The sequence below is a fragment of the Paenibacillus sp. S28 genome (genome assembly GCF_016624415.1).
GTDB lineage: Bacteria > Bacillota > Bacilli > Paenibacillales > Paenibacillaceae > Paenibacillus_AQ > Paenibacillus_AQ favisporus.
This window is the reverse complement of sequence record NZ_JACVTM010000007.1, coordinates 1-57,671: the sequence shown is the minus strand read 5'-3', so window position 1 is coordinate 57,671 and position 57,671 is coordinate 1. Positions and strand designations below refer to the sequence as shown.

At 45.8% G+C, this 57,671-nt stretch carries 49 protein-coding genes and 2 pseudogenes (1 of these 51 running past the window's edge); 43 read left to right on the top strand and 8 right to left on the bottom strand.

Annotated elements, in window-relative coordinates:
- From IAE55_RS18000 to IAE55_RS17950, 11 genes are all read left to right on the top strand, one after another.
- Positions 1-824, top strand: the 3' portion of a protein-coding gene (locus IAE55_RS18000) for an extracellular solute-binding protein (RefSeq protein WP_200633431.1). It extends 778 nt beyond the left edge of the window; 824 of the gene's 1,602 nt are visible here — the last part of the coding sequence; its start codon lies off the left edge, out of view; its stop codon occupies positions 822-824.
- Positions 825-930: 106 nt separating this feature from the next.
- Positions 931-2,373 (top strand): response regulator, encoded by a 1,443-nt coding sequence (locus IAE55_RS17995; protein ID WP_200633430.1) that lies wholly within the window; start codon positions 931-933, stop codon positions 2,371-2,373.
- A gap of 398 nt (positions 2,374-2,771) precedes the next feature.
- Entirely contained in the window at positions 2,772-4,223 is a 1,452-nt protein-coding gene (locus IAE55_RS17990) for a sensor histidine kinase (protein ID WP_234489655.1), read from the top strand.
- 254 nt (positions 4,224-4,477) lie between these two features.
- Entirely contained in the window at positions 4,478-9,109 is a 4,632-nt protein-coding gene (locus IAE55_RS17985) for a family 43 glycosylhydrolase (RefSeq protein ID WP_200633428.1), read from the top strand.
- Positions 9,110-10,023: 914 nt separating this feature from the next.
- Positions 10,024-10,509 carry a sigma-70 family RNA polymerase sigma factor gene (locus IAE55_RS17980; protein WP_192714001.1) on the top strand — a complete coding sequence of 162 codons (486 nt, stop codon included), beginning with the start codon at positions 10,024-10,026 and terminating at the stop codon, positions 10,507-10,509.
- Positions 10,509-11,585 carry an anti-sigma factor gene (locus IAE55_RS17975; RefSeq protein WP_200633427.1) on the top strand — a complete coding sequence of 359 codons (1,077 nt, stop codon included), beginning with the start codon at positions 10,509-10,511 and terminating at the stop codon, positions 11,583-11,585. Before IAE55_RS17980 ends, IAE55_RS17975 begins: the two co-directional genes overlap by 1 nt.
- Positions 11,567-11,902 carry a hypothetical protein gene (locus IAE55_RS17970; protein ID WP_192714003.1) on the top strand — a complete coding sequence of 112 codons (336 nt, stop codon included), beginning with the start codon at positions 11,567-11,569 and terminating at the stop codon, positions 11,900-11,902. Before IAE55_RS17975 ends, IAE55_RS17970 begins: the two co-directional genes overlap by 19 nt.
- A 356-nt stretch (positions 11,903-12,258) precedes the next feature.
- Positions 12,259-13,125 (top strand): class I SAM-dependent methyltransferase, encoded by an 867-nt coding sequence (locus IAE55_RS17965; RefSeq protein ID WP_200633426.1) that lies wholly within the window; start codon positions 12,259-12,261, stop codon positions 13,123-13,125.
- A gap of 99 nt (positions 13,126-13,224) precedes the next feature.
- The gene (locus IAE55_RS17960) at positions 13,225-14,106 is read left to right on the top strand and encodes a fumarylacetoacetate hydrolase family protein (protein WP_200633425.1); all 882 of its coding nucleotides are present in this window, start codon (positions 13,225-13,227) and stop codon (positions 14,104-14,106) included.
- A 275-nt stretch (positions 14,107-14,381) separates the two neighbouring features.
- The gene (locus tag IAE55_RS17955) at positions 14,382-14,900 is read left to right on the top strand and encodes an NUDIX hydrolase (RefSeq protein WP_200633424.1); all 519 of its coding nucleotides are present in this window, start codon (positions 14,382-14,384) and stop codon (positions 14,898-14,900) included.
- Positions 14,901-15,226: 326 nt separating this feature from the next.
- Positions 15,227-15,739 carry a DUF4871 domain-containing protein gene (locus IAE55_RS17950; RefSeq protein WP_200633423.1) on the top strand — a complete coding sequence of 171 codons (513 nt, stop codon included), beginning with the start codon at positions 15,227-15,229 and terminating at the stop codon, positions 15,737-15,739.
- 345 nt (positions 15,740-16,084) lie between these two features.
- Here IAE55_RS17950 and IAE55_RS17945 read toward each other — a convergent pair whose 3' ends face one another.
- Positions 16,085-17,005 carry an MmyB family transcriptional regulator gene (locus tag IAE55_RS17945; RefSeq protein WP_200633422.1) on the bottom strand — a complete coding sequence of 307 codons (921 nt, stop codon included), beginning with the start codon at positions 17,003-17,005 and terminating at the stop codon, positions 16,085-16,087.
- Positions 17,006-17,131: 126 nt separating this feature from the next.
- On the opposite strand from IAE55_RS17945, the gene IAE55_RS17940 reads away from it, so the two are divergent.
- From IAE55_RS17940 to IAE55_RS17915, 6 genes are all read left to right on the top strand, one after another.
- Positions 17,132-18,073, top strand: a complete 942-nt coding sequence (locus IAE55_RS17940; RefSeq protein WP_200633421.1) for a zinc-binding dehydrogenase — start codon at positions 17,132-17,134, stop codon at positions 18,071-18,073.
- A 373-nt stretch (positions 18,074-18,446) separates the two neighbouring features.
- On the top strand, positions 18,447-19,640 hold the full coding sequence (locus tag IAE55_RS17935; RefSeq protein ID WP_200633420.1) for an aminotransferase-like domain-containing protein: 1,194 nt from the start codon (positions 18,447-18,449) through the stop codon (positions 19,638-19,640).
- 95 nt (positions 19,641-19,735) lie between these two features.
- A complete protein-coding gene (locus IAE55_RS17930) occupies positions 19,736-20,842 on the top strand; it encodes an iron-containing alcohol dehydrogenase family protein (RefSeq protein WP_145163913.1) in 1,107 nt (368 codons plus the stop codon).
- A gap of 24 nt (positions 20,843-20,866) precedes the next feature.
- Positions 20,867-21,895, top strand: coding sequence for an ABC transporter substrate-binding protein (locus IAE55_RS17925; protein ID WP_260986998.1), 1,029 nt, complete (start codon positions 20,867-20,869; stop codon positions 21,893-21,895).
- Between the two features lie 82 nt (positions 21,896-21,977).
- On the top strand, positions 21,978-22,772 hold the full coding sequence (locus IAE55_RS17920; protein WP_145163915.1) for an ABC transporter permease subunit: 795 nt from the start codon (positions 21,978-21,980) through the stop codon (positions 22,770-22,772).
- 40 nt (positions 22,773-22,812) lie between these two features.
- Positions 22,813-23,556: an ATP-binding cassette domain-containing protein gene (locus tag IAE55_RS17915; protein WP_145163973.1), complete on the top strand. Its 744-nt coding sequence runs from the start codon at positions 22,813-22,815 to the stop codon at positions 23,554-23,556.
- Between the two features lie 575 nt (positions 23,557-24,131).
- Here the strand turns inward: IAE55_RS17915 and IAE55_RS17910 are convergent.
- Positions 24,132-25,238, bottom strand: coding sequence for a glycosyltransferase (locus IAE55_RS17910; RefSeq protein WP_200633419.1), 1,107 nt, complete (start codon positions 25,236-25,238; stop codon positions 24,132-24,134).
- A 446-nt stretch (positions 25,239-25,684) separates the two neighbouring features.
- Here IAE55_RS17910 and IAE55_RS17905 point away from each other — a divergent pair, with 446 nt between their 5' ends.
- The 3 genes from IAE55_RS17905 (at position 25,685) to IAE55_RS17895 (ending at position 28,826) form a co-directional block, all read left to right on the top strand.
- Entirely contained in the window at positions 25,685-26,368 is a 684-nt protein-coding gene (locus IAE55_RS17905; protein WP_105446217.1) for a succinylglutamate desuccinylase/aspartoacylase family protein, read from the top strand.
- 303 nt (positions 26,369-26,671) lie between these two features.
- Positions 26,672-27,805: a glycosyltransferase family 4 protein gene (locus tag IAE55_RS17900; RefSeq protein WP_200633418.1), complete on the top strand. Its 1,134-nt coding sequence runs from the start codon at positions 26,672-26,674 to the stop codon at positions 27,803-27,805.
- A 1-nt stretch (position 27,806) separates the two neighbouring features.
- Complete coding sequence (locus tag IAE55_RS17895) at positions 27,807-28,826, top strand: phosphotransferase (protein ID WP_145163923.1); 1,020 nt, start codon at positions 27,807-27,809, stop codon at positions 28,824-28,826.
- A gap of 224 nt (positions 28,827-29,050) precedes the next feature.
- On the opposite strand, the gene IAE55_RS17890 is transcribed toward IAE55_RS17895, so the two are convergent.
- The gene (locus IAE55_RS17890) at positions 29,051-29,248 is read right to left on the bottom strand and encodes a hypothetical protein (protein WP_200633417.1); all 198 of its coding nucleotides are present in this window, start codon (positions 29,246-29,248) and stop codon (positions 29,051-29,053) included.
- A gap of 374 nt (positions 29,249-29,622) precedes the next feature.
- Here IAE55_RS17890 and IAE55_RS17885 point away from each other — a divergent pair, with 374 nt between their 5' ends.
- The 7 genes from IAE55_RS17885 (at position 29,623) to IAE55_RS17855 (ending at position 35,734) form a co-directional block, all read left to right on the top strand.
- On the top strand, positions 29,623-30,180 hold the full coding sequence (locus tag IAE55_RS17885; RefSeq protein ID WP_145945672.1) for a C40 family peptidase: 558 nt from the start codon (positions 29,623-29,625) through the stop codon (positions 30,178-30,180).
- A gap of 427 nt (positions 30,181-30,607) precedes the next feature.
- Positions 30,608-31,336 carry a YheC/YheD family protein gene (locus IAE55_RS17880; protein WP_200633416.1) on the top strand — a complete coding sequence of 243 codons (729 nt, stop codon included), beginning with the start codon at positions 30,608-30,610 and terminating at the stop codon, positions 31,334-31,336.
- A gap of 41 nt (positions 31,337-31,377) precedes the next feature.
- Positions 31,378-32,277 (top strand): phosphoenolpyruvate mutase, encoded by a 900-nt coding sequence (gene aepX / locus IAE55_RS17875; protein ID WP_145163975.1) that lies wholly within the window; start codon positions 31,378-31,380, stop codon positions 32,275-32,277.
- The gene (gene aepY, locus IAE55_RS17870; protein ID WP_200633415.1) at positions 32,277-33,437 is read left to right on the top strand and encodes a phosphonopyruvate decarboxylase; all 1,161 of its coding nucleotides are present in this window, start codon (positions 32,277-32,279) and stop codon (positions 33,435-33,437) included. Before aepX ends, aepY begins: the two co-directional genes overlap by 1 nt.
- On the top strand, positions 33,434-34,546 hold the full coding sequence (locus IAE55_RS17865) for a 2-aminoethylphosphonate aminotransferase (RefSeq protein WP_200633414.1): 1,113 nt from the start codon (positions 33,434-33,436) through the stop codon (positions 34,544-34,546). Before aepY ends, IAE55_RS17865 begins: the two co-directional genes overlap by 4 nt.
- 13 nt (positions 34,547-34,559) lie before the next feature.
- The gene (locus IAE55_RS17860; protein WP_200633413.1) at positions 34,560-35,318 is read left to right on the top strand and encodes a YheC/YheD family protein; all 759 of its coding nucleotides are present in this window, start codon (positions 34,560-34,562) and stop codon (positions 35,316-35,318) included.
- Between the two features lie 221 nt (positions 35,319-35,539).
- Positions 35,540-35,734 (top strand): hypothetical protein, encoded by a 195-nt coding sequence (locus IAE55_RS17855; RefSeq protein ID WP_200633412.1) that lies wholly within the window; start codon positions 35,540-35,542, stop codon positions 35,732-35,734.
- 329 nt (positions 35,735-36,063) lie between these two features.
- Here IAE55_RS17855 and IAE55_RS17850 read toward each other — a convergent pair whose 3' ends face one another.
- A complete protein-coding gene (locus tag IAE55_RS17850) occupies positions 36,064-36,531 on the bottom strand; it encodes a LysR substrate-binding domain-containing protein (protein ID WP_200633411.1) in 468 nt (155 codons plus the stop codon).
- A gap of 303 nt (positions 36,532-36,834) precedes the next feature.
- Between IAE55_RS17850 and IAE55_RS17845 the strand changes: the two genes are divergently transcribed.
- The 8 genes from IAE55_RS17845 to IAE55_RS17810 all read left to right on the top strand — a co-directional run bounded on the left by IAE55_RS17845 (position 36,835) and on the right by IAE55_RS17810 (position 43,758).
- On the top strand, positions 36,835-37,086 hold the full coding sequence (locus IAE55_RS17845; RefSeq protein WP_145019040.1) for a YolD-like family protein: 252 nt from the start codon (positions 36,835-36,837) through the stop codon (positions 37,084-37,086).
- 59 nt (positions 37,087-37,145) lie between these two features.
- Positions 37,146-37,448 (top strand): hypothetical protein, encoded by a 303-nt coding sequence (locus IAE55_RS17840; protein ID WP_200633410.1) that lies wholly within the window; start codon positions 37,146-37,148, stop codon positions 37,446-37,448.
- Between the two features lie 822 nt (positions 37,449-38,270).
- Positions 38,271-38,978 carry a response regulator transcription factor gene (locus IAE55_RS17835; protein WP_200633409.1) on the top strand — a complete coding sequence of 236 codons (708 nt, stop codon included), beginning with the start codon at positions 38,271-38,273 and terminating at the stop codon, positions 38,976-38,978.
- Between the two features lie 71 nt (positions 38,979-39,049).
- Positions 39,050-40,396: a sensor histidine kinase gene (locus IAE55_RS17830; RefSeq protein WP_325168655.1), complete on the top strand. Its 1,347-nt coding sequence runs from the start codon at positions 39,050-39,052 to the stop codon at positions 40,394-40,396.
- Positions 40,397-40,508: 112 nt separating this feature from the next.
- Positions 40,509-41,228 (top strand): hypothetical protein, encoded by a 720-nt coding sequence (locus IAE55_RS17825; protein ID WP_234489653.1) that lies wholly within the window; start codon positions 40,509-40,511, stop codon positions 41,226-41,228.
- A 431-nt stretch (positions 41,229-41,659) separates the two neighbouring features.
- Complete coding sequence (locus IAE55_RS17820) at positions 41,660-42,166, top strand: AAA family ATPase (RefSeq protein WP_200633407.1); 507 nt, start codon at positions 41,660-41,662, stop codon at positions 42,164-42,166.
- 262 nt (positions 42,167-42,428) lie between these two features.
- Complete coding sequence (locus tag IAE55_RS17815; RefSeq protein ID WP_200633406.1) at positions 42,429-43,196, top strand: nucleotidyltransferase domain-containing protein; 768 nt, start codon at positions 42,429-42,431, stop codon at positions 43,194-43,196.
- A 205-nt stretch (positions 43,197-43,401) separates the two neighbouring features.
- Positions 43,402-43,758, top strand: a complete 357-nt coding sequence (locus IAE55_RS17810) for a nucleotidyltransferase domain-containing protein (protein ID WP_145165321.1) — start codon at positions 43,402-43,404, stop codon at positions 43,756-43,758.
- A gap of 26 nt (positions 43,759-43,784) precedes the next feature.
- Here the strand turns inward: IAE55_RS17810 and IAE55_RS17805 are convergent, their stop codons facing one another.
- From IAE55_RS17805 to IAE55_RS17795, 3 genes are read right to left on the bottom strand one after another with little or no spacing between them, the layout of a single operon-like run.
- On the bottom strand, positions 43,785-45,083 hold the full coding sequence (locus IAE55_RS17805; protein WP_200633405.1) for a histidine kinase dimerization/phospho-acceptor domain-containing protein: 1,299 nt from the start codon (positions 45,081-45,083) through the stop codon (positions 43,785-43,787).
- Positions 45,058-45,756, bottom strand: a complete 699-nt coding sequence (locus tag IAE55_RS17800) for a response regulator transcription factor (RefSeq protein ID WP_145165319.1) — start codon at positions 45,754-45,756, stop codon at positions 45,058-45,060. Before IAE55_RS17800 ends, IAE55_RS17805 begins: the two co-directional genes overlap by 26 nt.
- A complete protein-coding gene (locus tag IAE55_RS17795) occupies positions 45,743-46,702 on the bottom strand; it encodes a phosphatidylinositol-specific phospholipase C/glycerophosphodiester phosphodiesterase family protein (RefSeq protein ID WP_200633404.1) in 960 nt (319 codons plus the stop codon). The genes IAE55_RS17800 and IAE55_RS17795 overlap by 14 nt, the downstream gene beginning before the upstream one ends.
- 723 nt (positions 46,703-47,425) lie before the next feature.
- Here IAE55_RS17795 and IAE55_RS17790 point away from each other — a divergent pair.
- The 8 genes and pseudogenes from IAE55_RS17790 to IAE55_RS17755 all read left to right on the top strand — a co-directional run bounded on the left by IAE55_RS17790 (position 47,426) and on the right by IAE55_RS17755 (position 56,046).
- The gene (locus tag IAE55_RS17790; protein ID WP_145165313.1) at positions 47,426-48,391 is read left to right on the top strand and encodes an ABC transporter permease; all 966 of its coding nucleotides are present in this window, start codon (positions 47,426-47,428) and stop codon (positions 48,389-48,391) included.
- Between the two features lie 30 nt (positions 48,392-48,421).
- Positions 48,422-49,300 (top strand): carbohydrate ABC transporter permease, encoded by an 879-nt coding sequence (locus tag IAE55_RS17785; RefSeq protein ID WP_200633403.1) that lies wholly within the window; start codon positions 48,422-48,424, stop codon positions 49,298-49,300.
- A gap of 47 nt (positions 49,301-49,347) precedes the next feature.
- The gene (locus IAE55_RS17780) at positions 49,348-50,871 is read left to right on the top strand and encodes an extracellular solute-binding protein (protein ID WP_200633402.1); all 1,524 of its coding nucleotides are present in this window, start codon (positions 49,348-49,350) and stop codon (positions 50,869-50,871) included.
- A gap of 174 nt (positions 50,872-51,045) precedes the next feature.
- On the top strand, positions 51,046-53,397 hold the full coding sequence (locus IAE55_RS17775; RefSeq protein ID WP_200633401.1) for a helix-turn-helix domain-containing protein: 2,352 nt from the start codon (positions 51,046-51,048) through the stop codon (positions 53,395-53,397).
- A 110-nt stretch (positions 53,398-53,507) separates the two neighbouring features.
- A pseudogene (locus IAE55_RS17770) lies at positions 53,508-53,927 on the top strand (YHYH domain-containing protein); the annotation flags it as partial.
- Positions 53,923-54,469, top strand: a pseudogene (locus IAE55_RS34355) (transposase); the annotation flags it as partial. The pseudogenes IAE55_RS17770 and IAE55_RS34355, both read left to right, overlap by 5 nt.
- 625 nt (positions 54,470-55,094) lie before the next feature.
- Positions 55,095-55,352 (top strand): ArsR/SmtB family transcription factor, encoded by a 258-nt coding sequence (locus IAE55_RS17760; RefSeq protein ID WP_200633400.1) that lies wholly within the window; start codon positions 55,095-55,097, stop codon positions 55,350-55,352.
- Positions 55,353-55,710: 358 nt separating this feature from the next.
- Complete coding sequence (locus tag IAE55_RS17755; RefSeq protein WP_105442839.1) at positions 55,711-56,046, top strand: EthD domain-containing protein; 336 nt, start codon at positions 55,711-55,713, stop codon at positions 56,044-56,046.
- Positions 56,047-56,771: 725 nt separating this feature from the next.
- On the opposite strand, the gene IAE55_RS17750 is transcribed toward IAE55_RS17755, so the two are convergent.
- Positions 56,772-57,602, bottom strand: a complete 831-nt coding sequence (locus IAE55_RS17750) for a hypothetical protein (protein ID WP_145165307.1) — start codon at positions 57,600-57,602, stop codon at positions 56,772-56,774.
- Positions 57,603-57,671 lie beyond the last annotated feature (69 nt).

Sequence of the window (57,671 nt, the reverse complement as noted above, 5' to 3'; positions counted from 1 at the left end):
CTAAGGATGCTTATAAATGGCTGAACAAACTGTACAATGAAAAGCTGATCAGCCCCGACTTTGCGCTGGATAAAACAACCAAACAAGCGGATGCCGATGTGACCAATGGCAAGGTAGGCTTCTACGCTGCCAACTGGGATTATCCACTTTCACAAAAAATTCGTGAACCACTGAAGCAAAATGCACCTGATGCCAACTATGTTGCTGTAGATACCTTCAAAAACGATGAGGGGAAATACCTGAAAGAGATGTACAATGAAAACGGGATTTTCTCCTTCATCCCGAAAAGCAGCAAGAATGCGGAGCTGGCCATAAAGTATCTGAACTGGATGGCTGATCCGGAGGTGTTGTTCTTCCTTCAGTTTGGCGAAGAAGGCGTCAACCATAAGCTTGTAAACGGCATCCCGCAAGGGATTGCGCAATCCGGCGAAAATATGCAAACGAGCAATCTGAATATGGATTATACTCTAATTGTTAACGGTGCAGAGCTGGGCGATACCGAAAAGAATGTCCGAACGTACGCAGCAGCCTTAGCAGCCGGAGATCAAAACTATGAAAAACTGGCTGTCGAATCATACAAGATCAATACGACGGATGGTTATACAGGCTTCTATTACGGCGTCTCGAACGAAGCTAGTATCAAGTACGGCAAAACGTTGGGTGACATGAACAAGCAAATGAGTGACAGGCTGGTCGTTGCCAAGCCGGCAGAGTTCGACGCCTTGTATGACAAGCTGGTGAAAGAATATATGGACGCCGGCGGTCAGGCTGTTCAGGATGAGAATATAAAGAATTATAGAGATGTCAAAGCACAGAGCAAGTAATCCATGGCATAAGGATAAACCAGTCTGTGGTTTATCCTTTTTTCGTTGCTGTTCCCGAATAATTTTGCTATTATTCGGGGGAATCCATATGTTCAGGAGGATACCCATGTACAAGGTCATGATTGTAGATGATGAGCCGTGGGCAATTAAAGGAATCCGCAACGCCTTCGATTGGGATAAATATGGATTTGAAATTATCGGACAATTTAAAAGCGCTTACACGGCGTGGGATGCCATAAAAGCGAATGAACCCGATTTGGTATTTACGGATATCCGTATGCCTGAGATATCCGGACTGGATCTGATGAAGAGGGCCAAAGTAGAAGGGCTGGACATTGAGTTTGTCATCGTAAGCGGTTATGCGGAATTTGAATATGCACAGGAAGCGCTGCGCTATGGCGCGCTGGATTATTTCCTGAAACCTTTGGATATCGATAAGGCTGATCCCTTCATTGCGAAGCTGGCCATGCACTTCTCCCGAAGAAGCACAGCACGCAACCAACTCCTTCTGGATGCACTGACCTCGGCGAATGAGGACGAGATAAAGAGCTTCCTACCACTTCCCGATGATGCAGCTGTGTACTATTATCAGGTGTTGACCATCTATTTCGAGGGAGAAAATAAAAATATTAGGAACCTGCTTTCTTTGGAGGGAAAGCCTGTTTATGTTGTGGAAGTTGAAGCCGGTGCCCGAAAAATGCTAGTTGTCCTGATGACGGAGCATAGGGCTTGTCTGGAAGGACTTTCGGATAAATGGGTTCTCAAAAAGACGGGCATCCACGTTATGGGCGTCAGCAGCATCTCTAATCAACTAAAGCACATGAGCAAGCTCGTTAAAGAAGCAGACCTGTCCGCTTCCCAGGTTTTTCTTGAAGAAGCTGGGGGCGTCGTTCACTACGAGCCGAAGCTTCATCTGGTGAAGCCATGTATCGATGAAATCCACCACATCCTACTGGGAAATCAATTTGACGATGTGGATGCGTACATTAAAGGGCTGCAGGCATATTTCAGGGATCATCATCTGGGCATGTCTGAGGTTGTCTACCTGTGGAATCAAGCCGTCGGGATCCTTATCAAAGCATATTCTGAGGAATTGAAGGATATGGAACTGGAATTCCTGAATTATTCCGAGATCAAGGAACGATTTGAACACTTTGAATCGCTATGCAGCTTTTTACATGAGGTTCTCGACTCCATCAGGATAGGAAACAGCCGCTCTGTGCAGGAAGGGGACATCCAGTCCTGCTTCAACAGGATGATCAATTATATCAACCATCATTTTGAGCAGAAATTGTATTTGAAGGATTTATCTGCCCAATTCTTCATTAACCAGGTGTATTGCTGCCAATTATTCAGAAAAAATCTGGGCAAAACCTTCTCAGAATATGTGTCGGAGCTGAGAATCAAGAAAGCCCGTGAGCTCCTGAAGCGAACGGATCTATCCATTGAAGAAGTGGCCATTCAGGCCGGGTATGTCGATTATTATTATTTCAATAAAGTGTTTAAGAAGCATTGCGGGATGACCCCTACCAAATTCAGAAAAAGTTGATATGAACGGAGCGGCGGGCCATGAAGATCAGTAAACTGAAATTGAAGCATCAGATATGGCTTATCTTTTTTTTCTCAATCATCATATTTACTGTCATGGAATTTTATTATTATTATAGTTTCTCTAATTTAACTCAGAAGAGAGCCGCCCATTACAGTAACCAGATGATAGAACAAACACGCCGCAAAATTGATTCTGCATTTAGTGATATCAGGGTCAGCACCAGCATTGCGGTCAATAGCAGACGGGTTCAGGAATTTTCAGTAGTGGATGATGATTACCAAAGGGCGTTTAACAGCGGTCCAAATGCATTGGATCTCATGGAATATATGAGATCCTTTAATTCGTATGTGGACGGAATTGTAATTAATGATATTCGGGGAAGACGGCTTTACAGTTTGGCATCAGCAAGCGGAGATATTTTTTTTCTCAATCGTTACGATACCTTTATCCAGAAGTATAAGGAAGATCCTTCGCTCCGGGACAAGGGGATGTTCACCTCGATTCTAAAAGATGACAGAACAGGAACGGAACAGTTCTTTTATATAGCGCCGATTGTGGAGGCCATCGGGGGAATCTATTTCTCCCAAATTACGGGTTACTGTACCGTTTTGGTCAATATGGACAAAATGCAGGGGCTTGTAGAAAATACGGAATTAACGCCCAACTCTACCTTGTACATTCTGAATAGCCGGGATGAGGTGATTGCTTCCACCAATTCCAATGCCCGAGGTGCGTTATTCAGGGAAGTTCTGTCTATGGATAAGGGCATTCTGCTTAACGGGGTCAAAACAACGATTGATGGGGAAGATATTCTTGTCCAGGTTAAGGGTTTGGAGCAGGCAGACGGGTGGCGGGTTGTGAGTATGATTCCAGTGCAAGAGCTTACCGCAGACATGAACCCTATACGGAAAGTCAGCATTATCGTGGGGATTGGGATGATTCTAAGCATGCTTATCATGGGCAGTTTCTTTATGAACAATCTGATGCGTCCAGTGATGGGACTTGTTCTTGATATGAAGAGAGTGGGGAGCCGGGACATGGGCTTCCGCATTAAAGTCCGGTCTACCAATGAAGTAGGCATGCTGGCCGACGACATTAACCGGGTAATCAATGAAAGGGAACAGATGGCAAGAGATATGATCAATACCCAGGCCAGATTATATGAATCTGAGCTGAGTCAGAAACAGGCGGAGTTTGCTGCCCTGCAAAGCCAGATCAACCCCCATTTTCTCTATAATACGCTCAATTGCATCAGCAGCATCGGATTGGAATACGGAAGCAGGGAGATCGCGCAAATTGCATCTTGCATGTCCAAAATATTCCGGTACAGTATAAGAAAAGATGATCTTGTACGGATAAGGGAAGAGCTGGACTGTATTCAGGCTTATGTGAACATTATCGCCATCCGGTATGAAAATAAATTTATCATCGAGATCGAAGTGGACGAGGGACTCCTGGAGATGCAAACCCCCAAGATGATTCTCCAACCCATTGTGGAGAATGCAGTCTATCATGGGCTGGAACGGATGGATCAAGGGGGCCGGCTTCAAGTTACCGGGAGCATAGATGCGCATGGGGACGTGTGCTTCCAAATCACGGATACCGGGAAGGGCATGGACCCGGAGCAATTGGCTTCCCTACAGGCTAAGCTGGGCATGGCATCCCCGGAACCTGCACCAGATGGCCAACCTGCTACAAGCATCGGACTTTCCAATATCCATAACAGGCTCCGGCTATTGTTTGGAGAGGGTTACGGGATCGCCATACAAAGCCAGTTCGGCCATGGAACAACAGTGACCGTGAGGATTCCAAAGCTGTTAAACAACCGCAAACCTTCGGAAGAATAAGGTTATGTCGATAGCCGGACACACTACAATGTAATGTTTTTCTTCAGGACACACCCCTTAATCGGGGATTGTGTCCTTTTTTTCTTCGAATTCCCGGCGATAACAATCAGACGTTGAGAGGGTTAAGTATAATCCGAAGGTCAAGACACTTTTTCTAAAACGGTTACCAAAACAATTTAAGATAGTACATTTTTTAAATTTTCTCTGAAAGTAGAATGAGGACATGGCTGAAAAAATCAATGACAGGGGGATGGATGAAGTTGAAAGCGGTTTTATGGGATAGGAAAAGATTCAGGTATTTGCTGTTTTGTCTCGCAGTGCTGCTGATGCTGCCGCAATGGAACGGAGCGGCTATGGCGGCAGAGCAAACGCCAGATAGGGCGGATTTGGCATCCCGGCAGGAGGGAAAGGATGTGTCTGATTTCTACAATGTTATTATGCAGACAGGGGCCGACCCATGGGTTTACAAGCATACGGACGGCTACTACTACAATGTCTTTGTCAATGCCAGCGGCATCATGATCCGCAGAGCGAAGACCATTACCGGCATTGAGGCGGGCGAGAGAAGCCTAGCCTGGACACCGGTTAAAGGTACCATGTACAGTTCCGATGTTTGGGCGCCTGAAATGCACTATCTCAGAGATAACGATGGCCTATTCAAATGGTATATCTACTTCGCAGCTGACGACGGAACCAATGCAAACCATCGCATGTACGTGCTGGAGAACGCCAGTGATAATCCGATGACGGGAACCTGGGAGTTCAAAGGGAAGATTACCGATTCCACCGATCGTTGGGCAATTGACGGAACAGTGCTGACTGTAAATGAGGATCACTATTTTATTTGGTCCGGCTGGGAGGAAACCGACGGAAGCTTTCAAAATTTATATATCGCAAAGATGAGCGATCCACGGACCATCAGTTCGGAACGGGTCCTGATTTCAACGCCTGAATATGACTGGGAAACTTCCCCGGGGAGGATCAATGAAGGCCCCGAGGTCACTGTAAAAGGCGACACGATCAATCTGATCTATTCGGCCAACGGAAGCTGGACAGACAGTTACTCCCTCGGGTTGATCACGGCCAAGATTAGCGACGATTTAATGAACCCAGGCTCCTGGGAAAAGCGGGATAAGCCGATCTTTTCTAGCGCCAATGGTGTTTACGGACCTGGCCATCATAGTGTCGTCTCATCTCCTGATGGTACGGAGGACTGGATCATTTACCATGCTGCTCGCTGGCCAGGGTCAGGATGGACCCGTAAAGTCTACGCGCAGAAATTCACTTGGAATGACGACAATACGCCGAACTTGGGAGAGCCGGTAGATCCGAACATACCGATTGCCATACCTTCCGGCGAGCCGATGCGTAAGCGCTATGAAGCGGAGAATGCGTTGTTGGTGAAGGATCCGAATGGAGAAACTTCTCCGGCTGTCCAGCGGGAAAGCACCGCATCAGGCGGGATGAAAATCGCGGGTATCAAGAACGCCAATGATTATGCACAGTTTACAGTAAATGTGCCGGAGGCGGGATTCTATAACCTGTCCGTGCGCAATGCCAATGGCTCTCCCAATGCGGCGGATGCCTCCCATATATTGTCGGTCAACGGCGGCTCCGGTGCCAAATTGAACATCGTCTATTCTGGTCCGAATCGTTGGGGAACCTCCGCGGCGAAAGTCTTCCTTAAGGAAGGCGACAATATCATCCGCTTCTCGAAAGGGAGCAATCTTGCCGAAATCGACAGTATGGATCTATTTAAGCTGGATACATCGGAAATTTTATTTGAATCCCCGGGATTCACCCTGGGGTTGAACGAAACCCGCAGTTTGCCCCTGTATACGGTAACGGGCGCTACCTATACTGCTATCGATACAGGAGCTACCTTCAGTTCTTCCGACACGAAGGTAGCCATTATTGATGAAGGGGATCAGATTAAAGCTGTCGGGGCGGGCAGTACGACAATTACCGCGACATATAATGGGAAAACAACAACGGCCGCGGTAACCATAGTCGCAGAGCCTAGATCGGTGCAGTCACTTGACATGAGCGGATTGGACAGCGTCCTGACCAGCGGACAGAGTAGCCGTCCATTGCAGGTAACTGCTCGCTATAACAACTATGAAATGAAGAATGTGACAGCTGATGCTCAGTATACCAGCAGCGATCCTGAGGTGGCCCGGATTGATACTGTCTCGGTCACCCCTTCGGTATACGCAGATAAACCGGGTACAGCTCTTATTACAGCCGAATACAACGGCAGCAAAACGGCAATCCATTTGACGGTAATTGAGGCTTCTGATGCGGTTCAGGTGGTTTCCGAAGTGAAGACTCCTTCCGGAGTGACTCCTGATCCGCCCAGCGTTGTGGATATTGTCTATAATAGCGAGTCGATGACGGCGGAAGTTGTCAGCTGGAAGCCGGAGGGAATGGACTTCAGTTCTCTTGGTACGGTTCAGGTGCCAGTCATTCTGAAGGTGGATGGCCGAGATATTCCTTCCACTGTATCCGTAGAAGTTGTTGCAGGATGGGGCCTTGATGACATTGTGAATCAGCTCCGCAATAGACTGGCGAATTTCTCTTATCCGTTGGGCACTGGGTTAGGCAACTATAGCCAATCCAAGTATGACGCTTTTGTGGCCGAGGTGGATAAAGCGGAGGAGATGGCCTTCAACCCGGATCTGAGCAAAGAGCAGTTTGACGGGGAACTGGATAATCTCGCTCAGGCGGAAGAGGCTCTGTTAGGTTCGCTTAACAGCGTGCAGGATGGCGTTGCCTATAATGCTTACCGGGATTTCTCCGGCGATACGGTAGGCAAATACCCTTACGGTATCACCACCGAAGATCTGACCAATGGAGCTACCGCAACGGTAAAGGAAGAGGATGGGAATAAATTTCTTCGACTGACCACGACCGCTACCTCGGGCAAGGCAAACCTGTTCCTGCCATATACAGGGGAGGTAAAAGCGGAGGGGGATCAGCGCATCGTCATCGAATATCGCGCCAGATTAAACAGCAGCTTCCAATACGCGAATGGCGCCATGATGAGAAACGACAGCGGTACCGGCAATTATTCGATGGTCACTGCTTTTGATACCGGTAAGTTTATTGTACAGAACGGTGGATCCAAGAAAGCAGTCCAAAACGTGTCCTACAATACTTGGTACAAAATCAAAATGGTGGCCAACTGGGATAACAAGACCTACACCGTCTATCTCGACGATGTTCCGGTAGCTACGGATTACAATTTCCGCCATACAGGCGGTGACAAGCTGATCGGACAACGGTTCGGTATTGACGGATACGCCAATGCCTCCATCGATTTTGATGATTTCAAAGCTATGGTCATAGGAGGACCAAAGGCTGCGCCAGAGGGTCTTGGGAAAGTCGATGAAACAGCGGCTGGCGCCAATGATGGACGTATCACCGGGGTGAATGATTCCATGGAATGGTCTTCAGATCATGGGGGCACCTGGCTAAATGTAGAAGGTGATACACTTGCCAATCTGCCGCCCGGAACGTACTGGGTTCGATACCGCGAAACGGACACACATAAAGCAAGTCCTTATGTGGAGTTCACTATTATGGCTTTTAATCAATCGATTCCTGTCACTAGTGTGAGACTAAACCAAACCAGTGCACAATTGTATACCAACTATGGTCGCTCTACTGTCCAGCTCACCGCACATGTAGAACCCGCTGAAGCATCTAATAAGACCGTGATTTGGAGCACGTCAAATCCGGCTGTAGCTACTGTGGATGAGCACGGACTTGTGCGTGCCCACGCTTCTGGCACGACTGTGATTACGGCGACTACTACAGATGGCAGTTACACAGCGTCTTGCGTTGTGACTGTCGGTGTATATGCGACCAGCGGCGGCAGCAATTCTGGTGACGAGCCTGCCAGTTCGACTGCCCCATCTAAGCCTGCCCCGATCACTAAGAATGGGGACGGCAGCACAACTACTATCGACACAGACCAGGCAACCGGAACGGTTACGGAAACCACCGTCTGGCCGAATGGCGACCGTAAAGTCATCACGAAGGAACGCAGTGGCACTCTGACCGAAGTGGTCACGAAGCAAGACGGCAGCAAAAGCGAGACAGTGAGCAAGCCGGACGGAAGCAGCCGTTCTGTCGTCACCGATTCGCAGGGTGTGAAGGTTGAGACAATCACGACGTCTCTAGGGGAAGTAACGGCCGAAGTTCATCTACCCGAAGGAGTGGCACAAGCACGGATTACAATTCCCGTCAAGAAAGCCTCCGCCTCCACTGTAGCCTATACGGTCAGAGGTGACCGCTCCAGAACAATCATCGGGACCTCCGTAATGACGGAGAATGGATTGAGTATCCTAGTCAGGGGCGATGTAACGGTGAAGCTGGTAGACAACAAGATCACATTTAAGGATGTTCCTGACCACCATTGGGCTGCGGATTCGATTGCTTTTACTGCTAGCCGTGAACTGTTCCTAGGGACAGATAAAGAGAATTTTGCCCCCAATGCATCCATGAGCCGCGCAATGCTCTTCACCGTGATGGCCCGGCTGGACGGCGCCGAGACCGAAGGGGGCTTGTATTGGTACAGCAAGGCGCAGGACTGGGCAGTGGCTGAGGGGATCAGCGACGGCAGCGTTCCGAAGGCTGCTATTACCCGTGAGCAGCTGATCACGCTCCTTTACCGGTACGGCGATCAACCTGCTGTGGACGGCATCGGCAAGAGCTTTGCGGACAGCGGCGAGATTTCCGCTTGGGCAAAGGACGCCATGAGCTGGGCTACGGAAGTGGGAATCCTGAACGGCAAGCCAGGGAACCTTCTGGACCCTGCCAGTGTTGTCTCGCGGGCTGAAGTATCCATCATGCTCGCGCGCTTTATAGCTTGGCTAAAGTAATGCATCTTGTTAGAAATCCGATTAATGGAAGTGTGGCTCCGATTGTTTTACCGAGACAAAACTCGAACGCTTGTTAACAAACGGCGCGTGAGTACATTGGTCAAACCTTCGATATGATTCATCTTATCTTGGTCAGCTCTTCCCATTCGATGGGCCCATTCGACCCGGTGTCTCGGATGGATGTGTGCTCCAGCTTGAATTCGAGAATCGATATCCGAACTGCGGATCTTGAGCGATCGCGACTCGAATATGTTGCTCAAGATCCGCTAAGCATTCTCCCGGCAAGGAGATTTTTCTTGCATTATTGAAAGACCCAAATGAAAGCTCTTGCGAAAGGAGGGGAAAGAAAAAATATAAGCGCAAACAAATTGAATCTTGAGTTGTGGTCTAAAGTGGTCAGATATTCAAGTCGTATGATTGCGGTGATGATCATGATCGCCCTTTTTGCCGGGATGTTGCCCACCTATGCAGCAGGTAATCCATCCCCTAGAAACGAAGGTCTAGTCATCTCGACATGCTCCTGCGGACCAATGGATAAGTCATCGGAGTAACCAAATAAATGCAAAGGAGAACATTTCCTTATCAGGAGCCGTATCATACTTTTTTTTAATACTACAAAGGGAAGCATCTTACTTATATCTTGTCTTCCGAATCGAACAGACCGAGAATCACTAAAATCCATTATCATTTCCTCCTCTTAAAGAAGGTCTGATTTTGGGTTCTTTTTATTTTATTGTGATTTTTTTATGGTTGGGGCGGTGGAACTGTTTCCTGTTTTCAAAAAGTAAGCCGCCTTGGATTCGGGATTATAACCAACAAAACACTGGGTTTGCAGTTAAATTTTTTAAAAAAATACATAATTTCATGCAACTTTATTAATACGCTAAACGTGGATACATTGAAAGGAGTACACAATGGATTTAGAGCTTCTTTATCAACGGTATGTAAATGATTTATACCGATATTTATTTTCCCTTTCAAATGATCATTATTTAGCGGAGGATATGGTGCATGAAACATTCTATCGGGCTTATTTATACTTAGAAAGTAGTGAAGTTGATGCAGTTAAGCCATGGCTATTTAAAGTAGGTTACCGCGTGTTTATTGACTATACGCGCAAAAGAAAGAGGTTAATTTTAAAAGAAAAACTAAATGAACAACTAGATTACCGGTCACCGGAAAAACATACTATCGACAAAGATGGTTTACAAAATCTCCTTAGATTAATACGAACTCTGTCTGACAATGAGGCCCAAGCTATTTTACTCTGTGATTTTCATCAGCTAAAACTGATCGAAGCTGCGGATATACTGAATCTTAATTTAAATACACTAAAAAGTCATCTAATACGCGGTAGAAGAAAATTAAGAGAAATACTTCAAAAAGAGAGGTCAAGGTAATGATGAAGGACGATGACGATAAGAAGAAGGACGATCAATCGGGATCTGATGATACAAATCAAAATGTAAAAGGACCTAAATTTAAAACTCATGACGATTATTATGATACCCTTAATGATTTTGTTAATGACTATAGGTCAATTGAGAATTTCGAGGGATCCCAAGAACAGAAAATAATAAAAAAGGCAAAATTCCACTCGAGAATGACAACGATTATAAGTGTGCTCGCAATTCTATTATTATTAAATCCAGCTCTTACTATTGTCACCTATATGTATTACTCGGGAAAAGCGAACCAGATGTTAGACACCATAAGCAAAGTTGCATATGTTACAGAACCAAACACTAAAATAGAAGGGCAGGGTATAAGCAGTAAAATTGGGATTTTTTCTATGGATGCATATTTTTACACTCTTAAAAGGGTAGGGAAAGAAGACTTTAGAACTGCCGAATATAATATTCATTTTCTAGGAAATCATGTTTCTTCAGTAGATCGAAGGAATTTACTTGATAAACCGGTACCCGAAGCTTTTGTTTCATCTGAAAGCACTGGATTTCTTCACCCTGATGCTTCTATGACATTTGATGATTTTAGGGAGCGAGAAGTCCTTAATGGCCTGGCCTCTGATACTGTAGCAGAAGTTTATATTTCTTTTGATAAAGATTACACACCAGAAGAAATCAACAATTACTTTCCGAACCTTGATGTTGTTTGGGTAGCGGTTGAAACCGGGGAATCTGGTGAAAATGCAGAGGGCATATATACATCGCCATTAGGCTATCCCTTTATGAAAGATAGCGATCCCTGGTCACCATTTATTGGGTCGAAATCAAATGAAGAAACTTTTATCAGTATATTGAAGTCACTGTCCAAAAATGAAAAATTAGCAACCCAAGTTTCTAGGGCAAAAGCCCTTTCTATATCCAAGGGTTTAACTTATATAGAGAAGAATGGTATTAAAATATATGGTGCAGTCGTTACCGGCCCAGTCAATGAGATAAGAAAAATTGAAGACAAGCCTATGATTCGTACCATAAAGGTGGAGGATTCTAAATTATGGAATTGGCATTCATAAAAGGAAAAGATCCTAACAAGAAGGAATGCACTTGGAAGTGGCAGATATTTAATATCTTAGGCATGATATCTTCATTCTTAGGAATTTTGGAATTGGCTATCATTAATATTGGTTTAATACAACAAGACTTGTTAGTAATGAATATATTCCCGTTAAAGGAAACTGGGATTATAGGATTGGTTTTGGGAGTTCTGGGTCTTTTTAAGAGAAGGGGAACAAGGTCATATGCGTGGTGGGGAATAATTTTAAATGCATTTATCTTATTTTTTAGCTATACTATTTTGATTTTTGCTTTATTCATAAACACAAAACCATGATATAAGAAACTTCTGTTTGATTAAAACAGAAGAATGATGATAAGGTTGTAAGACGACAAGAACATACAAGCTTATAAGCCGCGTAAAATTGCGGCTTTTTTTGTTTTAAAGATATTGTAGTTTTTAGCATTTTATAATACGTGTCTGAGCAGGGTCCAAAGAAGAACCGAATACGATAAGCTGATGCCCGCAAAAACGGAATAACATATATATAACTGACTTCAGACATTAAGCTAACGGGCAAAATAGTGCTAATTAGACTACAGGAATATCGACAAATTCACCCCCTAACTTTTATTAAGAATTTAATTTATATTGAATTTGTGAACAATTAAAGTACGGTTAGGAGGGGAGAAATGAGTCAACTCCGGAACTACTACGAGAATTCACAAAATAAAGAAAGCATACAATTGATTTATAACACAGGTAATAATCTTAATGCTAAGTATGAGGTCATGGGTAAATACGGAATATCAAAAGAAATGTTTGAAACTTGGACCATAGATAAGCTTAACTTGTTGGGCAGTGAACGCGTTCTTGATATTGGGACAGGGAATGGGAGGTTCTCGATCCCCACCAGTAAAATTTTGAAGAATAATGGCGGGTTTATGGTTTGCTGTGACTTAACAGAAGGAGTTATGAATTCAGCACGTATTCAGGCAGAACAGGAAGGGCTACCTATCCTCCATATGATTGCTGACGCTGAGAAATTGCCGTTTCTTTCTGATGAGTTTGATGTCGTCATGGCTAATCACATGCTTTACCATCTACCTGATTTGAAAAAAGGATTGAAGGAAATTAGCAGAGTTTTAAGAAATACAGGACAATTTTTAGCTACTACTAATAGCAGCCAGGGGATGCCTGAATTCTTCGCACTGCATCAGGAGACAATGCATCAGTTACATATACCATTTGAAATTAAAGAAGATCCGATTCCTTTTTCCTTAGAAAATGGGGAAGCAATACTGTTAGAGCACTTTAATCGAGTAAAACTATTAACTTATGAGGCAGGATTCAAGGTAACAGATCCAGAGCCTGTGTTAAAATACTATATGGCAACTCAACTCTATCAAGGTCCTTTTCATGACATATCATTAAGTCGAGAACAACGGGAAGCAATCTCACACACTTTCCTTACTCTAACTAGACAAAAAATTGAATCATGCGGTGGAGAATTAGTCATTTCAAAACCAGTCGCGGCTTTTATTTGTGAATTGAATTAACTAACAGGAACGATAGAACCGAAGTTCATGATGGGCTTGCCACTCTACATCGATGGCGTCCTCGTCTTCGGAAAAAATGCTTAGGGAGGACCATATCCTATGAAACTGCTAACCTATCTTGAAGGTAATACATACCGTCTCGGTGTCGCTACCGAGGTAGGCATCGTCGACGTTGCGGCGGCGCTTGGTGACGGCCCGGGGCCACGCACCGTACACGAAGTGATCGAAGGAGGGGAGGAAGCGATACGGACGCTGCAGCAAGCAGTTAACCGCACACTGGCGTCTTGCAGCGACGTCCTGCTCGGAAAATCTGGTCTCAAGCTCGGACCGTGTGTTACACACCCGAACAAAATCATTTGCGTCGGCCTTAATTACCGCAAACACGCCGAGGAGACAAACGCGCCAATCCCGGAGTCTCCGATTCTGTTCAGCAAATTCAGCAACACGTTGGCTGGTGACGGCGAAGACGTGCCGCTGCCGCGCACATCGCAGAAAGTTGACTACGAAGCCGAGCTCGTTATCGTGATTGGCAAGACGGCCAAATATGTCGCCAAGGAAGAGGCGCTGGACTACGTATTCGGCTACTGCGCCGCCAACGATTTGTCGGCGCGTGACCTGCAGATGCGCACTCAGCAGTGGCTGCTTGGGAAGTCGTGCGACAAATTTTCGCCGCTCGGGCCGTACCTCGTTACCGCGGACGAGGTCGGCGATCCGAACGCATTAGACATCAAGTGCATAGTAAACGGAGAAGTGCGACAGCATTCCAACACGTCGGACATGATTTTCCGCTGCGACGAGATCGTCAGCTACATTTCGCACCATATGACGCTCATGCCCGGCGACATTATTTTGACCGGGACGCCGGAAGGCGTCGTGCTCGGCAAACCGCCAGAGAATCAGGTCTACTTAAAGGCCGGCGACATCGTCACGATCAATATCGAGAAGCTGGGCAGCCTCACGAACCGCATGATATCCGAATAAGCCTGCACTTGAAAAAGGGACCCGACGCAGCGCCTGAGCCAGCAGCGGGTCTTTTTTTGCCATCGTTAAGGGGCGCTTGCTAATACATTCCCGAAAGCACCACCCCAGTCAGAATTTACCCGAAACCTTTAATGAGAGATGATGTTAATGGAAAGCGCTGACACGAATAAGTCGCCGAAATTTTCGAATTACACTCATTTTATACAAAACATTTATGATATAAAAATCCATATTGTAAGACGACAAGCTAATTTCATGTTATATGATGATTGAGGATGCTTGTGAATGGGGGGATTTCTTTGGTAGATGCATATTTGCCGCCAAAACATCAGATTTCAGTGTCGGCACTCATTGAGAATAATAAAGGTGAAGTTCTGTTAGTAAAGACTCATTGGCGCTCGGACACGTGGGAATTCCCTGGTGGAAATGTAGAAGAAGGTGAATCACTTGATGATGCATTTACTCGTGAAGTCCTTGAAGAGACTGGAATTCTGATACGTCCCATTGGTGTAACGGGAATTTATTACAAGGAAACAAGCAATCTATTATCGGTGGTATTTAGAGCAGACATCATTGATGGCCAATTAAAAATTCAGCCAGAAGAGATAGTGGAAGCTATGTTTGTAAGGTTGACGGTGAGCAACATAGAACAGTACATTACTCGTCCTCATATGAAGTCAAGATCATTAGATGCAATTCGGAGTAAGGGTTTCGTACCTTATGAATTTTGGAAGACAAAGCCGTTTCAACGGATTTCTCGCTTAGACCCTCACGGTGTACAACCTGAAGTGTAGCAACCAAGTCCTTTAAGCTAACGGGAAATGATAGCTCAACGAAGATATTTGAGGGCAGCCGATCTAAAAGCTGGCTGCTTTTTCCTCAACTAACGGGAAGGATAACGGAGAGTAGGGGGCTGCTGTTTATTTTGTAAGCGACAGGAACATAGACGCTTAATAGCCGCGTAGGAGCAACTTTTTATGTTTTAACACTATATGTTATTGTCCAAACCCGACGACAAGAACATATTTCGTTGGCCGAAAAAGACAAGAACATATATGGTTACCGTGGTTGATAAGGATTCACATTACAGATCTATACGGAATTTTGAGGAAAGAATACGTTGTCGGAAATAATGGAACGGAGAGCGTATAAGATTAAATCATTAGCTATTGCGGCTCCGCTAACGGGAGGAGTGATTATTGTGAAATTTCTTTGTACTAGCATATTAATCGTTGGATTGCTAATTTTATTTGGTTGTTCAAATACTTCTGAAAAAGATGCAGAAGTCAGCCCAAAGTTTGTAAGTGAAGGAATCGAAATGCAAGGCATAGAAGGGAAAATCGGTATCTTGGGACCAGATTTCGTGGCGAATCAGGCTAATAAACATATGTGGCACTTATGGGGAAGTAAAGCTGATTTGGACGGGGAATTTAAAGTCGATGCCATTAATATAAAATCCGGTGAGAAGATAAATCCGTTTATTGTTGATAATCCTACATCATTGTTCGGTCCAAATAACGGTGCAGATGCACATTTACCATCCTCAATGAAGCTACCGAAACCTGGCATTTGGCAGCTTAGCGCTTATATTGATGAAAAGTTGTTCGGCAGTATTAATGTCGAAGTCAAATGATTATTCAACTAACGGGAGACTATAGTTTAATAAAAGCTTTCGGCTGCAGCGCTTTCAGGCATATTGTTCGCTGCAGGCATACGCAGTTTTCGGCTCGAAAATCGGAGGCACGGTATATGAATAAACGAAGGGATAAAAGAGAAGGGGACACGGAGACATTGCCGTTATTAGCGTGGAAAAAAACCCTGCAGCAGCCATGCGGGAATCGATATGAGTGGTGGCAAGATTAGTTTGATCTTCTGTAAGACGACAAGAACATACACGCTGAAAAGCCGCATAGCTGCGGCTTTTTTGGGTTTAACCATTTACGTTCTGTTCTTGCCAAATGGATTGCCCGTTCAAAATTTAGATTATCACTTGATAACGGTCAAGCATAGATTCAACGGGACAACCCAGCCATTCAAACATGTGTCTCGCCGGAAGGTCTTCGGGCAAAAAAGCCTCAATTCGGGGAAACATGTAGCTGCTGACGGATATGTGGATCTGGCGCACGCGAATGGGAAACCATTCCGAATCTTCTCCTTTACGAGCGAGGAGCATTTTTGGCTCGGAAATAGGGTCCGCAGGTGACTCCGCTTCATAATCCCAATAGGTTCTAAATTCTTCATATCGGTTAAAATCTTGCAGTAAGTCGCGATACCAAGCGTCGTAACGAAAATACATATTATTCAGCTTAAAGGTCTGAATTCCGTATATGGCATGAGACTCCCATTTCTGGAATGATTCCTCATTGAATGAGGACCGTTTGCGAATGGGTAAATCGGAACTGAAATGATTGTGGATCATATTAAAACGACCATGGTGAAGTGTATTATAACTCAAGCCATACAAACCCTGAAACATGGGATTCATGTCGGTAATATCAAACTTGTGGGTCGCAATGAAGGCGGGGAGAGGAAGACCACTCAGGATCAGCTTGGCTTGTTCTAAGGCTAGTTTAAGAGCTGTTCCCGCCAATTCGTAATGTTCCGGGATATAGCCTGCGGCAAGCAGAAGATCATTTCGTTCTGCTGATGTACACTCCAGATAATCGGCAATATCCATGATAGCCGTCCGGCTTGGAATGCGTCTTGAGCGGCCGGATAATATGTTTTTATACGAAGTAAAGGCTACATCGTTCAGCTCTTGCTGAGTAAATCGTTTCAGTTCCGGGTGGGACTCGAGTTCGCGGTATTGCTGTTGGCGCTTGCTTCTGACCGCTTCGATTTCACCGATTACCGCTTTAAGAACTTTTGTCTCCATATGAGCATTGGATGAATGAATCATGGTTCATCTCCTCTTTCCGGGAGGTGTATTTTTACTCTTGGTCAAAAGATGTTAGAGAATTATACTCCTAGGTAAATCCCCTGTCAATTTGGGGTTTTATCCAATATACGCCGAGGAGGAGCAATCATGGTACGTGCAATCATTGCAGACCCGTTAGTTACAGAGCGGCTTATTATAAAGGAAGTGGAACCGCCGATCCCCCAATCTAATGAGGCAATCGTTCAAGTAAAAGCCATTTCTCTAAACCGTGGTGAAATCAGGGATTCCTTGAGCGGAGACATTGAGCAACGACTAGGATGGGATTATTCAGGCATCGTGATCGAACAGGCAGCAGACGGATCGGGACCGGCAAAAGGGAGACGTGTCGTCGGACTACTCCCTTCCAGCGCATGGGCTGAACAAATTGCTGCCCGTACTTCCTTGATGTCTGAAATACCAGATTCGGTTTCTTTTGCACAGGCATCGACGATTCCAGTCGCCGGGCTCAGTGCCCTCTATGCGCTTAAAAAAAGGGGGCTTCTTCTTGGGAAAAAGGTGTTGATAACTGGATCTACGGGCGGGGTTGGCGTTTATGCCCATCAGCTCGCTGCCCGGACAGGAGCATTCGTGGTCGGAACAGCCAGATCGGAAGAGAGGGCTAATCTGGTTCGTGAAGACGGGGCAAATCAGATTATTGTTGGTGAACTTTCCGAAAGAGCAGGGCAGTTTGGACCTTATGATCTGATCATAGACACAGTTGGCGGGAATACGCTTGCGAGTCTGTTATCCCATCTGGCACCTGAGGGTGTTGGTGTTACGATGGGGTATTCCAGCTCACCATTTACATCCATAGACGTAAGGAACTTAATTCATACGGGCCGGACGACTTTATATGGATTGTATTTGTTAGAAGAATTAAAGGGCTATTCCGTACCGGATGATTTGCGGTATCTTACTGAGCAGATCGCGGAAGGAACACTGATTCCCAGAATTGAGGTGGAAGCACCATGGACAGATATCAAACGGGTAGCGGATCAATTAATGGAACGGAAGTATAGCGGAAAAGCAGTCCTGCATTTAGAAAATTAATACCCCACAATGGCCGCGGGGTTACGTCAGTAGGAAATGTCTCTTTCGCTTTATTCTTATTTGAATACATTTCAAACCAGGCATCAGAAATTCGGATCCGTTTGTGTATTGGGCTGAATTATGACTCCTAAAGAAAGATGCCCCACATAGATTCCTTTGGGTGCACCCTAAACGGGTGCCTTTTCTTATGCATTGACGATCATCAAGTCTGGATAAGGCTCTCCTTTTTTATGTCCCTGATAAAAAATCAATCCATATATTTGATTGTTCTATTATGAAGCATGGTTTTGTTTGATTATCATAAAACATATCGGAATTATTGGTTTTATCAATCTACATTTCAATGATGATTAGAAGGAGGGGGTTATTATTCATGGGGAACCTAGCTTATCCGTCCCGCTTTTCCAACCATTTACCACCACCGTCCATAGGTGGCACGAAATCGGCAGAACCAGAGCATGTCCATCTATCGTATGGTTTTCCGGCGTCGGATCTCTTGCCTATCAGGGAATTAAACGAGGCGGCTAATGCCGCACTTCATGTGGCCCGGGTTGATCTGCTGCATTATTCGGGGGCTCAAGGGCCTGTCAGAGTCAAGTCTTGGGTGCTAAATCGTGTTCGCAAATTTGGCTTACATGCGGAAGGGGGCAACTTTCTTCCGGTGTTTGGGGCGATTCAGGGGATTGATCTGACTGCACGGATTCTGATAAATCCCGGGGATGAGGTGTGGGTGGAAGCGCCGACCTTCTTCAATGCCCTGCAATCCTTTCGAGCTGCCGGCGCACATATCCGCTCCTTTCCTGTAGATGAAGAAGGCCTGCAGGTGAATCGGGTTGAAGAGGCTCTACAGAAGGCATCGGCAGAAGGCTGTAAATTACCTAAATTTATCTACGCCATGCCAACCTTTCAAAATCCTACAGGCTCAACGCTACCTATTGGGCGTAGACGGCAGCTGGCGCAACTAGCCAAAGATTATGATGTGTATATCTTGGAGGATGATGCATACGCTGAGCTGAGTTTCAATGGGACCACCCTCCCTGCTGTGTACTCGTTTGCTCCGGAACGGGTAATCTACGTCAGTACCTTTTCGAAAACGCTGGGTCCGGGACTCCGGCTGGGCTGGGTTATCGCCTCGGAAGAAATCATCCAGTACATGGCCACTTTATCGCTGGGAAGCCAGCTTAACCCATTTACGCAGGAGATCGTAGGGGAACTTCTTGAACACTATGATTTTGATAGGCAAGTAGAGCGTCTGAGCGATCGTTACCGCAGTCGGCGGGATACGATGATCCGGGCTCTGCATGAAGAACTGGGCAGTGAGATCCAGGTATCCGTACCAGACGGGGGATTCTTCATCTGGGTTACATTTGGCGAACATGTGGATGTAAATGCCGTAGCTCCTTTGGCACACAGAAGAGGTGTAAGCTTTGTTTCCGGAAATGCATTTTTCAACGATGGAAAAGGGGCCCGATACTTGCGACTTTGCTTCAGTCATTGCAGTGAGGAGCAAATCAGAAAAGGTATACGAAGCCTGGCTGAGGCTTATTATTCTATCTATTCGCGATAGGATCTTTGACCTTTTCACATTTGTATGAAAACCGGACACCAATACCTTATCGAGTTTCATGCATAAAATCCAGTTTACTTTAGGAGGTCAATTACATGGTCATCGTCAAAGCCCCTGCAATCTATATTAACAAGCCTAATATCCTCGCCAGCGGCGGAGAGAGGATTACATTGATCGGCAGAAAGCTACTTATTATTGGCGGCAAAACAGCATTGACGGCAGCGGCTCCCCTTCTAGCTAGTCTTGATGAAGTAAAGGCGGAGTATGAAATCCATACGTTTGCCGGGTATCCAACGTTGGAGCAGATTGCCCGGTATGTATCAGTAGCATCCGGCAAAGGATACGAAGCCGTTGTGGGCATTGGTGGAGGCAAAGCACTGGATGTGGTAAAGGCAGTAGCCGAACGCTTAGAGTTGCCGAGTATTACGGTGCCTACGGTGGCCGGAACATGCGCAGCCTGGTCGGCGCTGACGGTTCTTTATGATAATGAGGGACGTTCTGCAGGTTATCTGCCCCTCAATCAGTCCCCACAGTTGGTTCTCGCGGATACCCGTGTGTTGGCAGCGGCCCCAAGACGATATTTGGCATCCGGTATTGCGGATACGTATGTGAAATGGAACGAGACTGCAGTTAATATGAAAAATCTTCATTCAGATCTAGATATACGGCTTAGCGTACATACATCCCTATTAGCTGTTGAAGTGCTTGACCGATATGCGCAGGAGGCTTACGAAGCAGCATATGAGGATGAGGTTACTTGGGCATTTCACGAAACTAGTCAGGCCATTATCTGGCTTGCAGGACAGGTAGGTAGTGTCACTGGAGGACAGCCACGCATCGCGCTGGCCCATTCCCTTCACGACTGCCTTACCCAGTTTCCCGAGACGAAAGACACGCTGCACGGCGAAAAAATCGCCTTTTCCTTAATCGTCCATGCGATACTACAGGGACTTCCGCATGAAGAAATCCTGCAACTGGCTGGCAAACTGCACAAGCTCCACCTGCCGGTTACTCTAGAGCAGTTGGGATTTTGGGGAAATGCGGAGCAACATGCGGAAGCCATAGCCAAGGTGTTTCCGTTGGAGAAGGTGCAGGCGATAAAGTTGCCATTCACTGTGGATCGGGAAATGATTGCATTGGCGATTGTTCAGGCTGACCTTACGGGCAAACGGGTTATAGGACTGGCATCACCTGTATCCTAATAGACATAGAGAGGAGAACCTATTGTGAACAAGAGAAAGCTGTCAATTCTATCTGTCGTATTACCTTTCGTCATAGCCGTCATCCTGGCCGCTTGCGGAAATGAGAAAAATAGATCCGGAAATGAAGCGGAAGCTGCTGCTGCGGCAGGTTCGCCAGATGTGAGCAAAGTCACCTTAAAGGTCGGACAGACGGGGTGGGGAAATCTGGAGGCTGGATTTAAAGAGGCGGGTTTGGACGACACACCGTACAAAGTGGAGTTTAGCGTTTTTCAGGGTGGGAATCTGCAGTTGGAAGCGATGGCGGGAGACCATTTAGATATCGCGCTTACCAGCGAAATTCCACCGATCTTTGCCAGTCAAGCCGCGGATGGAGGTAACCTCCAAATCATCGCCATCCAGAAATCCGATACGCTGGAACAAGAACTCGTGATTCCAAAGGGTTCAACTGTAAGACAGGTATCGGATCTGAAAGGTAAGAAGGTCGCCTATGTTAAAAGCACGACAGCCCATTATTTTCTCGTAAAGATGCTGGAAGAAGCAGGACTAAGCTGGAGCGATATTGAGCCTGTCGCGCTCTCAACATCCGATGGACTTAGCGCTCTGATCGGCGGGAGTGTGGATGCGCTGGCAAGCTATGGCAATGCCATTATTTCGGCTCACCAGAACGGGGCGACGACGCTGGCCAGCGCTAAGGACATATTGTCAGGCAATTTCCCGGTGATTACGACTAAGGCGGATATTGCTGATCCAGCCAAACATGCAGCGATTGCCGATTTTCTGAACCGTTTAAATCAATATAATGAGTGGATCCACAATAATCAGAAAAAATGGGCAGAAATCGTAGCTGAAAATACAAAGCAACCGCTTGAACAGGCGCTTGAAACGTTGAAAAACAGCCAGGAGCAGCGGCCAACAAAGGTAACTGCCATTTCAGATGAGGCTATCGCCTCGCAGCAGGATGTCGCAGATACACTTCAATCTGTAGGGCTGCTGACGAAAAAGGTGGACGTGAAGTCGCTCTGGAGCGATGCCTTTACTCAAATGATTAAATAAAAAGTAATTCTGAAAAAAAAAGCGGAATAGGGCTGGTAATTGTTATTAGCCAGCCGTTCCATTTGAAAGGAGCCGCCAAACTATGAGTAAACCAAAAATCAAATACAACTTTTGGGTCTCGCCCATTACCCCTTGGCTGCTGCCTGTCGTTCTTCTTTTGGCCTGGCATGTTCTGACCGTTACTGGGATCATCCCGGCGAATAAACTTCCGCAGCCGCTGCAAGTCGTTAAAGAGCTTATTGTTTCTGTTAAAAGCGGCGTGCTGCTTGATAATATTGCGATCAGTGCAAGGCGGGCCTTGCTTGGATTTTTGATTGGGGGCGGAATTGGCTTTGTTCTCGGGTTAATCAATGGCTTCTCCTCTAAAGCGGAGATTCTAATGGATTCCTCGGTGCAGATGATCCGGAATGTGCCGCACTTGGCACTAATTCCTTTGGTGATCATGTGGTTTGGGATTGGTGAGGAAGTTAAGCTGCTGCTCGTGTCCCTCGGCGTGTTTTTTCCTATCTATCTCAATACCTTCCACGGAATAAGGTCAATAGACCGGGGGCTGATCGAAATGGCCAAGGTCTATGGACTGAAGGGCCTCGATCTGTACAAGGAAGTCATTCTCCCGGGTGCACTGCCTTCCATTCTGGTGGGAATCCGTTATTCACTCGGTATTATGTGGCTGACGCTTATTGTGGCCGAGACGGTGGCCGCAGACTCGGGCATCGGTTATATGGCCATGAACGCCAGAGAGTTTATGCAGCTCGATATTACCGTTCTTAGCATTATCATTTATGCGCTGTTGGGCAAGCTTTCAGATAGCATCGCCAAGGGATTGGAACGATGGCTACTCCAGTGGAACCCGAATTATAGTGTGGCCAAAAAGTAAAAGGGGGTGTAATGCGGTGTCTGAAATCGGAAAGGGAGCAATGCTGTGCCTAAACCATGTCCGCAAATATTTTGGTGAAAAGCGGATTCTGCAGCAAGTTGATCTGACGATTGAACGCGGAGAGTTTATCGCCGTCGTCGGGCGGAGCGGTTGTGGCAAAAGTACACTGCTCCGGCTGATTGCCGGGTTGGAGCAGCCGTCGGAAGGACTCATTTCCATCAACGAGAATGATCCTGCTACTTCTGGGAGCGGGCATACAAGGGTATTGTTTCAGGAGGCAAGACTCCTTCCATGGAAAACTGTATTGCAAAATGTGAGGATCGGTACTCCGGGAAAAGATAAAGCTAAGGCTGCGGAAGCGCTAAACCTAGTCGGTCTATCAGAACGAGAGGATGATTGGCCGCATTTTCTTTCCGGCGGACAGAAGCAGCGCGTTGCACTGGCACGGGCACTGGCAAGTAAGCCTACCCTTTTGCTGCTGGATGAACCGCTAGGCGCCTTGGACGCATTGACTCGGATTGAAATGCAGCAGTTGATCGAACGGCTCTGGCTTGAGCAGGGCTTCACCGTCATTCTCGTCACGCATGACGTCAGCGAAGCGGTTGCCTTGGCTGACAGGGTAATTCTGATTGAAGATGGGGTCATTTCATTGGATAAGCGAATTGCGCTGGACCGACCACGTGAAAGAGATAGTGGTTTTGCTTATTATGAAAATTTGATCCTCAACAAAGTACTTGGAAGGGAGGAGCCGCTGTTCCAGCGAACGGCCGGTTATACGATATAACGGCGTTATTCAAATAAACTTCTTAAGCGTTATTTTGGAAAAGGTGAAGCCAAATGAGCAAAGAGAATTGTTCTTGCAGTCCCTCCTCATAACGAGAAAGAACTTAAAAGAACGCGATCTTCTCATGCAGGAGTATTTGCGTAACCGCACTGCTGAGGAGAAAACGGAGTCACTCCATAAGTAGACATAATTGCAATCAATTGCAACTTATTAAAATCAAACCGAATAACGTACAAAAGCGAGCCCCCGTTGTCTTGGGAGCTCGCTTTTTTTGTTATTATAAGGTCTTTTGTTCAGACTGCAAAGTTTGAACGCCATCTTTTGCCAAAATGCATAGTTAGACGCAAATTTACTGTAAGATGACAAGAACATACACGCTTAAAGCCGCGTAACATAATGGTTTTTCAACTATACAATGCATCCAGATTATGTTGAAATAATGAATGATTGAGCTTGAAAATGATAACACAACTCTTCTGTTGACGACCCCTATGTCCTTTACTTGCGCCAGGCAACCGCTATCGGAACCCACCTTCACCTCAAAGCAAGAGAACAGGCAAACCGATAAAAAGGAACTACCGATGGTTTCTGCTGTCTACCTCTTTATATAGTTGAAGTAATCGAGCACCAACTTTATTAATGGAATATTGCTGCTTAACTGTTTTCATGCCGACTTTCCCAAATTCCCTGGCTCTGTTTGGATGACTTAACAAACTGTTTATATCAGATGAGAGCTTTTTGGTTAAGATAGGTGCAACTGCTCCATGATCGCCGAAGTGACATTGAATCAACTTATTCATGTTTTTTTGCTGAACAATACCACAGTATCCTGCAACACCTGCAGAAATAACGGGTTTTGCACAAGCCAAAGCTTCAAGTGCAACACGCCCCGTTCCTATTACGACATCTGCGGCAAAGTAAGCAAGTTGGATACTAGACATTGGGGGACGAATGATGACAGCTGTTCGACCAAGACGATGATTGGCTTTAGCTGCAAGCTGATTCAAATCAGTGCGGCGGGATCCGGGACCAACTAAAACAGCTATAAACTGACTATTATTTTTAGCAATTCGTTCTGCTGCTTGGATCACTTTTCTAGCTATGGGATATTTATCAGATGAGAATCTTCCAGCGTACACAAGAATTTGGGCAGTTGATGGTAAATGAAGAGCCTTTCTCGAGTAATTTTTATTCAATATAGGACGGAACGTTGCTGTTTCAATCCCATTAGGGATCATCCTGATCTTGTACATAGGAATTTTATGATTTGCCAACCACTTGGGGAGCTTGGGTGAAACCGCAATCACACGTTTTGACATTCTTGCCGCAGCTAATAAGGCATCCTGGCGATGATAAGTGCCATGTACGGTAACGATCAAAGGAATGTTTTGTTTTTTGGATAGGGCTGCTGCGAGTTTAAATGAGTTGGAATCATGAGCGTGGATTAGATTGTATCTTCCTTTAACAATGATCGAAGACAAAAAGGATACCTTTTCGGATTTCTTCCCAGTTGGCAGTATATGAAGCGAAATCCCCGCTTTTTTAAATGAGTCAGTAAGAGGTCCTCCTTTAGCTGCAACAGCAACCCGGATTCCACGAGTTAGTAAATATCGGGATAAAGAAAGAATATGTTTTTCTGTTCCCCCAATATTCAGCCGTGATACCAACATTAAAATATTCATTCTCACTCCCCCCTAACTACCGAATCTTATCCTTTTCCCGAGTTAATAATCTTAATTAGAATATGTCACTTGAGTGATGATGGCTTCGGACTAGTGCCCTTTTCATGAACCTAAGAAGAGAAGGTACTGAAATAAGTCAGGGTAGGAGTAGATTTAACTCCCCAAAATATTATGAACCTAGTGAAAGGCACAATCAAAGCAGTTTGAATTTATATATAGTAATATCACCTTTTAATATTATTTTTAAATCTCTATTAAAAAGCTGCCAATCCAATGTGTACCCCATTAACGACCATTGGAATTTCAAGTGCAGCCTTTTAATGACATATTTTTGTTGTTTAATTGGGAGCTTTATGCGTAATGAGTAGCTTGCAGAGGACCGAAATATTTGCTGAAACCTGATCCAGCCTGTACTTTTCCAAAATGCAATAGGGGTGGTGAATCTTATGCTGACAGAAAGACAAAAGCTCGCCAAAGGCACACCATTTGAAACATGGCTTCACCTGTTCCATGGGGAACTCCCTGGTCCGACAGTTATGATTGTGGCTGGCATCCACGGCAAGGAAGTGGGTAGTATTCGCGCAGCACAGAAATTGGTCAAGCAGCTGAGAAATCAGGAGTTGACAATCATTAGTGGGAGTCTGATTGTAGTCCCTGTTGCAAACCAACCTGCTTTCAAGAAAAGAGTCCGGGGCACGCCGGACCTGAACCGTACATTTCCACGCGGGCAGAACCGAAAAGCAACACAGGAGATGTCCCGCGCTTTGTTTAGTATTATGCAAAAATATAAACCAGCCTGGTATCTGGATCTTCATGAAGCAAATGGTTTATCATCAAAAAGCAAAGATGTACTAGGTCAGACGTTAATCACGAACCCAGGAAACGCTTCTATTCCCATTGTCCGGAAGATTATCAAACAGATAAACGGGATTGTTACTCGTCCTTCCCACCGGTTTCACATTCGGCTGCACAAACTTAAAGGCTCTTCTCGTACAGCTGCGGCAGAGCGAATTTATGCCAATGCGGTAACAGTCGAAACATGCTGGAGCCTTAAAATGAATACAAGGATTGAATATCAGATGCAAGTGGTACAGCACTTCTTACGTGAAGCTGGTCTGATGAAATCTTGATCATGAATGAGGGTGCAAATAGGGTCACGATTCTAAATACAATGAAGTCTATCGGGGAATCCATCACTACCGCGTTAGGGCTTCTGAAGATGTTTAAGCCGCTAATATTGTGGCTTTTTTTATTGGACTTAAGGATATATTGAAGCGACTCCAAAGAAAATCACGGTTTTTTATTGCAAATTATGATCTGAAAAATGAAGGAATCCAGATCAGTCTTAGGCCCATGCATACACATTTATTAACTAACCAAAATGATCGGGCAACATAATATGTATTTAGAACTCATCGCTTAGGAGGGGGAAAATGGGGGACGAGAGTAAACTAAAAATATGGGTCATGACAAATGAGTTTGAACCTGAAATTGTAGGAGGACTAGGGATCGTCGCTACCCAGCTCACGAGAATGTTGAGCAAACTTGGTGCAAAAGTAACGGTTCTGTGCCCCGGGAATTCGGATCGATTAACGACATCAAATACTTATGGCAATTTGCGCATTCTCAGATTTCCCAAAAATTCAAAGTATTTTAATCGAGCCAAGCATTCATTTATAGCCGAAGTCATCATAAAGAGCGCATTCGCTAAGGGGGGAGGCAAACCTGATATTATTCATGTGCATAGTACGGAATTTGCGTATACTGCCAAGGCAGCAGGAGAGCGATTTGATCTCCCTATCGTCTACACCTGTCATTCATTGGCATCACAAGGCATTTCTTCGCTTCCTGGTAAACAACAGACCACACTGATACGCGCTGCAAATCGAATTATTGTACCGAGCCGCTGGCAGGCCAAAGTAACAAGGAGGCTTTATCCTCGAATTGACGGAAATAAGATGATCGTTATCCCCCACGGCGTTGTTCATGTCACGAAGGGTTCAACAATAGGCTTTGCGCATAAATTGCTTTATGTAGGAAGATTGATTCCATCAAAAGGAGTTGAGCCCTTAATTAAAGCTGTTGGCCTTTTAGCCCAGGAAAATAGCAAAATCCATTTAACTATTGTTGGAAGCGGTAAAGCGAGTTATAGGAACAAGCTGCGCTCCTTGGCAAAACAAGCTGGGGTCGAGAAGCGAATTCGTTGGGCCGAAAAAACCCCACACAAAACAGTTCAACGGATGTACGGTTCTTATGGAGCCGTAATTAATCCTAGTAAAAAGGAATCGTTCTGCTTGGTCGCACTGGAAGCTATGGCAAACGGCGTTCCGCTTATTTCTACAACATCTGGGGGCATGAAGGAATTTGTAACCCCCCAAAACGCCAAAATCATTCATTCAGTTGATACCGCCCATATTGCCCGAGCCATCAAGGAATTTTGGAATAACCCAGAACAATCAAGAAAGCGAACAATCCATGCCCGTACTACTGCAGCCCAGTACAAATGGCCTGTAATAGCCAGGAAATACCTTTCAATATTTTCGGAATTGAAGCGGGGGAAGCCATAGCATGAGTGAATACTCTACAACCCATGTTAAAAAGATAGTGAAACAGTTTGGGATCAAGGCAAGTGCACAAAAACGTATCCGTGAAGGAATATATCAAATTGTGACTGCGGAGGGGCGAAAATACAGCTTGAAGCGTATGCCTAAACAGATTGCGCGGTTACGATGGATTGATCGAATGTTAATGCACGTCCAGCGTAACGGTCCACTCCTTGCTTGGCGTAATCCCCAAACCCCGGAAGGTCGAAAACCTCATGCAATCTCTCAGAAGGGGGAGCTCTTCGTACTGACGCCTTGGATTTACGGGAGAGAACCTTCTCCGCGTTCACTTGCGGATATGCGGTCATGTGGCATTGCATTAGCCAGGTTTCATAAAGCAGGGCAAACCGCGCTTAAGGGAGAAATTTCCCAAAGCGAGATCGGGACATGGTATTCCAAACTGGATAAACGGCAACGATATATTCAAAATAAGATTTCAAAAGCAAAAACAAATAGCTTTAGTGTGCCTATTAGTCGATTTATCCAACGGCATGGACCAGAGATTCTGCGTTATGCAAATCAAGCAAAAGCATTGCTGCGAAGCAGCAGATATGAGGTTTACCGACAAAGTCCCCGACAATACGGAGTCTTGTGTCATGGGGATGGTGGGCCGAGTAATTTTATTATGAATGATAAAGGGACGTACCTTATTGATTTCGAAACCTTGCATGTCGATCTTCGCGCTTATGACTTATATCGGGTTATTTATAATTCCAGCAAAGATTACCGTTGGGATTTTTCGATCGCAAAAGCAATTTTGGATGGTTACCGCAAGGTAGCGAACCTAAAAAAAATGGATTATGAACTTATTCGTGTCTGGTTACGATTTCCGTTTACGACTTATTTAGTGCTTTCCCCCTTCAAGAGAATTCCGTTTACAGAAAGTCGGTTACAGTGGGCACTTGAAAGTGAGCGGAGAATCAGCTCATTCCTAAAAAAATTAGAAGAATATGAAACGAGACATTGCTCTACACGAGGACATTAAAGACGTAGCGAGCCTAGAAATTTTTCATGATGCCAAATATCAATTAAACTCAAACATGAAAATGTGCTTGCTTGACGATGAATTACTAATATTGGCACAGCGGCTTCCGTAATTTCACTTGATAATAGTAAGCCCCAAAGCGTATCTCCTGAATTTCACCCTAGCGTAGCGGTCAGACGATCATACGGTAGTGAAGATGAACAGCGCCGCTTCGGAAGCGGCGCTCACCAAGCAGCTCGAGCCGCATGCGGAAGTTGTCCGGCAATGCTCGCTGTCTCCCAGTACACCATCGACTCGTAGATTCGACTTCCGCATAAGTAGGTGCCAATTGGCCGCTCGAAGTCCGTCCAGAACGCAAACACCTCGTCATCGGAGATGGTCCCATCGATGTTGCCGTGCTCGTCCTCAATGTAACCGTCCAAAGATACGTTACCAGCGAAGATATTAATACATATTGGAAGTATTCTACCCTTAGCTCAACAAATAAAGGTGGCCCCCGCGCCTTCGCTTGGGCTACGTCCTCCACACATATTGCGTTTCCAATTCCTAATAAAAGACCTGCGCACGGAGAATGTAAGCGATGCCGTTATGGCAACGCTTTTTGATTGGGTGGATTTTGAAAAAAACGCCGAAAAGTGGATACAAGAATATCACAATAAATAATTGTATAATTTTAACAGGTTACATTTTTTTAATTTTTCTATTGAATTTTATATTTCTGTAGTTTATAAATGATTGAGTAGGGTTACGTGTCACTTGGCTCTTGGGCCACAACAAAATCTTTAGGGAGGACTTTATGAATAACAACACGAACAACATCAAGAGAAGCCGAATCGTCAAAGTTTTAACTGGAGTGGGTCTAAGTCTTTCCATTGTTTTATCCGGAAGCATGCTGCTTCCTGCACAGCCTGCGCATGCTGCTACTTCGTCCGCAAGTTCCATTGCGGATAGTGTAATAAAAACAGGCAAACAATTCCTAGGCGTTCGTTATCAGTTCGGTGCCCCAACTGGGCGAACGGATGAGTTCGATTGTTCTTCTTTCACTCAATATATTTTCAAGCAAAATGGAATCGATCTTCCCCGATCCTCGAGACAGCAGTCTAAAGTAGGTACGCCAGTTTCCAAAGATCAGCTGCAGCCGGGAGATTTAGTTTTTTCAGATACAAATCGGGATGGGGTTATTAATCACGTAAGTATTTATATGGGTAACGGACAATTGCTGCATACCTACCGGGTCGGCATAGGCGTTACGATTTCCAATTTTGCAGGAAGCGCATGGGATCGTAACTTTGTGAGTGCACGCCGCGTCATTCCTAACAATGGACAAGCTTCTGCAGCATCTCTGCCTAACTAATACAACCTCAAACTACACAAGTTTCTCATGCGAAAATACAATAACATGTTTCCTGGCATGGGAGAGCTTCCGTTAGATCGGATTCAGAGAGCAAGGGGAGAATAGTATACAGAAACAGAGCCTCGAATGTAGCTCACAGATGGTTAGAAACCCTGTCCTTTTTTAATGGAACAGGGTTTTTATCAATTCAAGTCTTCAGATGATATTGTGAGGCTAGCTCTTCATTAGATACAAATACATAAGCATGTTGTTTTTTTAGATCTGAATTGCACCGTGTTCGGTGCCTTTTTTGTTTTCTGGAACGTAATCATAAATTTCGGCGAGAGTGATTGTATTATTTTCCTTTATGGGAAGTTAGTCTACACAGCAGGGCTTTTTAATGAATATGCTCTTTGTATCTGGATCCCAACATGAGAAGGGGATGTTAATGACCATTGGAAAAATGAAGAAGTATAGGGAAATGTTACAGGTCCCTGTCTTGCGTCCACATTTGCCTGAAACTGTCTGGATGACGGAAACAAGGATTTTACGGATGCTCCAAATATACCCCTCTGTCTTTATAAAACCTAATCACGGGAGCGGTGGTAGCGGAATTATCCGTGTGAAGAGATTGGGAAGGGGATTTGAGGTTCGTTGCGGTTCAAGTCTGAAGATTGCGGGACGTTCCTCTGTCTTAAAAGCGATTCGCTCGTACCGGAAATCAAGGCATCGGTATCTAGTGCAGAAAGACCTACGATTAGAGAAGTATCATGGGAAAATTTTTGATATCCGTGTATACCTGCAGAAGCCAAAGAGCAAATGGATCATTTCGGGTATGGCGGCCCGTGTTGCCGCCCCACATAAATTTGTGACCAATTATCATAAAGGAGGGCATGCGGAACCTTTACGAAGGGTCCTCATGAGTCTTTTTCAGAATGACCACTCCAAAGTGGACGCCTGTTTTCGTAAAATAGAACAATTATCCATTACCATTGCCGAAACGGTTAATAAATGGCACTCGATTCATGAATTAGGGGTTGATCTTGCCCTAGACAAGAACGGCCACATTTGGATCATTGAAGCTAACTCACATCCGGGCCATATGTTGTTTACTCAACTCTCCGATCACACGATGATCAGAACCATTATGGAAAACAAACGATCCATGAGGATCTAAGCTCTATATTGATTATTTTAAAGGGAAGGAGCAAAGTTTCAATGAAAAAAACAAAGAAGCTTAGAAACTTGATCAACTCCAAAAAACTGGAATTTATTATGGAAGCTCATAATGGTTTGTCTGCCAAAATTGTTGAGGAGGCGGGATTTAGGGGGATTTGGGCGAGCGGATTATCCATCTCTGCAGCGATGGGAGTAAGAGACAATAACGAAGCCTCCTGGACCCAGGTGTTGGATGTTCTTGAATTCATGAGTGATGCGACGTCCATCCCGATTCTGCTGGACGGGGATACGGGGTATGGCAACTTCAATAATGCAAGACGCCTGGTCAAAAAGCTGGAGCAACGGGATATTGCAGGGGTTTGTATCGAAGATAAGCAATTTCCCAAAACGAACTCATTCTTAAACGGACAATTGCAGCCGATGGCCGATATCGATGAATTTTGCGGTAAAATCAAGGCCATGAAAGACGCGCAAACCGACGACGATTTTATAGTTGTAGCCAGAGTGGAAGCCTTTATTACAGGGAGGGGACTTGGCGAAGCGCTGCGGCGGGCGGAAGCGTACCGGAAGGCAGGCGCCGACGCTGTTCTCATACACAGCAAGAGGCCGGACATCACGGAAATTGAGGCATTCATGAAGGAATGGGCGGGAAGATTGCCCGTAGTTATCGTACCTACAAAGTATTATTTGACTCCAACCGACAAGCTTCGGGAGCTGGGGATTAGCCTTGTTATATGGGCGAACCATAATTTGCGATCATCCATTCAAGCGATGGAACAGGTATCCCGCAGAATTTATCAGGATGAAAGTCTTGTTCAAATCGAAAAGGAAGTTGCAACGCTGGAAGAAGTTTTTAGGCTTCAAGGGGCTGAAGAGCTGGAAGCTGCGGAACAACGATATCTCCCGGCAACACAGTCCGACTCGAATGAGGGGATATAATGGATACGAAGATATTTGGGGAAGAACTCCGGAAATTAGGATTTACTTTTTTCAGCGGTGTACCTTGCTCCTACCTGAAAAGTTTAATCAATTACTCCATCAACGAATTCGATTATGTTGCAGCAGCCAACGAAGGTGATGCGGTGGCCATCGCATCCGCGGCTTATATAGGGGGGCAAAAATCCGTTGTACTCATGCAAAATTCAGGGCTAACCAACGCTGTTTCGCCGTTAACATCCTTAATCTACCCCTTTCGAATTCCGTTGCTGGGATTTGTCAGCCTTCGCGGAGAGCCAGGGGTTCCTGATGAGCCCCAACATGAGCTTATGGGCAAGATCACGACGAATCTGCTGGAATTGATGGACGTGGAATGGCAATATCTATCCGGAGATTTGGAAGAGGCCAAGAAACAGCTGATTCAGGCCAATGAGCAAATTTCCCGGAATCGGCCATTTTTCTTTGTAGTCAAGAAAGGGACCTTTGACGCAGAGCCTTTGAAAAAGCAGCAAAACTCCATTCGTTCAAACCGGATTCTACGGTGTGCCCATAAAGACAATCAGATGCCTGCGCGGCATGAGGCATTAGCTGTAATCAATTCGGTGAAAGACGGTGATACGATTCAGCTTGCAACCACAGGCAAAACAGGACGGGAATTGTATGAAATAGAAGATGCAAGCAACAATCTGTACATGGTCGGCTCTATGGGGTGCGTCAGTTCTTTTGGACTTGGGCTTTCCCTAAGTCAGCCTGGCAAGAATATTGTCGTGATTGACGGAGACGGCTCTTTATTGATGCGCATGGGAAGTCTTGCGACAAATGGGTATTACAGCCCCAATAACATGATTCATATTCTTCTCGATAATAACGCTCACGAATCAACAGGAGGGCAAAGCACGGTATCCCATAATATTGATTTCGTGAACATTGCCGCTTCCTGCGGTTATACGAGGGCAATCCATGTCCACAACCTCGAAGAGCTGAAGGCCAGTTTACAAGAATGGAAAAAGATTAAAGGTCTTACCTTCCTTTATATGAAAATATCCATGCAGTCCAAAGATCAACTTGCTCGCCCAAGCATAAAGCCTCATGAAGTAAAAGAACGTCTGGAGCGATTTATCAAAAACGACCCCTTAATGATCAAGGAAGTGGATGGTTCATGAGTTCTACCGTAAAGAGAAACATTTTGCTTACTCCAGGTCCGGCAACGACTACGGATAGCGTGAAATGGTCACAGGTGGTTCCGGATATATGTCCCCGTGAAGCCGAGTTTGGCGAAATCATGGAGCATATTTCCACAGAGCTTACCTGTTTGGTTGCGGACCCGAACCATTATCAGACCATATTATTTGGTGGGTCGGGCACTGCAGCCGTTGAATCGATGATCAGTTCCGTCCCTGGAAATGAAGCTGTAGTTATTGTTAATAATGGCGCTTATGGAAAACGGATGTGCGAAATCGCCGCGGTTTATGGAATCGATTATTTGGAATTTAAAAGTCCCTTTGACGATGCGATTCATTTGGCTGACTTAGAGCGTTGCATTCAATCTTCCGGACGAAAGATATCCCATCTTGCCGTCGTGCATCACGAGACGACGACCGGCCTTCTGAACAATGTGAAGGAACTTGGGGTATTATGCCAAAAGTATCATATCGACATGATGGTAGATGCCATGAGTTCATTTGCTGCCGTTCCGATTGACCTGAAGGAAATGAACATTTCCTTTTTGGCATCCAGTTCGAACAAGAATCTGCAGGGATTGCCCGGGGTTTCGTTCGTAATCGCTGAGAAAAGTAAGTTGGAGAGTTTGAAGGACAGGAAACCCAGAAGCTATTATTTGAACTTGTACGCCCAATATCAATATTTTGCAGAACATGCGCAAATGCGGTTTACACCGCCGGTACAGGCATTGTATGCGCTTAGGCAGGCCATCGAAGAATTAAAGCAGGAGGGTGTGGCAAAACGTTACGAAAGATACATGGCATCCTGGAAAACTTTAATCACCGGTCTAACAAGGCTGGATTTATCCTATTTGGTCCCCGAAGCGCATCACTCCAAGCTGATTACATCCATTCATGAACCTTATCCAGATTTTGACTTCCAATCCATGCATGATTTTTTCTATAGCAAAGGCATTATGGTTTACCCCGGCAAATTGGAGGGACTAAAGACGTTCCGAATTGCCAATATCGGGGACATTACGTCCAAGGATATCGAGTATTTTTTGGAATTGCTTGAAGATTTTCTGGATGGCATTGAAGTGAACAAGTGAAAGGTGGAGTCCAATGGGATCGGTAACAAAAAATAAATGGTTAAAATATTTGTTTTTGAAAAGGTATCCCCCCCTTGCTCCTTATTTACCTGAAACGCGGAAGATGAGTCCACATTCCTTCTGGACGCTTTTGGGAAAATACCGGCATGTCATTGTTAAACCCGTTTGGGGGAGCCGCGGACGGGGCGTCATTCAAGTCTCAGATTTGGGGAATGACAATTATGCCATCCATTACGAGCGTATGGAAACGGTGAAACAGGGAAGAGAGAATACCTATCGGTATATTAAAAGAATAATCAGGTCTGCCGCCTATATGGTTCAACAGAGAATTACTCGGCCGACCATAAATAATCGTCCCTTTGATATGAGAGTCATCGTTCAACGGAAAAAACATTCTTCAAGATGGGTAGTTACAGGAAAGGTAATCAAGGTGGCAGGCAAAGGGTACGTTGTGTCCAACAATACGCGGAGTCATGGACAACTGCTTAGGTTTAAGCCGGGCATCCAACATTCTTCCATCGGACACTTGCCTATAGCCGCATTAGAATACCAAATCGATAAGGTTTCGCTTCGTTCCGCGAAAAGATTAAACGCATTGTTCCCCGGACACCGAATTTATGGCCTGGATATTGCAACTGATCCGTATGGGCGTGTTTCCATTATTGAAGCCAATCTTTATCCGGCAATGTCTCATTTCCTTAAACTGAAGGATGGGGTAACGTATCGCCGAATACTCTATTATAAAAGAAGTAAATATATCCACTATCGTTAAGTAATCGAATCAAAATATGAATAACCTTTATTTTTCCGACTTATCCAGCCGTCTCGAACCAAACTCCACATATTACTCAACCAGATTCTTTAATTAACCATTAACGCAACGACGAAAGATTATAGGGGCTGCACGATTTATTACGAGGCAGCCTCTATTTGTTTTAACCACTTAAATCTTACGTTCGATTAGAATACAGTAGCAACGCGGGAGGAGAAAACATGCGTAGAATTATTGCCGTTATCTTGCTTCTCATCGGAACGTGCTTTCTGATTTATGACTTCGCCAGACAACAAGTAATCATAAAAGAAGGACTAAAAGAAACCAATACACTGACTACGCAATCATCAGGAACCGCAAATCCGGAAGAGAACAGTACGAAGGAATGTATCACACCTCACTCCCACGGTAAATAGAAGGGATCCGGAACAGAATGATCTCATTGGGTTATACCATCCCGTTTCCTAATGGGCTCCGGTCGACCAAAGCTATTTGTGACTCAGTCAATACCCCTTGCCTTAATGGGGAGGAGCTCAGCAAGTCCTGGGATCATCATATCCGGAAGTCCTGGATACTGAATGTGGGGGATATCAAGCCACAGAAAGCCGAGATGACGTTACATCATTTTTAAAAGGAGGATAAAAAATGTAAGACGACAAGAATATACACGAGGAAGTTTAGCATGTAGTAAAGGAATAGGATCAACTTTCTAGGAAAAAGTCGAATTACATGTTCAAGGGCAAATTCATGCTTCGCACCCCGCTGCTCTGACGTATACTGCAAAAGCGGCGAACGTTTTGTTCCGGAACGGCTCTTTACGTGCGATCAAACGTGTCGTCACAAACCTGTACAGTTCCGGGACGGGATGAACCCGAATCCGGTCGTCATCTGGAGCAACGACGGAATGGGTAACCATTGCGTAACCGATTCCGTCACGCACGCAGTTCAGCATCGTATGGATCGTGTTGACTTCAATCTTATTCAAGAGTGTCACGCCCTCGCTCAGCAGCCAATCTTCATTCACGGCTCGTATCTGACAACCCACTGGAAAGACGAGCCGTGCTGCATTCGCCAAATCGGTCAAAGCAGGCGCTTCCTGCGCTTGCACATTCGTCAGCAGGACAACTTGCTCTTGCAGTTCATATCCGACTTGCATATGAGACAAATCATATTCGCCTATGCAGAAAGCGCCATCAAGTTCTCGATTTACCACCTTCTCGTAATTGCTCTGTGGGAATGTTGGGTATTCCTTCTGCCTTAAACGACAGTGACTGTATGGTTTTTATATCGACATTATTTTAGTTATCGCTTACCCAAATAATCGCTTTTTGTGGGATTCATGGGCGGGTAAATGGCGCAAATCCTTTTTTATTAATGGGCTTTGTTATATCAGTAATATTGTAGATTTGCGTAACGCTGTTCTTAAGTAGCTTTGTAATGTAACATTATACTAGTTATTAATGTATTGGAGCGCTCCTATGCGGACTGCTCATTTTACAACGAGGAGGAGAGACCGATGGTCAAATCAAAAGCTCCCAAGAGACCGACAAGGGATGAATTTGTATTAGAGGAGATAGGCAATCAGCTTACAGAGGCTTATCAAGAAGGGTCAGAAATTCTACTTACTGTGTGGGGATGGGATGAGCCAGTAAGGGGTCAGATAGATCAAATGGACTCTCGGACTGGAAAAGTACACATCAAAAAGGATGGAGTTATTACCAAGGTCCCTTTTATGGATATCATGGAAATTAACTATCCTAGAGATTAGATTTAGTGAAAGGGAAGATTTGTAGATGAGTAATCTCATGTGGATCTTGGAGGGATCAAATGACCGAAGTAGGGCGGGAAACGAATACCTTTTATCGTATGTTTCAATTAACCGAAACTGGATTTGAATTCATAAGTATCTTACTAATTGTGACAATTATATTTGGATTTATTATTGCAGTTTTATTTTTTCGCCATAATTTAACTGGAAAAAAGATCATGATAATTGGTGGGGAACTTATATTACTTGGCTTAGTTTTTAATTTAATTGTAGATTTTAAATTTAGATTTCCAAGCTTAAGCTTCGTAGTCATTTTGTTTGGTACCATTACTTGTTTCATTGGATTATGCAGAAAAGATTAACATAGCGGAAAAGATAAATACAAAGACAATCGGTCCAAAACCTCATTAAGTAGCATTATGCAGGATAGTTTTCGCATTTCGATTAGATGAAGATCTGAGTAGAAGTATTGTGTCTCTTTGGAGTGACTGAAACTCTGAATGCTGTTTTATGGTCAAAGAAACCAGCTTCAATGATCGGAAGTACTTCAATTTAAACTGTGATCTCATTTGGATTAGATAAAACAAACTCGTCAAAGCATTTTAGAAAAGAAATGAAGAGGATGGTAGATGTGTCTTTTGGCTCAAGGGATGAAAACATATACCGAGATCGTACTTAGTGCTGATCCTGTACCGCCCTTTCGATAAGCGAAGTCCGACGGTCCTACTTTTGCCGCTTGGATAGCGGTGATCCATACCACAAGTATCGGTAAATGGTTGATATGGTTACGTTCCAACAGATTGAATATATTGTAGATTTGATTGCACTTCGAGAGAAGTGCGTTTTTTCGTTTAAGGTACCTTACGATCTCTTCACCAAGAATAGCTGAATCAAAAACGTGCCATGTCGAGAAAAGACTTTGCGATCATTTTCCAGGCATCATCTGGCAATGAAACAACTCCGAATACGTTTCGAAAGGCCGTGAGGAGACGTGTATGTCCATAGACAAAGAATTGCGTGAAGATCCATGGATTGTTCTCCTTTCTTCGGGTTTATTACTAGTTATGTTGGGCTCAGAGGAATATACCTCATCATCCAGTTGGTGGAGGAATCTAAAGTGTCTGTGCTAAGATGAGGGTGAATTATGATTCAAGCTGCGGAACAAGGCTAGAGGGGGGGGCACATTGAAGAAAATACTTGTCATTGACGATGAAGTCGCAATCAGAGATTTAATTGAGCTCGTACTGAGAAGAGAAAACTATGTCGTTCAAACGGCTGAAAATGGTAAAGTAGCCCTGCAGCTGCTGGATGCTTTTGGGCCGGACCTGGTGGTGCTTGACTTGATGCTGCCTGACTGCTCCGGATATGACCTGTGCAAGGAAATCACCGGGAAACGTGCCGTTCCTGTGATCATGCTCTCTGCCAAAAATGAGGTAATCGACAAGGTGTTGGGACTAGAGCTAGGGGCGGAAGATTACATGACCAAACCCTTTGACAATCGTGAATTGCTCGCTCGGATCAAGGTGATTCTGAGAAGAAACGAGAGCAAGGAGGAATCAAGTGAAGGAACAGAAGTGAAATCTACACGCATCATTCATGAAGAGCTGACATTCGATCTGGAAAGCCGAAGGGTGCTGAAAAACGGTGTACCCGTGTCATTAACGGCCAAAGAGTTTAAAATTCTGGAAACGTTACTTAAAAGGCCAGACAAAATCTTTACCCGGGATGAGCTGCTGCAGATCGGATGGGGATATGACTTTATGGGAGACAGTCGCAGTGTGGATATGACCATCATGCGATTACGGAAGAAGCTGGAGGATAACGCTGACGAACCGAAGTATGTCAGGACGATCTATGGATTTGGCTATCAACTTGGAGGTGGCGAGGCCTGAAGTATGCAACCCGGTTACTGCTGAATTATTTATTTTTCTCCGTGCTGTCCTTTGGCATCATCATTTTTGCGGTGAATAAAGCCATCGATTACTACAGCTTCATTACCATTGAAAAACAGATGATGGAGAAGGCGGATCTGTCCGAGTTGTCCTTCCGTGAGGTGTTGGCACAGCATAGATCATCGACAGGTGAGCCGCAGACAAAAGAAATCGTCAGACTTGCTCTGGAGAAGCTGAAAGCTTCAGGCAAGGAAGTACGTATCTATGATAGCTCCAAGCACTTGCTGGGCTTGGCTGTGGGTGGCATCATCATTCATGATGGCAAACCTCTTATTTTTGAAAAGAATATTGAGAAAGCGCTGAGCGGCAGTTACGCCTACACCGTAACGGAAAATCATCTGCTTTATTTTGCCACTCCCATTCAGGATCAATACTACCAAAACGCTTATGTGTATGAGTTCGTGGAGGACATTTCCTACTTTTATGCGATTATGAATCAAATCCGTTATATCCTGTTTGCGGGTGCAGGCGGATTTATTGTACTGATTACGTTATCCAGTCTGTGGATTGCCCGCAACACAACCAAGCCGATTAAGCTGTTGCTTGGCGCTGCGCAAAGTTTCTCTAGACAGGAGTTCCGCAGAGTTCATCTAAATCGGAAGGATGAGCTGGGTATGCTGGCAGAGGGGCTGGATTCCATGGGGCGGCAGCTTCATGATTACATTCAGTACCAGAAACAATTTGTCTCCAACGTATCTCACGAGTTAAAAACACCATTGGCAGCAATTCGTGGTTTCTCTCAATACTTGGTTGAAGGGGAGAACGAGAACAAGGAACTGCAAAAAATCTATGCTCATCTGCTTCAGGAATCGGATCGACTGACGCGCTTGATTAACGAACTGTTGTTGCTATCCCGATTCGACAAGGCTGGTTCTAACGAACTGGAAGCCCGGAAGACGGAAATGAACGAACTGATTCAGCAAGTCGCAATGAGTATGGGTGCCAAGGCCAAAGATAAAGGAATCGAGATTATGTTCAGGGAGGCGGAACCGGAGGATAAGCTTCTGACGAGAGTCCACGCCAACGTGAATCCAATGCTGATCTCCAATGCGATCGCCAACCTAGTGGACAATGCCATCAAATATTCAGGCAGTCCATCGCTAATCGAATTAAAGTTGGAACATACGCCAAGCGAGGTAGTTATACGGATACGTGATCAAGGTATCGGTATCGCGGGCGATGAGCTGGAGAGAGTGCAGGAACGCTTTTACCGGGCGAAAAATGCAAGCACAGCGAACGGTTCAGGTCTTGGACTTTCGATTTGCAAAGAGATTGTAGAACGGTTTAATGGATATATCGACATGGAAAGTCAGATCGGGGAAGGAACGACCGTTACGATTGTGTTACCCCGTGCGTAAAAACGCGCGTAAATAGTTGCGTTACAAGATTGATACAATTCTGTTATGAGACTAACAAATGCTTTTTTTACAATCACTTCATAAGAAGAAATCACACATTTATGGAGGGATCATGATGAAATTGATAAATAAAGCAGCAGCTGGTATCCTGCTGAGTATTTTACTAACGATGGCACTGACGGGCTGTCAGTCCAATGGTGCCAAGTCGCCAGAAGCGGCGCAGAACTCGGCTGAAAAAAACACGCCCGACGAACAGGCCAAAGGCGAAGGAGCATCAAATTCTACGGCGCCTGCTTCAGAAAATTCGGAAGGACAGAGTGCTGAAGCGATTAAGGAAGGTTCGATAGAGAAGGAAGGCAATGTGGTGCTGAAGGAGCTTGCTTTTGTCTATAATGAGCACACCATTGCGATTTCGGATACAGCAAATGAAGATCAGATGGAACAGATGCTGGGCAAACCGGTTAACCTGAAATCTCATACGTACAGTGCCGGTGATGGAACAAACATGGATACGTTAATCGGTTTTACAGAAAAGGTTTATACGTATCCTGGTCTGGAGATTAAAACAATCAGTATACCGGAGGGGAAACAAGACTCCATCTTTCATATCGAAATTACAGATCCTAAGTACGCGACAGTACGAAACATTAAAGCAGGTGACAGCCTGGATACACTCAAAAACGCCTACCCTGAGGGGAAACTGCTTGGTGATGGAGCCCCTAATGAGGAGGATGAATTCCGTTACGAGCCATCCAATTATGTGGATGTGATGTCGTTTCATATCAAGAATGCCAAGGTGGAGAGCATTCAGATCTACAGCCTCCTGGACTAATATTTAGTGATCGATGCTGAGCCATTCATACGATTCACCTTTAATACCTGCCCGGGAGAGGGGCAGGTATTTTCTCGTGTATAGACTCGCACATGTAAGATGACAAGAACATACAGTTGTCGAAGGATAAGAGCATAGTCCCATTGAAAGTCACTTTTTTAGCGGCTTTTTTGTTTTATCGGTACAAGTTCTTATCCAGAGCCAAGGACAAGAACTTGTACCGATTACCGAAAAGGACAAGAATATAAGCCGCTTACCGATTAGATAAGCATTGAACTATTAATTAAATTTATTAAGCTAACAGGCAGGGGAGCTTATTGATTTTCGCGAATACTCTACATTTAAAGTTATTTACGAAGTTCGTAGATAAGAAGTAGAAATCAGCGCAAAGAAGAAAAACCAAGGTGCTTTTCCCGAAGGAGATGAGTTTAATGCTTTACATATTTAGTGGACTGCCGGGTACCGGAAAAACCACATTATCATCGGCTTTAGCAAGAGAACTAAAGGCTACGTATCTTCGGGTCGATGTCGTGGAGCAGGCTATGCGAGATGCTGGAAAGACCATCGAAGGGCCTGAGGGTTATATTGTGTGTTATGCAATTGCATCACAGAACCTTCAACTGGGCCTAGATGTGATTGCAGATACAGTTAATCCTATCCAAATTACGCGCCAGGCTTGGCGCAACGTGGCCGATTCTCTCGGAATACCTTATGTGGAAATTGAAGTACTTTGCTCTGATTATATCGAGCACAGGAATCGAATCGAAATGCGTATAGCTGATATTCCAGGTTTTATACTTCCGACGTGGGAGCAGGTCAGAAATAGAGAGTATGATGTTTGGGATCGGGACCACATAGTCATAGATACAGCTCATCAAACTGTAGAAGAAAGCTTAAATACATTATTTAAACAATTGGAAGATAGAAGACTTTCTTGAACTAGAAGACTTTCTTGAACTAAATGAAGGAAATAATCAGTGTAGGTATTTCTAAGAAGGCGATTACATCTTATAACACCGCATTCACGCATCGGGGCTGAAGCACCTTGGTCCGCGGAGGGTTTTCGAGGAAGCTGGATCAGGCGGACAACCCTGCACCGTAACCGCATCGCGGCCGTTCACTTCGGTCACTTAAGTCGGTGAAGGTTCGTGAACGCCTGAACGTTAGCCGAAAGAAGTTTTTAGTTTAGGAGGAGTCTATATGATATTAAGAAAAGTTATAAATAGAATTGAAATACAAAGTGAATATAAGGATTTTGTTGATAAGTATAAAGATAATATACTTACCGAATTTAAAGGTAAGATTCATAGCATTTATATGTGTGGCTCGATTCCAAAAGGAACGGCTAAACCTTTTAAGTCAGATGCAGACTTTACTATTGTATGTGTAAATCCCAAAGATATTGATTACGAAAGATTGTCAAATATTAAAGACAGGTTTTTAGAAGAATATCCAGTATTAACCAAGATTGATACGACAATTTGCTCGATTGACGATGTATTAAGTAAACCAAATGAGTGGGGTTTTTGGGTTAAGATCATTTGTGTTTGCATATATGGTGATGACGTTGGTGAAAAAGTACCACCGATAATTATTTCTCCAGAGTTCATTTTAGACTTAAATACAGAAACCAAGGACGAAGTAGATCGTATACATAGTTTACTTTCTAATGCTAGTGATAACACTATGAAAACTAGATATATTAAAGGTTACTCTAAGAGATTAATTCGTGCATTATACTCTTTGATTTTAGAAGATACAGGTGTATGGCAAGATGACATTATTAAGATGAAGAATGCCATATTAAACTATTGTGAGATTGACTCCGCTTTAGTTGATTATCTGTACGCATGTTACTTGGATAGTAATGTACATGTTGAAGAGTTTCTGAGAAATGCAGATGAAGTATATAGCTATTTTGAGAACGCCTTAAATGCAATGGCTGCTTCCAGAAAATACTTCGACTAACACCATATTGACGCTTCGGGTCACTCTGTGAAGCGAGTGACCGCATCCAGCCCCCTAAGCCCGTCGGGACGTCACTGCATTAGGTGTTCGGCAAGCCTTACAACTATATGAGCGACTCTAAGGGGCCAGTACGTCGTCAATAAAAAAGGTTATCAGAAATTACTGCAAGTGTTGCTATAAGATGTATAGGAGTTGATTGATTGTTATGAACTCAATTATTGAACAAGCAAAACAAACTTTCGAAACATGGGGAAATGAATGGGCCATTTGCGGAGGAATGGCTATTGATATATTTCTGGGCGAAGAAACTAGAAAACATTATGATTTAGATCTATTCGTTTTTTGGTCAGATAAAAGAAAGATTATTGAACTAATATTGAAAGATGATTGGAGAGTATTCGAAGCATGTGGAAATGGAGTGGTTCAAGAATTACTAATCGCAACCCAAGCAACCGAAAACCACCGGAATTTATTTTGTTTCAACAGAGATGAGCGCAGGGTTTCATTAGAATATATTAGTGAACAGGCTGGAAGAGTTCATGAAGAAACCCATACATCCTGAAAAGGAGTATGAGGGTTAACCTAGTTTTATGACTTATAAATTAAGCGCTGCTTGGGTAAATGCAGAATAACGTTAAATTGATCGCCGTGAATCTCGATACTGATCTGCCCGCCGTGCAGCTCAACGATGCTTTTCACAATTGCCAGTCCTAGTCCGGAGCCCTCTGTCTGGCGGGATTCATCTGCTCTTTTGAAACGTTCGAATAGCTCTTCCGCAGCAAAATCAATCTCATAAGCAGCGGTGCTTTGAATTTTGAATAATACCAGATCATCAGATTCGTCCAAATAAATATAGATTCTGGTTCCTGGAAGCGAATACTTCTGCGCGTTGACAATTAAATTTTCGAATACACGCCAAATTTTATTGCCGTCCAAATACGCATGGATCGGGAATTTAGCGATTCTCTCCCGAATCACGGGCGACTCATGTCCCATATTGGTGTTGGACTCGGCAATCGCCTGTGTCAACAAGGTTGCAACATCGACGTACTCAATATCCAGCTCAACTGTGCCGCTGGCCATCTTTGAAATTTCGAACAGGTCTTCAATCAATAGCTTCAGCCGGAGCGCCTTGCGGTCCAGTGTTTCAATATAGGCTCGAGCTTTCTCCGATTGATTTTCTTTTTTTAATAAATCGACATAGTTGATAATGGAAGTAAGCGGGGTCTTCAAATCATGCGATACGTTGGTAATCAGTTCAGTTTTTAACCGTTCACTTTTCATTTGATTCTCCAGCGCGCTTTGATATCCGGCTTTCATATTGTTAATATAGCCAGCAAGTTCAGATAGGGCGTCTTTCCCGGTATCTTGAATTGCATTTTGAATATTCCCTTCGGCAATTTCTTTGCTCCCGTTGATGATCGCGATGAAGCGTCTAAGCTTGGAAAGTATATACGGAACCAGGAACAGCACATACAGCAATACATAAAGCATGGGCCAGCCATGTTCGTATAAGAAGTAATATGTGGCTGCCTTCCAAACACAAATACCGGCTATCGCGGTTAGCAGAAGCATAACGATGAGGCCAAACGTTAGTCTCCAGTTTTGCAGACTGGCTCTAAGACCAGTTCTCCAAAAATGAAAGTAAGCTATCAGCACACTGCCATGCCAGAAGGAACGCTTGCTAAGTGGTTCCTTAAAATAAAGAGACAGTCTGCCTGCCAGCAAGCAAAGGATAGTAACGGCAAGCAGTGTCAGGTACAGATTCGACACATATGGATACCAATCTATCAGCACAACGATCCATAAGATAACGGCGACAATTAAGACAAGAAGGTCGATCAGGACATGCCGATCTGCGTTACTTTTTCTCGATTTTGTATCCAATTCCCCATACCACCTTTAAATATTTTGGATCTTTGGGATTGATTTCAATTTTTTCGCGAATATTTCTCACATGTACGGCAACCGTATTCTCTGAAGCGAAAATCGGTTCATTCCACACCCTCTCATAAATCTCTTCGATCGAGAAAACTCTGCCCTTGTTCTCCATCAGCAGCTCCAAAATTTTGTATTCCTTCGGGGTCAGTCTGACATCCTCTCCATCTACCTCAAGAGTCTTCGAGCTTTTGTTCAGCACGAGTCCTCTTACTTGAATGATCTCTTCCCCGTTTGACTGGAAGGAACCTAAATTCGTAAATCGGCGCAGCTGAGATCGGACTCTAGCAACCAGCTCCAGAGGATTGAACGGCTTCGTTATATAGTCATCGGCACCAACGTTGAGTCCCAAAATCTTGTCGCTATCTTCCGATTTGGCGGAAAGCATAATGATCGGTATATTTTTGCTTTCACGAATTTTAAATGTCGTCTTGATTCCATCGAGCTGCGGCATCATGATGTCCATGATAATAAGATGAATCGTTTCCTGTTCAAGGATTTTCAGCGCCTCCAATCCGTTAGAGGCAATAAATACATCCACATCATCGCTTTTCAAGTAAATAACGAGCGCTTCTCGAATTTCCGGTTCATCGTCTACAACAAGAATATTATTTATAGCCATTATTTCTCACCTTCATCAAGATATTGCTTATACTCGCCAATCCGGAACTGATATATCCCGGAAAGTCAACACGGTCGGGGGGAGCGTCTGCAAGTATCAGCTCCTCCGGTGATTCTTCCTGATCCGTATAAAATCCATGCACTCCGAAGCTGTGCAGCAGCTGCATAACCGGTCTGCTGTTGACGGTGTGAACAAAGCTTTTTACGCCGAGCTTATTTAGTGCTGGAACTAGATTGGGGTTGATAAACACGCGGTATACAGGCATGGCAACCGAAGTCAAATGTTTGTCCCTTACAAACTCTACAATACTTTCGGCGGATGCGCCAGATTTGTAAAGTGAATACATCTTGTTAGGAAAGGGGTAGATTCCCATGACCGTGTCATACATTTCCGGGCTGAAAATTTCAGGTATAATCCGGTTGAGCAGTGCAGGATCAGTACGGCGCACCTCATTGACTAGATACGTAAACTGCTGCTGAATTTGCTCTGTGCTGCCTGCCTTCGAATCCACGATTAAGTCAAAATCACGATATTTCTGCATCAGCTGCAGTATATCCGGCAGTGTAAGAGGGTGGAATCTGCCCATTATAAGCGAGTTTGCAAACTGCAGCTTTGTTACGTTTCGTCCGCGATGAGCGGCCAAATCCGGCTGCAGCTTGTGCGACCAATCATGTCTGGCTACAAGCTCCCCGTCCGTCGTCTGCACAAGATCAACCTCTAACAAACGGTACCCTCTATTATAATTGGTTATAAATGCCTCATAAGAATTAGTGGAACTAGCGCCATTGACTCCACCAAGTGCATGTGCAATAAGCCTATTTTCCTCCCAGCCGCTAGTACCAGCTGTAGAGGGCTGTTCTTGCTCTGACCAAACAAGCCCCCAGCTGCACCAGATCAGCCCAGACGTAATGACGATTAATAAGAGTAATACAATCGATTTCTTCATTCGATTCACCCCTTTATTATCCCGGTGTAAGTCATACTACAGGACTCAAATGAAGAAGGGCTGGTAAAAAAACGAATGAATTTATGAAGTTTGTATACATTGCTGAAAGAGAGTATTAAACCTGTATATCCCCATAAGCCCTCAGAAATTTCCCCCTACAGGAACCTTTCTAGAACCCCAAAGCTTAAGACCGTAACATGCAGAATACCTTAAAATACGCTTTAGAAGATTTAGTGAGCAATAACCATTAAAGCCGCTCGGATTAACCAGGTGACTTTCTTTTTGTTCCCGCAACATGATAAACACACCAGGAGAGGATACTAAAATATGAATAAGGATATAGATTATATAAAAAAACGGCTGACCGATCTACAGCAGTACATAAACAGAGAGCTTGAGCAAATCGTGGAGGAAGTAAAAAGTGAGAATGCTCAAGAGGTAAAGCAGAAAATCAAAGATGAAATCCAATGTAACGTTACAGTGGGTGGGAGAGCGCAGCGAGGCGCCGCTTCCTTCAAAAAAACAGCCAGCTGCGCGCCGGCTGTTTTTTTGCCGAATAGTCCGCCGCAGAGGGCTTTTCGGGCCCCCGCAAGAATGGTCAACGCCAGGAAACGGGCGGACAAGAATGGGCATTTGCCAGAAACGTGCAGGGCATGTACCCTTGCCTTAAGGCGCATGAAAGCGTTGACATTCACCACAACTAATTCAAAGGAGGAATCCATGATGGACGTGCCTGCGGATAAGGTTACCGCGGCCGCCGAGGGCAAAGCCGTCGGCTCCCCGCCCAGCCTCGTCTGGGCGGGCCTGAAGAGAGACAAGTATTTGTATTTGCTGGCGCTGCCTGGATTGATTTATTTCATCGTTTTCCGGTACGTGCCGATGTGGGGGGTGATCATTTCATTCCAGGAGTATTCGCCCTATCAAGGAGTCCTAAACAGCCCGTGGGTCGGATTCGATCATTTCGCACGGTTTTTCTCGAATCCGGATTTCCTTCTGCTGTTCCGCAATACGATGGCGATCAATCTGCTAAGCCTGATTTTTTTCTTCCCGCTGCCGATTCTGCTCGCCGTGCTACTAAACGAAATTCGCGTTTCGTCTTACAAAAAAGTCGTACAATCGATCATTTATTTACCTCATTTCCTGTCCTGGGTCATCATCGTCGGCATCACGTTTCTGCTTCTGTCCACCGGCGACGGCGTCGTGAACAAGCTGCTCGTCGCCTTCGGCTTTGATAAGGTCGATTTTCTTACGAACAAGAACTATTTCTGGGGACTGCTGACGCTGCAGTCCATCTGGAAGGACGCAGGATGGGGCACGATCATTTTCCTTGCCGCCATCGCGGGAGTCGATCCGCAGTTGTACGAAGCAGCTAAGATGGACGGAGCGAGCCGACTTAGGCAAATCTGGCACGTGACGCTGCCGGCCATCCGTCCCGTCATCGTCATTCTGCTCATTCTGCGGATCGGCCATATGATGGACGTCGGCTTCGAGCAGGTGTTTCTGATGATGAACGGCGCCGTCTCCGATGTCGCGGACGTCTTTGATACCTACGTATACCGTCTCGGCGTCCGGCAGGGCCAGTTCAGCTTCAGCACCGCCGTCGGCTTGTTCAAGTCCGTCGTCGGCCTGCTCCTCGTCATCGGCGCCAACCGATTGGCCAAGAAATTCGGCGAGGAAGGTGTCTACTAACACATTTCACCCGTGGAGGCGAACGTTTCAATGAGAGAAAGCTTAGGAGACCGCGCGTTCGGCGCCATCAACGTCATCGCGCTTGGCTTGATCAGCTTGATCACTTTCTTCCCGTTCTATTATGTATTCGTCGTGTCGTTCACCGACCCGTCGGAATATATCCGAAAAGGGCTGGTGCTGTTCCCGCAGCAATGGAGCCTCGTCTCCTACAAATATTTGCTCTCCACCGATGCTTTCATGAGAGCTATCGGGAACAGCGCGTTCCTGGCGATCGTCGGTACCGCGCTGAGCCTCATCGTTACTTCAGGACTTTCCTACGCGATATCCCGCAGAAGACTGCAGGGAAGGCGGTTCATCATGCTGGCCATCCTGCTGACAACACTATTCAATCCGGGCATCATTCCACCGTATCTGCTTGTGCGGGACCTGCATCTGATCAACAGCATCTGGTCGCTTATCTTGCCGGTGCTGACAAGCGGCTGGTACGTGCTGCTGATGAAGGGCTTCTTCGACAGCATCCCGACCAGCCTGGAGGAAGCAGCACGGATCGACGGCTGCAACGATCTCAGCGTCTGGTACCGGGTCATCCTGCCGCTGTCGCTTCCCTCCATGGCGGCGTTCGGCCTGTTCTACGCCGTCGCGTACTGGAACACCTTTTTCACGGCGCTACTGTATATTAACGATTTCGCGAAGCATCCGCTGCAGGTGCTGCTGCAGAACATGCTGATCGACGCGTCCACCGCGGCGGGAGGCTCGGCCGCGGCTGAGATGATGTCGGAGCAGCGCATTCCGCCAGAGACGCTCAAGATGGCCGCCGTCGTCATTGCCACGGTACCTATCCTACTCGTCTATCCTTTCTTGCAAAAACATTTCGCGAAAGGAGCTTTGGTCGGTTCCGTCAAGGAATAGACGAAGGCCAGACTACTAGAAGCAAAATAAAAAGGGGAGGTTCGCGTATGCGAAAAAGAAGGTTCAAGCTTGACAAAACGAAGATTGCCGTTTCAGTGCTTCTCATCGCCGCCCTGCTGGTCGGCTGCAGCGGCGGAGGAGGCAGGGGAGGAGCTTCCGGCGACGGTCCGCTGAACGTCAGCATCATGACGATGTATTACACGCCGGAGCCGCCGGGCAAGGATAACGTCGTCGTCAAGGAAATCGAGAAGCGGACCAACACCAAGCTGAACATTACATGGGTCTCGCCGAACAACTATGCCGACAAGGTGAACGTTACGCTCGCTTCGGGGGACATTCCCGATCTGATGCTGCTGGATAACGCCTTCACCGCTCAGGTTCGGACGATGGTTGCGCAAGGGGCATTGTGGGATCTCACCCCATATATCAAGGACTACCCCAATTTGATGAAATTCCCGAAGGAAACCTGGACCAACACAAAGCAAGCTGACGGCAAAAACTACGGAATTCCCCGGGTCCGTCCGGTCGAAGGCGGCGGCTTCGTTTACCTACGCAAGGACTGGATGGACAAGCTGAATCTCGAGGTTCCAAAAACAATCGACGAATTTTACGACGTCCTTAAAGCATTCGTTGAAAAGGATCCGGACGGCAACGGCAAGGACGACACGATCGGGTACGCCAGCTTCGTCGACCAGTCCGGCATGGCCTCCCTCGGCCAGCTGCAGAACGTCTTCACGAAGACGAACGGCGATTGGTCGCTGGTAGACGGCAAGCTTGTGAACGTTAATCTGCTACCTGGTGTCCGAGACGCTCTCGTCTGGATGAATAAGGCGTACCGGGAGAAGCTCCTTCCCGAAGATCTCGCGACGCTAAAAAACTCGCAGGCGAAGGATTTGCTCAAGGCGGGCCGGGCGGGAGGCTTCCAGGATACGGTCGAAGCCGCCTGGGAACCGACGGAGGAGCTGCGGAAGACCGATCCGAAGGCGGACTTCCTTCCGCTTGTCTCTCTGAACGGCTACGTCAACCGTGATTCCGGCTTCTTTGGAATGTACGCGATTCCGAAGACTGTGCCCGAAGCGAAGATGAAGAAGCTGCTCGAGCTGATGGACTACGGCGCTTCTGACGAGGGCAGTGATTTGGCAAGCTTCGGCATCAAGGACGTACATTACAAGGAAGAAAACGGCGTGAAGGTGCCAACCGAACAGGCTAAGATCGATATCGTCGCACAGCAGGCGCTCGGCCAAATTTTCATCAAATACGACAAGTATTTGCGCGCCTACCGTTCGGGTATGCCAAGCGACATACTGGAGCGGAACAAGCAAATTATCGACGAGCGGGCCAAACTGAGCGTGCCGGAGGTTGCGGTCGGTCTCAATTCCGATACGAATACCAAGGTCGGCACCGAGCTGGGCAAGAAAATTCAGGACATGAAGACGAAGGTCATTTTGGGGAAAGCGCCGATCGAGGAGTGGGACAGATTCGTTGGAGAACTTAAGAACGATCCCGACCTGCTTAAAATCACCGAGGAAATCAATGCGTCCTATCAGCAGCGGATATCCAGCTCCGAGTAAAGGTTTGGAAAGCACTACCCTCTTTTTTCTAATTTGGAAAAAGAGGGTTTTTCCCGTTCATCTCGCGAGAACCGGTTACTCTCGTAGGCCGGTTAAGGCGTTTCGGTCGGCAAGTGAAAGTTATCGGACGATGGTCCGGGCAGCTATTGAAAAAAAAGAAAGGCAGGGAGCGTCATGAACCATTTCGTCCAAAGGGACTGGCCGGATCGGCCGCCGGCGATCAAAGGCCGTTTCTACCGAAAAAGCCTATTGATCGTGCTGAGCATCACATGCCTACCGACGGCAATTATCGGAATAACACTCTATCTACTCGGCAGCTCGCATATCGGCAAGGAGGTGACGAGCTCGAACGAGGCGCTACTCCTGAACGCGGTGAAGCGCATTAATGGCGATTTGAACCAGCTCGAACTGACGGCGACGCAATGGGCGTTCGACCCGAGGTTCGACGGAAGTCTCCGGAACGTCGATCTGAAGGACCAATATAACGTTACTCAAAACCTGTACCGCACCTTGACGGTTATGAAGGGCTTCTATCCGCTGGTCGATCAGGTGCATCTGTTCGTCGACGGCAAGTCGCCCGTCGTTGTCTCCGACTTCGACGGGATCGAAGCCGTCTCAAGCCCAAGCGATCTCGTCGGCTACCGGGCGGTCATGTCCAGCAAGCAAGGCGCGTTCTGGCTGAACGGCTTCCCACGGGTCAACCGGTCGGATGATCATACGGTGGCGCTCGTACATAAGGTTCCGGGCATCGGCCAGCCTTACGGTACCCTGATTTTTTATCTGGACCGGGATAAGCTCGTAAGCCTGGTGCATGAGCTGTCGCTCGGCAGGGCCGGCAGCTCCTTCATTATCGACGAGAAGGGCCGCTTCGTCGTGACCGAGAAAGGGGCGGGCCTTCCCGAAGGCACGCCGTTCGAGACTGCGCTGGCTACCGAGATCAAGCGGCGTGAAACGGGTTCCGGCACGTTCCTGTACAACTTTCAGGGCGAAACATATACCGTCACGTTCGGCGATTTTACCCGGCTGGGTCTGCACTGGACCTACGTCACCGCCGCTTCACTTTCCTCGATGACGGCTCCGGTCAAAATGATGTCTAGGATGATTGTCGGTGTCAGTCTGTCCGGCTTTGTCGTCGCGCTTCTTCTGTCCTGGCTTGCCTCCAAGCGGATCTATCATCCAATCCACCGGCTCGTCGGCTTGTTCCATGACGAGAGGCGCGCGCCCGATCCGCCCAGCGACGAGATCGGCTTTCTCGAGAAGCAGTGGCGCCACCTGAACCGGGAAAGCCGCGAGCTGCGGGAGAAACTGGAGCAGGCACAGCCCTGGATGCGGTCAAGCTTTTTGCTTCATCTCATACAAGGACATTATTATTCCTTCACGGAAGAGGAACTTCGCGAGAGGATGAACGCCTACGGCTGGAGCATGGACGGCAAGCGGTTTCTGCTCGTGCTCCTCCAGGTTACTGGGCTTAGCCGGCTGCAGGGGCGCTTCACGGACGGCGATGCTCAGCTTGTCTCCTTCGCGGCAGCGAATATTGCGCAGGAGTTGACCGCCGCTCGCGGCGAACAGGCGGATATCGTCAATTTCCAGGATCTATCCGTAGGCATCCTGTTGTCCTTCGGGCGTGAGGAGCCGGAGGAGGCGGCACGCGGCAGTGCCTTCCAGCTGGCGGCTTCGCTCGCGGAGACGATCTGCGCCGTGCTGAAGGTGCAAAGCACAATCCTGATAGGTCGGCCTCTGCCGAAAATTTCGGATTTGCCGGAATCGCTGCGGCACCTTCGGCAAGCCGCCCGCTACCGCGATGTTCAGGAGGAGACGCAGATTCTTTCCCTGGAGGACCTTCTTCCCGGCATGGGAAGGGAGGCGGTGCCGTATCCGTTTGGCGCTGAGAAGGAGGTGAAGCAAGCGATCCGGATGGGGCTCCCCGAGGAGGCGGCTGCCGCCGTACAGTCTTTCGTGGAAATTCTCGTGCAGGAGGGAGGCAAGGAAATGTTCATCCAGGACGGGGCACTCCAGCTGCTCGGCAGCATCCAGCACGCGATTCTGGAAGCCGGCTACCAGCCGCGCGGGCTGTACGGTGACGATGATCTGTACGCCGAGCTTCGCGGAATGCGGGATCCCGAGAGCTTGACCGAATGGTTTCATGTCCGAGTAATCGGACCATACGGGAAAGTGCTGGCCTGCGACAAGGCCTTGCATCAGCGTCGGCTCGTCGAGCGGGCGATGGAGTACGTCAAAGGGAATTACGACTCTGACGTCTCGCTGGAGCGCTGCGCCGAGGATTTGGGGACAAGCCCGTTCACGCTGAGCAAGGCGTTCAAACATATCGCCGACATCAATTTCATCGATTACTTGATCCAGCTGCGGATCGAGAAGGCGAAGGAGCTGCTGGACGACACCGACATGAAGGTCGGCGAGATTGCCTTGCAGATCGGCTATCAACCCTCTTATTTGAACCGGCTGTTCAAGAAGCTGGTGGGCGTTACACCGGGGCAATACCGTGAGCGGAAGGCGAACCTCGAGTGAACGCCCGCGATAGATAACGGCGATCCACCCCCGCGGCCGTGCCCTTTTCCGAACAGTACGGGCTCTGGGAGTTCGAATGCATAGAGCTTGCGTTTCGAATATACGCGGTTATCACCCCGGAACGGTCTGCCAGACATCTGGGCGACGACTTTCGAAGATGGTTAGTTTCGGCGCATCCAGGTAGAACAGATGCAAGTGGAGGCCATACATGCTGGACGAATTGTTCCAAATGGGGATTGGAATATGGAGAGTATCACTACCACAATGGAGGAAGCTCTTCCTCGGGGAGTTCATCGTCTTCCAACACAAGTAAAAACAATTCATCTTCAAAAAGCACTTCACGCAAATCAGCAGCACCTACTTATAAAGCCTCTGGACTTAAGGTGTATATAAACGGTCAAAAGATTAGCTTTAACAGTGAACCGGTTATTTACCAAAACACAAACCTTGTTCCTTTGCGTGAGATTGCTGAAGGTTTGGGGGCAACAATAACCTGCGACAAAGATACTGGAACAATTGGAGGAACAAGGCAAGGAACTCGCCAAGATGGAATTGCAGCTGTTGCTTACACTGTACGAATTTCTTCAGGAGCAGATCACCGAGTTGCATGCCAGATTGAATGAGCTCCTGAAGGAGATTCCGTACAGCAACCAGCCTTATGCCATGAAAGGAATTGGCCGCGATACGGCTGTTGGATTCCTCGCTGACATTCAGGAATACCTGCATCCAAGACAGATCAGCAAGCTGGCCGGCCTGAACTTACGAGAGAATACGTCCGGCAAGCAAAAAGGCCAGACGAAGATCACGAAGCGCGGCCGGAAAGGGCAACGGGCCTTGTTTTTCCGGGTAGTCATCCCACTCGTGGCGCAGAACTCGGCTTTTAAGGCCTTGCATGAATAAAATATTACACAACAAGACGGGTAATCCGCTCAAGAAAATGCAGTCACTCATTGCGCTATGCAACAAGCTGATTCGGATACTGTTTGGAATTCTGAAGAATGGCCATGCATTCTGCGAGGATAAGATGCTGGCTGATATCCCTCGAATTGCAAGCGAACCGGTTGCCGCTTAATCCACGAACGAGGCATTAACGGAGCATAACAACAGAAGCAAGGATGAGTCGGAGCTAACTATTTTACGGACGTAGATCCTGGCGGGCAGCATATCTGACCTCCACCTCATGGATAGGTTGAACGAAGGAATGTGGGAGCGAAGACTCTGTGAGACATGGGATGGTTCACCACCATGAGACCTTGTGGAGCTCCAAAAGTGCGACTAGATCTTTCCTAAGTAACCACTTTTTAGAGCAGATGGTCTCAGGAGAGATTGCTTTGCGCTTTCTCCGCCTCCAAGAATTTCTTCACCTGATAACTGTTTCAATCCGTCATGGCCATTGTTTTCTCGAGAATGCGCATTCTTGAGAATAATCAAGCAATTCGGAGAAAAGCGTTTGCTCATAGAGGGATGGCAGCACAATAGCAACTTAACCAACATGTGGCGGCGGTGGGTAGCCATTACTAGTTCGTAGGAATGTCTGAGTAACTGGAGGACTTGATGGATCAATGATTTTACCAAAGCTATATCCATCACGCTTAAAAATTTTTTTGATGGGGATTTACAAATAAGAAAAAATACCGTACTATATTTTTATACATTTAGAAATATGAGAATATAGATGGAAAACGAGGAGACAGTACATGGAAAGCAAATCGGAGATGCGCGATGCCATAGAGCCGACGCGGATCAGTATCGTCCTACTCCTTGCAAGCGAACCGGACCAATGCTGCGTCTCGCTGGGAGAGAAGTTAAAAAACGTCGCCAACTCGACATTATCGCATCATCTGAAGCAGTTGTCGGAGTGCGGATTACTTCAATCGAGGAAAGAAGGAACATTTATTTATTACAGCCTGAACCGCAGAGTGGTGGAAAAATATTCGCCCTTCTTGTTGACATAAATTTTTTTGATAATTAATTCAATAATCTTAGAAATATAGAAATTCATTTGATCAGAAGGCTGTAATGAAAAACGAAGTTGATCTTTGAAAAATGAGTAATGAGAATGAGACTTTACAGAGTAAAATCAACGAATCAGGTTGAGATCTGTTATTCACTCGCTGCTCAGTTTTGAGGGTTCAACTCTCATATTTAAGCTGTCTGAATTTCATCCGCTTGGAAAGGTTGGACCGAAATTCACCCAGTTGCAGTATCGAATAAACTGCTTCGATCCTTGAAAACTGGATAACGAAACGAAATTTACGTTTTAGTAAACCGCCACAACGAATGAGCCTCTATTACAGAAAGGTGGAAAACGACATGATAAAGTTTGTATATATGATCAATCGGATCGGGGGGATGAGTGTCGATAAGTTCGTAGAATACCATCGACATAACCACGCTCCTTTATTTACCTCGATCCCAGAGGCCAAGAAGTATGTCCGAAAATATGTGGTGTCTCACCCGGTTGCCGCCGAGGGCTATCCGCAACCAGCGTATGATGGGCTTACTGAAATCTGGTTCGACAGTTGGGCCGACCATGATGCGTTCTTCACATCGGACAACTACCTGCAAAAAGTTCAACCCGACGAAAAGAAGTTCATTGACTTCAGCTCTGTCGGCATCATGGTCACAGAAGAAAAAACAGTGATCTAACTTTGTGAACCCTTCATAGCATCACCGGTAACGGATGAAGAGAATTAACTGTTTGACTTCGGGAGCATAGCAGGGAGTCGAAGATGATAGGCCAGAGGTAGAAGTTCAGCAATGCATGAAACTGACAGGTACTAATTGGTCCAGGGCTTATCCAAATTCACCTGGAAGAATAAAGCAGGGGCTAAAATACAGATTTGTTTCGTATCTAGTTTTCAAGGGTAGTACTTGAAACGATGAGAAAGTGCAGTGACTTTCTCGCGGTAAACTTTTTTTTGAATAACGTTTGCTAGGTGGTGATGTTAGAGGTATCCCGGGCATACCCATCCCGAACACGACAGTTAAGCCTCTAGCGTGATTGTACTGGACCGAAAGGTCCTGGTAGAGTATGACGCAGCCAAGCAACGAAATAGTCCCATTGAGAGTCACTATTATTGTCGAGGGACACGAACTGGTCCCATTTAAGTCGCTATTTTAGCGACTTTTTTATTTTATCGGTACAAGTTCTTGTCAAAGCCAAGGACAAGAACTTATACCGATTACCGGAATGGACAAGAACATAGTCCGATTGCCGATTAAATGTATCTAAACGTTGAGCATATTACTTAACCCCCGCCATTAAGTACCTTAACACATGAAAATGTTCAAATTGTTTTAGACCAACTGACACGAGGATAGCACAACAGAGGATAGTATCTGATGTCAGCTACGATGCAACTTAAACAGCTTTATTCGATCCCTTGTTCAATACCAACCACACGTTCTTTTCGACCGTTTAAAAACACTTTGATTTGGGTCGGATCTAATTCGTCATCACGAAAACTGATCAGAACATTTTCCCTTTTTGAAGAAGAACTCTCAGTATACTTCACTTCGATATTGTTAGCTTTATACTCAATGGTAATCGCTGAAGGAAGCCTCCAATTTCGAATTTGAAGGGTATGTACCCTTCCATTCATATGTGTGTCGATAGAAGAAATTGCCGTACCTTTTGTAAACGCAATTCCACCGAAAGTCCCCTCGCCAATTCGTATCGTGTAGGGAACTTCCTTGTCGCCTAATGAGGTACTTTTGAACTCTGTAACAATACGAAGGCTGTTCATGGCATTTGTGAAATTATCCCCCAGTTTAGCAGGCTTATTCATGTCTCCTGTGGCCCAATATAAGATCAAAACATTGCGCTTTTCATAAATTCGTGGGTAAAGCATATTATATTTTTCAGTTTGTTTGTGGAAGTCCGCTATTCCTTTTTTGCGTTGCTGCTCGGAATCAAAAATATAAACTGAAGCGTCTTCCTGAGGGGCGGTTTGCTCCCGTCTACTGCCAACAGCATATTCATGTGGCTCCTCGCCAGCCAAGACCCAATCGTGCTGAGATGGTTGGGATAAAAATTTGATTCCTTTGACTTTCATGACATCTTCTACACTTGTTACATCGTAATTCAGTTTGACTCTTGTATGTAAGTCGTTTGCAGGATCGGGAACGTTATTCGAATTCATTGCACATGCAACTGTGAAAGAAAGTATTGTTATAGCAAGAATCTTTTTTGCGATCTTCATACTAGGGTCTCCTTAATGTAAATTGGATACAATCTAAACGCATTAAACAAATCAATGGTTGCATGTGCT

What these genes read in the sequence shown, in the direction of transcription:
- IAE55_RS17995 (WP_200633430.1), top strand. Translation starts at nt 931, where the DNA reads ATGTACAAGGTCATGATTGTAGATGATGAGCCGTGGGCAATTAAAGGA.
- IAE55_RS17985 (WP_200633428.1), top strand. Translation starts at nt 4,478, where the DNA reads ATGAAGTTGAAAGCGGTTTTATGGGATAGGAAAAGATTCAGGTATTTG.
- IAE55_RS17980 (WP_192714001.1), top strand. Translation starts at nt 10,024, where the DNA reads ATGGATTTAGAGCTTCTTTATCAACGGTATGTAAATGATTTATACCGA.
- IAE55_RS17975 (WP_200633427.1), top strand. Translation starts at nt 10,509, where the DNA reads ATGATGAAGGACGATGACGATAAGAAGAAGGACGATCAATCGGGATCT.
- IAE55_RS17970 (WP_192714003.1), top strand. Translation starts at nt 11,567, where the DNA reads ATGGAATTGGCATTCATAAAAGGAAAAGATCCTAACAAGAAGGAATGC.
- IAE55_RS17965 (WP_200633426.1), top strand. Translation starts at nt 12,259, where the DNA reads ATGAGTCAACTCCGGAACTACTACGAGAATTCACAAAATAAAGAAAGC.
- IAE55_RS17960 (WP_200633425.1), top strand. Translation starts at nt 13,225, where the DNA reads ATGAAACTGCTAACCTATCTTGAAGGTAATACATACCGTCTCGGTGTC.
- IAE55_RS17955 (WP_200633424.1), top strand. Translation starts at nt 14,382, where the DNA reads ATGCTTGTGAATGGGGGGATTTCTTTGGTAGATGCATATTTGCCGCCA.
- IAE55_RS17945 (WP_200633422.1), bottom strand. Translation starts at nt 17,005, where the DNA reads ATGATTCATTCATCCAATGCTCATATGGAGACAAAAGTTCTTAAAGCG.
- IAE55_RS17940 (WP_200633421.1), top strand. Translation starts at nt 17,132, where the DNA reads ATGGTACGTGCAATCATTGCAGACCCGTTAGTTACAGAGCGGCTTATT.
- IAE55_RS17935 (WP_200633420.1), top strand. Translation starts at nt 18,447, where the DNA reads ATGGGGAACCTAGCTTATCCGTCCCGCTTTTCCAACCATTTACCACCA.
- IAE55_RS17930 (WP_145163913.1), top strand. Translation starts at nt 19,736, where the DNA reads ATGGTCATCGTCAAAGCCCCTGCAATCTATATTAACAAGCCTAATATC.
- IAE55_RS17920 (WP_145163915.1), top strand. Translation starts at nt 21,978, where the DNA reads ATGAGTAAACCAAAAATCAAATACAACTTTTGGGTCTCGCCCATTACC.
- IAE55_RS17915 (WP_145163973.1), top strand. Translation starts at nt 22,813, where the DNA reads ATGCTGTGCCTAAACCATGTCCGCAAATATTTTGGTGAAAAGCGGATT.
- IAE55_RS17910 (WP_200633419.1), bottom strand. Translation starts at nt 25,238, where the DNA reads ATGAATATTTTAATGTTGGTATCACGGCTGAATATTGGGGGAACAGAA.
- IAE55_RS17905 (WP_105446217.1), top strand. Translation starts at nt 25,685, where the DNA reads ATGCTGACAGAAAGACAAAAGCTCGCCAAAGGCACACCATTTGAAACA.
- IAE55_RS17900 (WP_200633418.1), top strand. Translation starts at nt 26,672, where the DNA reads ATGGGGGACGAGAGTAAACTAAAAATATGGGTCATGACAAATGAGTTT.
- IAE55_RS17895 (WP_145163923.1), top strand. Translation starts at nt 27,807, where the DNA reads ATGAGTGAATACTCTACAACCCATGTTAAAAAGATAGTGAAACAGTTT.
- IAE55_RS17885 (WP_145945672.1), top strand. Translation starts at nt 29,623, where the DNA reads ATGAATAACAACACGAACAACATCAAGAGAAGCCGAATCGTCAAAGTT.
- IAE55_RS17880 (WP_200633416.1), top strand. Translation starts at nt 30,608, where the DNA reads ATGACCATTGGAAAAATGAAGAAGTATAGGGAAATGTTACAGGTCCCT.
- aepX (WP_145163975.1), top strand. Translation starts at nt 31,378, where the DNA reads ATGAAAAAAACAAAGAAGCTTAGAAACTTGATCAACTCCAAAAAACTG.
- aepY (WP_200633415.1), top strand. Translation starts at nt 32,277, where the DNA reads ATGGATACGAAGATATTTGGGGAAGAACTCCGGAAATTAGGATTTACT.
- IAE55_RS17865 (WP_200633414.1), top strand. Translation starts at nt 33,434, where the DNA reads ATGAGTTCTACCGTAAAGAGAAACATTTTGCTTACTCCAGGTCCGGCA.
- IAE55_RS17860 (WP_200633413.1), top strand. Translation starts at nt 34,560, where the DNA reads ATGGGATCGGTAACAAAAAATAAATGGTTAAAATATTTGTTTTTGAAA.
- IAE55_RS17855 (WP_200633412.1), top strand. Translation starts at nt 35,540, where the DNA reads ATGCGTAGAATTATTGCCGTTATCTTGCTTCTCATCGGAACGTGCTTT.
- IAE55_RS17845 (WP_145019040.1), top strand. Translation starts at nt 36,835, where the DNA reads ATGGTCAAATCAAAAGCTCCCAAGAGACCGACAAGGGATGAATTTGTA.
- IAE55_RS17840 (WP_200633410.1), top strand. Translation starts at nt 37,146, where the DNA reads ATGACCGAAGTAGGGCGGGAAACGAATACCTTTTATCGTATGTTTCAA.
- IAE55_RS17825 (WP_234489653.1), top strand. Translation starts at nt 40,509, where the DNA reads ATGATGAAATTGATAAATAAAGCAGCAGCTGGTATCCTGCTGAGTATT.
- IAE55_RS17820 (WP_200633407.1), top strand. Translation starts at nt 41,660, where the DNA reads ATGCTTTACATATTTAGTGGACTGCCGGGTACCGGAAAAACCACATTA.
- IAE55_RS17815 (WP_200633406.1), top strand. Translation starts at nt 42,429, where the DNA reads ATGATATTAAGAAAAGTTATAAATAGAATTGAAATACAAAGTGAATAT.
- IAE55_RS17810 (WP_145165321.1), top strand. Translation starts at nt 43,402, where the DNA reads ATGAACTCAATTATTGAACAAGCAAAACAAACTTTCGAAACATGGGGA.
- IAE55_RS17800 (WP_145165319.1), bottom strand. Translation starts at nt 45,756, where the DNA reads ATGGCTATAAATAATATTCTTGTTGTAGACGATGAACCGGAAATTCGA.
- IAE55_RS17795 (WP_200633404.1), bottom strand. Translation starts at nt 46,702, where the DNA reads ATGAAGAAATCGATTGTATTACTCTTATTAATCGTCATTACGTCTGGG.
- IAE55_RS17790 (WP_145165313.1), top strand. Translation starts at nt 47,426, where the DNA reads ATGGACGTGCCTGCGGATAAGGTTACCGCGGCCGCCGAGGGCAAAGCC.
- IAE55_RS17785 (WP_200633403.1), top strand. Translation starts at nt 48,422, where the DNA reads ATGAGAGAAAGCTTAGGAGACCGCGCGTTCGGCGCCATCAACGTCATC.
- IAE55_RS17780 (WP_200633402.1), top strand. Translation starts at nt 49,348, where the DNA reads ATGCGAAAAAGAAGGTTCAAGCTTGACAAAACGAAGATTGCCGTTTCA.
- IAE55_RS17775 (WP_200633401.1), top strand. Translation starts at nt 51,046, where the DNA reads ATGAACCATTTCGTCCAAAGGGACTGGCCGGATCGGCCGCCGGCGATC.
- IAE55_RS17760 (WP_200633400.1), top strand. Translation starts at nt 55,095, where the DNA reads ATGGAAAGCAAATCGGAGATGCGCGATGCCATAGAGCCGACGCGGATC.
- IAE55_RS17755 (WP_105442839.1), top strand. Translation starts at nt 55,711, where the DNA reads ATGATAAAGTTTGTATATATGATCAATCGGATCGGGGGGATGAGTGTC.
- IAE55_RS17750 (WP_145165307.1), bottom strand. Translation starts at nt 57,602, where the DNA reads ATGAAGATCGCAAAAAAGATTCTTGCTATAACAATACTTTCTTTCACA.